A 57671-nucleotide genomic window follows, 5' to 3' on the forward strand; every position below is an offset into this window, starting at 1 on the left:
CCAACTACGACTTGCCTTATCACATGCTCGGCGTCGAGGTCTTGGATCCGCTCGAGGCCGCTCGAAGAGCGGTGGAACAGCTCGTGGCGCAGCGGGTGGATGCCATCGTATGCCTGTCCCACATGGGGCTGCGCTTTGACCGGGCGTTGGCGAGCGATCTCCCTCAGATCACCTGCGTCCTCGGCGGACACACCCACGAGACCATGTACGAGGCGGAATACGTCGGCCACACGGCCGTCTTTCAGCCCGGAAAGCACGGATTTTCCTTCGGGCACACGGTCCTCGAGCGCTCGGGCGGGCGCGTCGCGGCCCGCTCGGAACGGATCCCTGTGGAGCCCTGGGAGCCCCTGGACGCTCGCATGATGCAGGTGTACGCAAAGGAACGAGCGCTCGTGGAGCGGAAGCTGGGGCGTGCCGTGGCGGACTTGTCGGATCGGCTGCAGCTCCAATATGAGGACGAATGCACGTTCGCCAATCTGCTCACGGACATCCTGTACGACGCATTCGAGGGAGATCTCGCCCTCATGATGGCGGGAGCGCTCAACGCGAGCCTGTTGCCCGGCGCCATTACCATGGAGCACGTGCTCGGCGCGTGCCCGACGCCCACTCGGCCCATCGTCGTGACCATGCGCGGGGCGGACATCCTCGAGGCCATCGATCTCGCCCTGAAACCCGAAATCCACAATCGCCAGGGAATCGGCTTCGGGTTTCGCGGCGGCAGAATTGGCGTGCTCGCCATTTCCGGGGCGCTGGCCGAGATCGAGTACCGGCCCGATGGGAGGCGCGTGCGCCGCGTCGTGATGGGCGGGCGGTCGATGGAGCCGGACCGCGACTACCGCGTCATCACCTGCGAGTATCTGTGGCTGTCCCCCGTGTTTCCGCCGTTCCGCCGCGCGCGAGACGTGACCTACCAGCGCCCGTTGGTGCGCGAGCTTCTCATTGAGCACATCGGCGATCCCGGCCGCCTCGAACGGGCCCGGCTTCCGCGCTATGAGGTCGTGGATCCGGTGGAAAGGAGGGCGTAGGGCGGATGGCCGAGCTCGATCGCGAAACGTCGGTGCGCGTTGTGGAACGGCTTCTCGAGGCCTACCCGGACGCGCGCTGCCAGCTTCATTTCACAACGCCGTTTGAACTGCTCGTGGCGACCATGCTGTCGGCGCAGTGCACGGACGAGCGCGTCAACATGGTTACCCCAAGGCTGTTCGCGAAGTACCGCGGGCCCGAAGCGTTTGCAAAGGCGAGCCCCGACGAGGTCGCGGAAGACATCCGCGAAGTGGGGTTATTTCGGTCCAAGTCCAAGCATATCGTGGAGACATCGCGCATCCTCGTCGACGTGTATGGCGGCGAGGTGCCGAACAGCCGAGATCGCCTGATGGAACTGCCTGGCGTCGGGCGGAAGACGGCCAACGTCGTGATCTCGAACGCCTACGGCGTGCCGGCGTTTGCTGTGGACACGCACGTGCAGCGCGTGACCAATCGCATCGGCTTGGCGCATTCGAGCGATCCGCTGAAGACCGAGCAGCAGGTGTGCGCGAAGCTGCCGCCTGAACTGTGGACCAAGGCGCACCACGCGCTCATCCTGCACGGCAGGCGGGTATGCACCGCGCGCAAGCCGAAGTGCCACATCTGTCCGGTGGCAGATTTGTGTCAGTACGCGCGCAGTCAGGCACAGCCAAAGGCGGAGCAAGGGTGACGGAGGGAGGCAGTCCGATGTGGAAGCGGCTTTTCATTGTGCTCGCGGCGTTCGATCTGCTCGCCGTGATCGCGGGGCTCCTCATGTGGAACAGCCTTCCCCAATCCGGCCATACCCCCTCGCCGACCGTCCCTGTGCCCGCGAACGCGCCTACGGTCCAAGTCGATATCGGGGCGGATGCGATCAACGCCTACCTCGCGTACGCCATCGCGCACGATCCCGAAGTCGGCCGCGTGCTCGAAGCCGCGAGTGTCCAATTTGGCGACACGTGGGTGTGCGACTTCGCCGTCAAGGTGTTCGATCGCGCTCTGCCCATGCAGTTCGTTGTGACCCCCATCGTGCAAAACGGGAATCTCATTCTTCACGTGGACAGCGCGCAACTTTCATTTATTCCCATACCCCGATCCGTCGTGTTGTCCGTGCTCGATCGCGCTTCACTGCCAAGCTGGGTCGAGATTGACGACTCGTCCCAGAACATCGCTTTGAACTTTACCGAGCGACCCGCCGAGCCGTTTGCCCTCCGCGTTGTGCAGTACTCGCCTGCCACGCAGAAACTCTCCCTGAATCTCGCCATCCCGCCCCAAACCCTCTCTCAACATGCGCCGTGACTTCCCGTGACGTCGGATAACTTCCGCCGCCTGGAGCAAGCTAAATGCGCGAGGAACCTGTTCGCATGGGAGGTTGCTCCAGTGAACGTGGGAGTTGGAGGCGCGCTGAAACGGCTCTTGACCGTCGACGACACCGTGCTGAACGACGATTTCTCCTTGTCGAGCGACGACGATGACCCGGGTGCTGACAACTACGGCGACGAGCCCGAAGAGGAATCGGTCAACTTTACGACGGCAGAAAACAAGATGGACACAGCTAAAAAGCCCGTCTCGATGCGTTCCTTTCTGCGGCGCGCCGGGCGGGAATACGAGGAGGCCGTCGAAAAGGCGCACGCCGGTCAGCAGGACAACATCGAGCTCGATCTCGACGACATGAAGCGCCGCCTTTCCCGCTTCTTTCATCTGCCACAAAACAAGGATATCGTGATCCGCGAGTTTGCGGTGGGGGTTGAGGGCCGCTCGCCGTGGCGCGGGATGGTCGTCTATGTCGACGGCTTGGTGGACAAGAACGTCATCAACTGGGCCATCCTCGAGCCCCTGATGGTGTGGTCGCACCTAGCGGACGATCCGAAGCGAGCGCTGACGTACGTGGTCGACCACCTCGTTCCCGGGCACCAGACGCAACTCATCGAGAAGTGGTCGGAGGTCGTGTTCAATGTCCTGGCCGGATCGAGCGTTGTGTTCTTGGACCGATGCGACGCGGCGCTCGTCGTCGAGTCGAAGGGATGGGAGCACCGAAGCGTCAGCACGCCCAAGATGGAGAACGTGGTCCGGGGATCGCAGGACGCGTTCACGGAAAACTTCCGCACCAATACGGGCCTGGTGCGCATGCGTCTGCGCTCGGAGCATTTGGTGACCGAAATTCACGCCGTCGGCAACCTTGCGAAGACCGATGTCGCCATCATGTACATTCATGGCGTGACGAATCCGAAGCTCGTCAAGGAAGTGCGCCGCCGCATCGCGGACATTGACGTCGACTACGTGCTCGACGCGGGGATGCTGGAGCAATTCATCGAAGATCGGCCGAGCATGATGATCCCGCAGGTGCTCGTGACGGAGCGGCCGGATCGCGTGGCGGCGATGCTGGCGGAAGGATATGTGGCAATCTTCGTGGGGCATAGCCCAGTCGCCATCATCGTGCCAGTGGTGCTGTGGTCCCTCATGCACACCTCCGAAGACACCAACCTGCGAATCATCCCGGGGACGTTCATCCGCGCCATACGCTGGGTGGCTCTGCTCACTGCCTTGCTGCTGCCGGGGCTGTACATTGCGGTGACCAATTATCACTCGGAAATGTTGCCGACGGACCTGATGTTGGCCATCGCGGGAAGCCGGGAACAGGTTCCATTTCCGGTGGTGGTCGAAGTGTTGTTGATGGAGTTTGCCATTGAGCTCATCCGCGAAGCAGGAATCAGGATACCATCGGTTATAGGGCCAACCATTGGTATAGTTGGAGCTTTGATCATAGGACAGTCGGCCGTCCAGGCCGGGATCGTCAGTCCGCTGCTCGTCATCGTCGTGGCGACGACGGCGCTCGCCTCGTTCACGGTGCCGAACTATGAGCTGAGCATGGCTGTTCGCATCCTTCGGTTCGCGTTCTTGATCGCAGGGGCAGTGTTGGGGTTTTACGGGATCGCCATTCTCTTTGTCGTGTACGTCGTGAGGCTGTCCATGCTGAAATCGTTCGGCGTGCCGTTCCTGTCGCCCGTGGCGCCCATCAGCGGCGCGGCCCGAGACGTCTTGGTGCGCGGCCCCATTTGGGGCATGAACAAAAGGCCAGCGTTTTTGAACACGCTTCGGAGTTGGCGTCAAAACCCGATGACGAGACCTTGGTCGGCCGCGACGCGAAGACAAGCAGGAGAGGGGGACAGCAACGCATGAGCCAGTCTGGCATGAGAGACGCGAAGGTTCCGGCTGCTGAAATGACCGCGATGCTCATCATTTTTGTGGCCACCAACGCGTTTCTCACGTACCCGCGCTACATCAGCTTCAACGCGTACGAGGCGGCGTGGATGGAGCCCATCTTTTCCGGGGCTTTGACCTTGGCACTGTTCTACCTAGTCGAATGGATCATGAGAAAGCACTTCCAAAATCTTGACATCGTCGAGATCGCCAAAGAGGTGTTCGGGAGATTCGGGGCCATCTGCATCGCCCTTCTGTTTGCGATGTACTTCCTGTGTTCGACCGCCGCAGTAATGCGGGAGTTCACGGAAAACGTAGTGAGTACCGTGCTTCCGTCAACACCATTGCTGCTCGTCGGAGCGGTGTTTATGTTCGCGGTGGGGTACATTGCGTACGCCGGAATCGAGGGCATTTGCCGCACGGCGTTCATTTTCTTGCCCATCCTCCTCGTAGGGCTGGTCGGCGTGTGTCTGATGACGGTGAACTGGTGGCGCCCATACCTGCTGCTTCCTCTGTGGGGAACGGGGCCTGTGCGCGTCATCATGGGCGCGATGCAGTACAGTTCCATCTTCGCCAATGTGCTGCTATTGACCATCATTTTTCCGCACGTCAACAATCCGCGCAAGATGCGCCGCATTGGCGCCGTGAGCATCATCGTGTCGACGTTGCTGCTCGTCTTTCTCGTGCTATCGTATCACATGGTCTTTCCGGCGGCCGAGACCGGAAAGACGTCCTTCGCGTTGTACCGCTTGGCTCGCATGATCCACATGGGGCCCTTCTTTCAACGGCTTGAGAGCATCTTCATCTTCCTGTGGGTGACGGCGGCCACGGTTCGCATGGCGGTCACCATGTGGGGCTCTGCGTATCTCTTGTCGAAGGCGTTCAGTTGGCCCACGTATCGCCCCGCTGTGCCCGCCATTGTGCTGTTGTCGTTTTCGCTCGGCATGTGGCCGCAGAACTGGATGGACGTCATTGAATTAGATGGTACGTACTTGCTCAAATGGGGATGGATTGTCGTGTTTGCTATCCCTGTTGCTGTGCTTCTCAGTGGGTGGGTCAAGCGATCTCGTCGGAGAACCAGGAGGGTGCGCCATGTTTAAATATCTGTTTGCGATGATCATCCCGGTCTGCATTTTCATTTACACGCTCTCGTTCATGCGCTGGGCGGGGAGAAAGAGCGGCGCCGTGGCCTCCGTGTCAGCCGGTGCCTTGGCGGTGATCTCGCTCGTGGTGTCGGGCGCCACGCTGTGGCGGGTGTTGACCTGAAAGGCGCAGCCCGAGATGTCGGGGGGGGGGTATCACCAGTTGTATGAAAATCACGACATTAATGTTGTGAGAATCGACATGTTCGGGCGCTCGAGATGGATCCGCTGTAAGCCGCCGCTGCTTGGGAGTGGCGGCTTAGCGGCACTTGGAACGAATCTTGCTCACCTCCCTGACGTTGAAAGCGCTATCTAAGGCGAGGTGAGCAGGGTGTTTGGAGAGTTCAAAGTCCCGGAGGCTGTGTACGCCGGGCGCGGGGCGCTGCAGATGCTGCCGCAAGCGTCGTCCAGCCTGGGGAAGCGGGCCCTCATCGTGACGGATCAGGTGATGGAACGGCTCGGCTACGTGGAACAGATGCAGAGGATGTTGGCCGAGGCGGGCGTTCAAGCCGACGTGTTCGCGGAGGTGAACACGGAGCCGACCGACGTGCACGTAGAGACCGGCGTGCGCGCGTTCTTGCAGCACGGCTGCGACCACCTCATCGCGCTCGGCGGGGGCAGCGCCATCGACGCCGCGAAGGGAATTTCCGTCATGGCGGTGCACGAGGGATACATCGGCGACTATATGGGCGGCCGCAGGACGTTCGACAAGGCGCCGTACCCCGTGATCGCGATCCCGACGACTGCCGGCACGGGATCCGAGGTCACCAGTGTAACGGTTATCACCAATACCAAGGACGACGTCAAGATGATGATCCGGCAACCCGCGCTATTGCCCAAGGTCGCGATCGTGGACCCCCAGCTCACCGTCTCGTCGCCTCCCCATGTCACCGCTTCGAGCGGCGTGGACGCGCTGTGCCACGCAATTGAGGCGTTTATCTCGAGAAGAAGCCATCCGCTGACGGACGCGCTGGCCACGGACGCTGCGAAGAAGATTGTGACCTACTTGGAGCGAGCGTACAACGACGGACAGGACCTGGAGGCGCGCGAGGGGATGGCGATCGCGGCGCTGGAAGCTGGCATGGCCTTCACGAATTCATCCGTGTGCCTCGTGCATGGCATGTCCCGCCCCATCGGCGCCTTGTTTCACGTACCACATGGTTTTGCCAATGCCATGCTCCTTCCGACTGTGCTGGAGTTCCGACTTGATGACTACGCGCCGAGGCTGGCGCTGCTCGCGCGGGCCCTGAATCCAGAACTGTCCGGTGCGTCGGACGGCGAAGCCGCGGCGTGGGTCGTGAGGCGAGTGAAAACGCTTGCCGAGAGGCTCCAGATCCCAAATCTCAAGACTTGGGGAATTGAAAGGGATGCCTTCGAGCGCGCGCTGGATAAGATGGCGAACGATGCCCTCGCGAGTGGCAGCCCAGCGAACCACCCGGTCGTGCCCTCGCACGAGGAGATCGTCCAGCTGTACCGGCAGGCCTATGACGCCACTTGGGATGCAGCGCCGATGGAATCGCTTACAAAATGAGGGGGAAGGGAAGATGCATAGGACGTCGTCCGCGAGTGTAGCCGGGCGCCTGCGCAATTGGATCGGCTACGCGTGGCGAGACGCGGAAGCCAGCGAATACCTCGACGTCTTCGATCCAGCGACCGCGGAGGTCATCGCTCAGGTGCCGCTGTCGACACAACAAGACGTGGAAATGGCTGTGGCGGCGGCTGCGGAAGCGTTTCGGGAATGGAGCAAGACCCCTGTACCTCGCCGCGCGCGAATCTTCTTTCGCTATCAGCAACTGCTCGTCGATCATTGGGACGAACTCGCCCGACTGATCGTCCGCGAGAACGGCAAGAGCTACAAGGACGCCTACGGGGAGGTGCAGCGCGCGATCGAAAACGTCGAGTTTGCCGCGAGCGCGCCAACGCTCCTCATGGGAGAACAATTGGCCAATATCGCGACATCCTTGGACTCGGGCATGTACCGGTACCCACTTGGCGTGGTGGCAGGCATCACGCCGTTCAACTTTCCGATGATGGTCCCTTGCTGGATGTTTCCTCTGGCTATCGTCTGCGGGAACACGTTCGTGTTGAAGCCTTCCGAGCGGACGCCGCTTTTGGCCCAGCGGTTGGCCGAGCTGCTCGAGGAGGCGGGCCTGCCCTCCGGGGTCTTCAACATTGTGCACGGCGCCCGAGAGGTCGTTCAAGGCCTGATCGAACATCCGACGGTTCGCGCCATCTCGTTCTTCGGATCGCAGCCGGTGGTCGCGTACGTGTACCGCGAAGCGGCAGCCCACGGCAAGCGCGTGCAGGCGCTGGCAGGCGCCAAGAATCACACCATCGTGATGCCGGACGCGGATCTGGACGAAGCCATCCCCCAGATCATCTCGGCCGCGTTCGACTCGGCGGGCGAGCGCTGCATGGCCTGTTCCGTCGTCGTGGCAGTAGGTTCCATCGCAGATCGCCTCGTCGAAGGCCTGAAGTCCGCTGCCGATCAGATCCGCATCGGCAACGGCCTAGGAGCGTGTCCGAGTAATCAAATTTACTTGCATATACATGCGGAGTGCTGAGTAAAAACAGTGATGATATACAGTTCCATGAGCATTTTATACAGGAAAATCGAATACTCGGACACGCTCCTAGACGAAGATGTCCTGCTTGGTCCCGTCATCCGGGCAGAACATCGAGATCGGACGTTGCAGTACATCGATCTCGGCATCCAGGAGGGCGCGGTCCTTGTGCGCGACGGACGCCAGGATCGCGTGGATGAAAACGGGTACTTCGTCGGACCCACGATTTTCGATCACGTCCGCCCTTCCATGAAGATCTGGCAAGACGAGATCTTTGCGCCCGTGCTGTCGGTCGTGTGGATGGGCACGCTGGACGAGGCCATCGCGTTGGCCAACCAGTCCCGGTTTGTGAACGGAGCCTGCATCTTCACGAACAGCGCGTCCGCCATTCGCAAGTTCCGCGAGGAAATCGACGCGGGAATGCTTGGAGTCAACATCGGTGTTCCTGCTCCCATGGCGTTCTTCCCCTTCTCGGGGTGGAAGGATTCCTTCTACGGCGATCTGCACGCCAACGGCAAGGACGGCGTGGCGTTTTACACGCGCCGAAAGATGATCACGGCAAGAGTATGAAGGAGGTCGATATTCATGGCGGATCGCAAAGTCGCAGACAACCCGCTCGCGAGGTTGGAGCGCATTCCGATCTGGCCTCACGGGGCCGGCCTACTCATCGTGTTGGGGCTCGGCTATTTCTTCGCATTTTTCGATATCACCAACATTTCCTATGGCATTCCCGTGATCACGAAGCAATTTCACGTTTCCTCTGGGCTCGCGTCGACGGCTGTCTCCACGAGCCTTGTGGGCTACATCGTGGGCGCCGTGATTGTGAGCGTGGTGAGCGACTACTTCGGCCGCCGGGGCGCGCTCATCACGGGCATCGTGTTGTACACGGCCGGTTCGCTTGCCACGGGGTTCAGTCCCTCGGTCGGTTGGCTCATCGGATGGCGCCTGGTGGTCGGCATGGGCATTGGAACGATGATCGCGCAGGTTTCCACCTACATGGGGGAAATCTCGCCCGCCGTGCTCAGGGGGCGTTTCACCGGGCTCGCCAATTTGTTCGCCTTCTCCGGCCTTGCGGCGGTTCCGTTTGTCTCCATGTGGCTGGTTCCGCACTATGCGTGGGGGTGGCGAGCGCTGCTGTTCATCGGTGCGCTCGGCGGCCTGACGATGCTGTTTTTGACGCGCAGCCTGATCGAGTCGCCTCGGTGGCTGATGATCCACGGCCGCTACGAGGAAGCCAAGCGCCTGGTCGACGAGATCGAGCGGCGCGCCATTGCCAAGATGGGCACGTCGGAACTTCCTCCGCTCATCGATGTTCCTTGGGAGGAAGAGGCGCGCGGTTTTCCTATCACGACGCTTCTCAAGCCTCCGTATCTGTGGCGCATGATCATCCTTCTCCTGTACTGGTTTTTGTGGTATGTGGGTGACTACGCCTACCTGGGTATGGCGCCGACCGTTTTGGTTCAGTCGGGATTTGGGCTCGGAAATAGCATCGGTTTCTCCGCAATATCAGGCGTCGGGTTCGTGGTTGGGGCACTCTACGTTCTGTTATTCGGTGACAAAATTGAACGCAAGTATTCTCTCATTGCAAGCGGAGTCATTGGGTCTGTCGCGGTCATCCTTGCCGGGTTGATGCCCTCGTCGGTCATGGTCGTGATCGCCGGATTCTTCTTCACGACGACCATCGCCATGTTGTCGATTTTGGGTTACATTATCACTGCAGAGCATTTTCCGACGCGGGCGCGGAGCTCGGGCCTGGCCATCTGTGACGGCATCGGCCACTTGGGAGGCGCAATTGCCCCTGCCGTGACGTTAAGCGCTTTCAATACGTTCAAAATCACCGGCGCCTTCTCGCTCATGGGTGTCATGACGCTTGCGTCGCTCATTTTCGTCGCGATGACCACGCGCGCGACGAGAAAGAGCCTCGAATCGGTGAATGACGCGCTCACGCAGCGCACATCGGTCACGATGTAGTGTAAGCGCCTTCTCGCCGGCGGGGCGGAGGTTGGCAAGGGGGGCGTGACATGCACGAACTGGCGGCATCGGGCGACGTCCTGCGCCTCATCCTTGACTCGATGTACGAGGGGATCGTGCTCGTCGACGCGAAGGGCCACATTGTGGAAATCAACCAGGCGTATCTCAAACTGTTGAATATGGAACGAGACAGGGTGATCGGCCGTCACGTGACGGAGGTCATCGAGAACACGAGGTTGCATCGGGTCGTCGAGACCGGCATCCCGGAGCGAGGACAACTGCAGCGGATTCGTCAGCACGACATGGTAGTGCACCGCATCCCGATCTGGCAAGGCGGCAAGGTCGTCGGCGCGGTCGGCGTCCTCATCTTTGAAAGCATCCGGGATCTCTACGAGATCATCGAAAGGTTGCAGGAACACGCGCCCCAGGTACCTTCGGCGCGCCCGGAGACCGAGCGAGGATCGGAAGCTCACCAGGTGAGGCGGGCCTATCGGATCGACGATTTTCTTGGGCAAAGTCGGGCCGTCTTGGACCTCCGCAGGATGGCGCGAAAGGCGGCCCAGACGCCCGTGACTGTGCTCATCACCGGGGAGAGCGGGACCGGCAAAGAGGTGTTGGCGCAAGGCGTTCATTTTGAAAGCAACAGGGCGAACGGCCCGTTTATCAGTGTCAATTGCGCAGCCATTCCCGACAGCCTTCTGGAAGCGGAGCTTTTCGGCTACGATGAGGGCGCGTTCACCGGGGCCAAGCGGGGTGGCAAGCCTGGTCAGATCGAGCTCGCGCACATGGGAACACTGTTTTTGGATGAGATCGGCGACATGCCACTATCGATGCAGGCCAAGCTTCTGCGAGTTTTGGAAGACCGGCAGGTGCAGCGAGTCGGGGGAACCGTCAAGCGTGAGGTCAACCTGCGCTTGATCTCGGCCACCAATCGCGATCTCGAGCGAATGGTGGAGGAGGGGCGGTTTCGCGAGGATCTGTACTATCGGCTGAACATCATCCGGCTGCACATCCCGCCTCTCAGGGAGCGGAAGGAGGACATTCCGCTCCTTCTTGCGCACTATCTGGACGTGACCTGTGAACGGCTGGGCAAACCCCGCATGCACCTGTCGTCCGAGGTGGTGGAACGGCTTCTTGCCTATGACTGGCCCGGCAACGTACGCGAACTGGTCCACATGGTCGAAGTGCTTGTGAGCCTATGCGATTCGGCCTACGTCAGGCTGGACGATTTTCCGCCTCATCTGCACAAGCTCTTGCAAGAGCGCTCCTCCCGATCGCCCGCGATCACTCCATCCCGAAGCCCTGCGTGCGACGCGGTTCCCGGTCCCGCAGTTGGATCGCCGGGAGCCGGTGCAAGGGAGCGAATGATGCAGGTCGAACGGGAACTCATCGAGGCGGCTTTGCGGGAGACGGGGGGCAACAAGTCCTTGGCCGCCAAGCGATTGGGTGTCCACCGCTCGACGCTGTATGACAAGATGAAAAAATTAGGAATCTCGTGAGCCCGGCGGCTCTGGGTGCCGTGCCACAGGGAAATGAAAGGCGCGATCGAGCATGAGGAGGTCGTTCTCATGGACGACATTTGGACGGTGGATGGGGAAGATCTGCGGAAGTTGCCCTACGAGGCGATGTATGCCAAGTTTCGGTGGCCCACGCCGGATCGGCTGAATATCGCCGAGTGGGCGTGTCGCAGGCATGCGCGGGTGTGCCCGAATGCGCCCGCTATTTGGTATGACGTCGACGGTGGGTCGGCGGAAATGTGGACCTTCGGCCATCTGTGGCGCACCACAAGCAGGTTGGCCTGGGCTCTGAGAGACCTTGGGGTTCCAACCGGGGGACGGGTGGCCATCCTTCTCCCGCAGTCTCCCCAGCTCGCGGCGGCCCACCTCGCCTCGTACGCTATCGGGGCGATCGCGGTACCCCTGTTCACGCTGTTCGGAACGGACGCGCTTCGCTACCGGCTCCAGGATAGCGGCGCCACAGTCGTGGTCACGGGCAGCGAACAGGCGAATCAGATCATGGATATCCGGGCCGATCTTCCAGACCTCGAGCACGTCATCGTCACAGACGCCCGCGTTCCAGGCACGCAGTTTTGGGATGATGTCCTCGCCCTCGCGTCGTCTGCTGAATACCACCCGATGGACGCTTCGCCCGACGATCCGGCTGTCCTCATCTACACCTCCGGCACAACCGGGTCCGCGAAGGGGGCGCTTCACGACCATCGCATCTTGCTCGGCCACCTGCCTGGCGTCAGTCTGCCGCACGATTTCGCGCCGCAGCCGGGTGACGTCTTCTGGACGCCCGCGGATTGGGCATGGATTGGCGGGCTGTACGACGTGTTGCTGCCAGCCCTGTGTTGGGGTGTCCCGGTGGTGGCGCATCGCATGCGCAAGTTCGATCCCGAACGTGCCTTCGCCCTAATGGAGCGGTGGCGCGTTCGCAACGCCTTCATGCCTCCCACGTCCCTCAAGATGATGCGCCATATCACCGACCCCAGAAGCCGATGGCATCTACACCTGCGCACGTTGGCGACGGGCGGCGAACCGCTCGGCGCGGAACTTCTCTCGTGGGCTCGCGAGGCGTTAGGCCTCTCGATTCACGAGTTCTACGGCCAGACGGAGTGCAATCTGGTTGTCGCCAACTGCAGCGCATGTTTCCCGCCGAAGCCGGGTTCCATGGGACGACCGGTGCCAGGCCACGATGTGGCCGTGATCGACGAAAACGGCCACGTGGTATCTCCTGGCGTGATCGGCGAGATCGCCGTTCGCCGTCCGGATCCGGTGATGTTCATCGGCTATTGGAACCGCCCTGAGGAGACCGCCGCGAAGTTCGTCGGGGACTGGCTGAAGACGGGCGATCTCGGCCGCATGGACGAGGAAGGCTATCTGTGGTTCGTGGGGCGCGCGGACGACGTCATCACGTCGGCGGGCTACCGGATCGGCCCGGTGGAGATCGAGGAGGCGGCGCTTCAACATTCGGCCGTGGTCATGGCGGCGGCCGTTGGCACGCCCGATCCTGTTCGCGGCGAGGTGGTGAAGCTCTTTGTGAAACTCCGTGAGGGCGTGCCCGCGAACGAGTGCCTCACCGCGGAGCTTCAGAACTGGGTCAAGGAGCGGGTGGGCGCGCACAGCTATCCGCGGGAGATCGAGTTCGTCGACGAACTTCCCCTCACGCCGTCGGGCAAGGTGCGCCGGCGAGCGCTGCGCGAACGGGAATACGCGCAAAAGGGCGTCCCGCTGCCCGGTAAGCGCGGCTGAGGCGAACTTCCCCCACGCCTGGAGCATCTCCGCGATTTCGGACCGGCCGATTGCGCCAAGGTCCGCTGTCGACTATGCTGGTCCTTACGAGAGCCCGAGAGGGCGAAGGAGGACGGCCATGAGCGACGAGACGGTGATTCTCTACACAGATGGAGCGTGTTCAGGCAACCCGGGGCCAGGCGGATGGGCGGCCATTCTGCAGTGGAATGGGCACGTCAAGGAGCTCTCGGGCGGCGAGCGCGAGACGACGAACCAGCGCATGGAGCTGAAGGCGGTGATCGAGGGGCTCAAGGCCCTGAAGCGGCCGTGCGACGTGATCGTCCATTCCGACTCGGCCTACGTGGTCAACTGCTTCAAGCAGCGTTGGTACGTGAATTGGCGCAAGAACGGGTGGATCAACAGCAAAGGGGAGCCGGTTCAGAATCGCGATCTGTGGGAGCAGCTGCTTGAGGCCATCGACGGCCACCGCGTCCGCTTCGAGAAGGTGAAGGGCCACGCTGGCGTGAAGTGGAACGAGCGATGCGACGAGCTGGCGCGGAGCGCGATCCCGAGGTGACCGGTCGCGACAAGCTCACGCTCGCGGACATCCGGCCGTTGGCGGAAGAGGTGGGGCTTCCGGAAATCGCGGCGACCGACGCGTCTCCGTTTGACGAACTCGCCAGCCCACTCGCGGACTACGAGGCGCGCGGGCGCACGGGCTTCGAGTGGGCCGATGCGGCGGAGCGGATGGATCCGCGCTTTTGGCTGCCCGAGGCGAAGTCCATCCTGACGGCGGCGCTCCCTTATCTCACTGAAGAGGGCGCGCGGCGGATGCGGGAACACCCGCGATCCGAGATCCGCGGCCAAACCTCGTGTTACGTGTATGGCGAAGACTATCACCGCGTGCTCTCCGATCGCCTGACCGCGCTGGCGGGGCGCATCGGGAACCTCGTCGGGCGCGAGATCCGGTACCGGGTGGCGGTCGACACCTCTCCGCTCGTCGATCGCCGCGTCGCCGAGCGCAGCGGGCTTGGCTGGATCGGCAAAAACGGCATGCTGTTCAGCCCACGGTACGGATCGTATGTCTTCCTCGGGGCGCTGCTCATCGACGTCGAGATCGAAGACGCGTTGCACCTCCCCCCGGCCATCGGCAAGCACTGCGGCGACTGCGATCTCTGCATGCGTGCGTGCCCCACGCAGGCCTTCGTCGCGCCGGGCGAACTGAAGGCGACCGCCTGCTTGTCGTACGTGACGCAGATGAAGGGGATCATTCCTCGCGCTTATCGCAAACCGCTCGGTCGGCGCGTGTGGGGCTGCGACGTGTGCCAGCAGGTGTGCCCGCTGAATCGAGATCGTGCCCACGCTGAGGATCCCGCGTTCACTCCTGATGCCGAAGCCGCGTATCCCGATCTCGTCAGGCTGCTCGGGATGTCGAATCGCCAGTTCTTGCGCGCCTACGGCCGATCCGCCATGGCCTGGCGCGGCGTACGAACGCTGCAGCGAAACGCACTTGTTGCGCTTGGCAATCTGCGCCGTCCGGAGGCCGTGCCTATTGTGGCGCGATATCTGGCGTCGGATCGGGCGGAGTTGCGCGCGAGTGCCGCGTGGGCGCTGGGCGAGATCGGCGGCGCGGATGCGCTTCGCGCGCTTCAGGCCGCTCTCGCAGCGGAGCAGGATCCGGACGTGCAGAAGGAGATAGAGGATGCCATCGCGAATGCTTCCCGAGGAGGGCACGATGGGAGCGAGGAACGTGAGCAACCAGGATTGGGTCATCGCGACGGTGAGCACGCCGGTGGGGGGCATGTGGCTCGTCGCTGACGCGGAAGGTGTCGTGGAAGCTGGCTGGGCGAGGCTCGAGCCACCGCCTGTGCGGGAGGCGCGCGCGAGCGCAAGACCTGAAACGCTGGCGGTCGCCGAACGCGCAGTGGAAGAACTGGCACTTTACTTTGCCGGCCGATTGCAGTCGTTCACGGTGCCGCTCGTCCCCCGAGGAACGCCGTTTCAAATGGCGGTGTGGGCGTCGCTCCGCGCCATTCCGTTCGGCGCGCGGGTGTCGTATCGAGATATTGCGAACGCCGTGGGCCGTCCGCGGGCGGTGCGCGCAGTGGGGCAGGCGAATCGCGCGAATCCGCTGCCCGTCTTCATCCCGTGTCACCGCGTGGTGGGGGCCGATGGACGCCTGGTTGGGTACGCGGGAGATGCCGTAGATCTCAAGTCGTGGTTGCTCCATCACGAGGCGCGCGTCCTCCGCGCCCTGGCCGTTCCGTGACCGTCATTCGCCGAGGCGCTCCACCTGCTGCCGCATGCTCGCGAGGAATGCCTGGCGCTTCTCCGCTTGCAACGCGTACTGCTGAAGCGCGTCGAGCTGGCTTGGTTCGGCCCCGAAGTGGTACCGCGCGTGCGCGACTCGCCAAGGCAGGTAGGGAAAGCGCAGGATGGCCTCGACAGCGCGATACTCGGATTTCGGAATCGTGCGAACGGCGTCAAAGTGCAGAAAACACGCGTAGGCCAAATGTCCGTTCCAATTGCCGCGTTCAAGACTGCGCCGCAAAAGGTGCGCCATATCAAGCACTCGGGGCGCAGGGCGTGCGAGTTCAAAATCGATCAACACCACTTGGTGTTGCGCCGTGTACAGGCAGTTTGACGGAATGACGTCGAGGTGGCACCAACCGCCGGAAGAGCGCTCCGCCTCCAGGTACGCGATCACGTCGCGATCTTCGAATAGGGCCAGGCTTTCGGAAGCGTCGCGGTGCAGTTCATCCCGCATCGAGAGTAACAGTTGGTCAAATGCGTCCTTTTCCCTTTTCCGGTCGGCTCGAAAGCACATCTGACGCAGATCGCGCCATCGCGCTTGAAACAGGCCGAACACGTCGTCCGCCGCCTCGTCTGGCTTCCAATCCGTTCGAAAGCTCCGCGTGGCCTCGTGAAACTGGGCCAGGGTGTACGCGGTCTGGGCCACGTGTTCGGGCAGACCGAAGTTGGCGGGTTGTCCAGACACCCACTCTGTGACGTAATACGTAAAGTCCCCATGGCGCACGTATGGGGCCTTGGACGACGTGGTAACGAACCGAGCGAATTTGGTGAAGCCCTGTTCTTGGGCGTGGCGGAGACACTGAGCCATCGTGCGGCAGTGATCCGGCGCGATGGAGGAGCGCTTGGCGGCGTAGCGTCGCCCCTTGCCGTCTGTCCAAACCTCGATGTTTCCCTCCGTGTGCCGCTGTTCAATGGCGAGATCGTACTTGGATACCACGGCCTGCGGGATGAGCGGCACCTGGCTCCGCGGGCTAGTTCGTGCACCATGGTCGGCGGTTCGCCTAGAACCTCGCATTTCGTCCGCTTCACGCGGTGGCCGTACAGTCGCGGTGGCCGCAGGAGGAGTTGCCTCGGGCGCTCGACGGCCTCCCGACTCGGATGGCGGCGCGTCCGGCGATGGCTGTGAGGATAGAAATGCGGGGGGAGCAAGCAGTTCCGCGAGCAGATGCTGCACCCATTCGGGCATGTTGGATTTCTGGCTTCTCATCGGCGGTTTCCCTCCGCCAAAGCCTATGCCACGGAAGCGGGATTCGGGCGGGCGATGGCCCAACGCGGCGAAAAACAGGGGCCAGGTCGAACGGAGCTGGCAGTGTTCGAGGGCTCGCCGCCGCCCCGCCTCCGCTGCCGGGGCACGGACCGAGCGGGCGGAGCGGCAGCGCCTTTTTGCGCGGAAGAGATTCAAACGGCGTCGCCGAACGTACTCCACACTTCGAGTTTGGTGCGAACTCTCCGGATGACTTCGTCCGTAAACTCGGTGGTCGTCGCGTGGCCGCCGAGATCGGCCGTGCGAATCCCATCGACGATGGATTCGAGCGTGGCCTCGTAGATGGCCCGCGATACCGTGTGGGCGTCCTTGTCCTGGATGTAGTTCAACAGGGCAGCGCCAGCCAGGATCATGGCCATCGGGTTGGCCATGTTTTTCCTGTAGAGATTGGGTGCCGTTCCGTGAGGCGCTTCGGCCATCACGACCTTGGGCTCGAACGACTCGTCGAGCGACAGAAGCAGCGATTCCGATCCGGCGATGGTGCCGAACATCTGGAGGACGAGATCGGACAGGCAGTCGCCGTCGCGGTTCAGCGCCGGGATGACCAGGGCTTCACCCGCGCGCGCCAGGAGGAGCGCATAGGTGGCGTCGATGAGCTGAGGCTCGTAGCGCACGTCGGGATATTCCTTGGCCGCGGCATCCATTTCTTCCTTCAGCATACCTTCGTACACAGGGCTCACGGTGTATTTGGGTCCGCCAAACACCTTCGCGTGCATGCGGCGCGCGTGCTGGAACGCGTACTTGGCCACGCCTCGACACACGGATCGCGAAATCTTCTCCGTGCGGTACGCCACTTCGTCGCCATTCTCCAGTTGTTCGCGCCATTCCTTGGCTCCGTACGCGTCGTCCACCGCCATGCGGATGACGGAAATCGGGGAGTAGACGCCCACCGGCGGCGCGATTCCCGGGATGCGCCGCCCTGTGCGGACAATCACCGTGCCGTTGATTTCTTTGCGCAGGATGGCGTTTGGACTACCGACGTCGCCCTTTTCTTCCGGCGTGATGGTCGCGGCCTTGAGCCCGAGGCCGGTCTCCCGCATAGCTTCCGCGGCCTCGTGCACCACGGCGTTTTGCGTGCGGCGGCGATTTTCGAGGCTCAAGTCAAACTTGCGAATCTCAATCTCGTACCCCGTGACATCGGGCGACAGCACGCGGAGCGCTTCCTCCAGAAGCTCCTGTCCCGTCTGGTCTCCCTCCATCACGATGATGGTTGGTTTCCCCATCTTCGTCACCTCATCTGTTGGCTTGATGATCTGTCGTGGCTTATTCGGCCAACTGCTTCGACAGCTCCTCGGCGGCCCGCTTCAGTGGCGCGATCATGTCCCTCATCTTGTCCTCCGTCATGCGCTCCACCGGTCCCGATACGGCAATCGCGTACAGGCACGTTCCATCCCGGTTCAAGACGGGAGCCGCAATCGCAGCCGCGCCCGCGTCGCGCTCTTGCCGCGAGAGCGCGTAGCCCTCGCGGCGGATGGCCTCGAGCTGTTGGCGCAGATCGACTTGCCGGACGCCATTCGGCAGCCGGTCGGGATGGCATGCCGCCTCGATCACGGCCGAATTCGAGAAGGCGAGCAGGACCTTGCCCGAGGCGCCGATGGTCAGTGGATATCGCTCACCCACGGATGCGACGTTGCGAATCGGCTGCAGGCTCTCAACTGCCAGAATCCGAATGCGCTCCAGGCCGTTGCGCACGTACAGACTGACCGTCTCGTTCGTCTCGTCGCGCAACCGGCGCAGAATGGGCTTGGCCGCGTCGGACCACCGATCATGCAGGGCCAGATTGGCCCCGAGGCCGTAGAGGCTCCATCCGAGCACATACCGATCCGACTCCGGTTCGCGGCGAACAAACCCCTTTTGCTGGAGCGCCAGGAGCAGGCGGTGAACCGTGCTCTTGTGGAGCCCCGTGGCTCGCGCGATCTCACTCAAACTCCACGCGCGAGGCGAATGTGTGAAGAGCAACAGGATGTCGAGGGCCCGTTCGACGGCCCGTACCGTGGTCTGCCCACTTGGCGTATGCGGCATGTGTAGGACGTCCCTTCCGTTTCAACGTGCAAAACGCGCCCCGCCGAGAAGTATATCATAGTCCGCGCTCATGGGGGCGAATTTGCCGCTGTCACCAGACATGGGCTTTTGTCATACCATGCGGTGAGTGAGGTGACGGCGCATGTCTACCTGCTTAGACGCTCTGCGAAGCTACTTCGATATCCGAGCTCGCGCGTGGCTTCACACCTCCATGGACGGCATGGCCCGGACCGGCGGCCGCATGGGCCTCGAGCGCTTGGTTCGCCTGACGAAACAGAAGAAGCTTCTGTATGAGAAGTTGGGAAAGCGGCTCGCGCGTGTTCACACGCAGGTGCGGATCGAGAAACTGGAGGAGAGCCCCGATGGCTCGACCGTGGACATATGGGCGACGGAGCGCATGTGTTTCACCTATTACGAAGGCGGCACGCCGTGCGTGGAATGCTGCCAGATTCGCCATCAAATGAGGTGGGTGCGCGCCGACGATGGGTGGGAAATGGTGCACGGGCGAGAGTCGGGGATGGGCCACGAGCTTCCTGCCGCTCGAGCGGAGACTTCAGAGCCGGTGCTGCCTAGGTTTCCGCGCGATCCCGACTGGCGCAGCGGCCTGTACGATCGCATCCGGGCGGTTCGTTACGCGGACGCCTGGTGGGATGGTACCCATCCCAGGTATCCCAGGTTTTCCGATGACTGTACCAATTTCGTCTCTCAATGCCTCTTCGCGGGCGGCTTACCCATGTGGGGCGAGCCGGATCGAACGGCCGGGTGGTGGTTTCAGTTCGGGTCGAAACCCGTCTGGAGCTACAGCTGGAGCACCGCGCATGCGCTGTATCTCGTGCTGACGGACGGATTCGGGGCGCGGGTGGTGTCCGATCCGGCCGAACTCCGGATCGGCGATGTCATTTTCTACGATTGGAACGGAGAAGGAACTTACCACCACAGCGCCATTGTGACGGACTTCGACGCCATGGGCGAGCCGCTCGTCAACGCGCACACCATCGATAGCTACCACAGGCCGTGGCTGTACACCGACAGCCCCGCGTGGACGCCGCGGACGAGGTACGCATGGGTCCATCTGCCCGATCGCGTCGAATTGTCGAGGAAGTAGCTCGTGTGCGTTGGCCCGTCCGGATGTCCGTGATAGACTGGGGTGCGGACATTTCGCGAGGAGGTTGGGGCATGCACATCGTGCTGTTCGAGCCCGAGATCCCCGCCAACACGGGAAATGTGGCCCGCACCTGCGCCGTGACCGGCTCAACGCTTCACCTCGTCGGCAAGTTGGGGTTTTCCACGGACGACCGTCAACTCAAGCGGGCGGGACTCGACTACTGGCATCTGCTCGACATCCGGTACCATGATTCGCTCGAAGACCTTTGGGCGCTGTACCCAGACGGCGTGTTTCACTACGTGGAGACCGAGGGTGGGCGGTGGTACACCGAAGTGGCGTATGGGCCGGATGATTTTCTTGTGTTCGGCAAAGAGACCAAAGGCTTGCCCAAGGACGTGATCGAAGCCCACGCCAATCAAGTCGTCCGCATCCCCATGATTGACCACGCGGCCGCGCGGAGCCTCAATTTGTCAAACGCCGTGGCAGTTGTCGTGTTTGAGGCGCTCAGGCAAAACGGGTTTCCTGGCATGGTTTGACGAACGCCGTTCATTGCGCGGGAAATATGTCGAAAAGCCGCCCGAGCGGACGCCCGAGCGGCTTTTCACATGTCTCATCCCTTGATGATGTGAATTGGCTCGCCGAGGCCGACTTCGGCGGCTTCCATGACCATCTCCCCAAGGGTAGGGTGGGCGTGAATAGTGAGCGCGATGTCCTCGAGCGTTGCGCTCATCTCGATGGCGAGGCCCAGCTCCGCGATGATGTTCGACGCCTCGACGCCGACCACCTGCGCGCCGACGAGCACGCCGTTCTCCTTGTTGGCGATGAGCTTGATGAAGCCGTCGGTCGCGTTCAAGGCCGTCGCACGCCCGTTGGCGGCGTACGGGAAGCGGCCAACCGCAACCTGACCGTACTCCTTCTTCGCCTCTTCCTCGGTCAGGCCAACCGACGCCATCTCCGGATCCGAGAAGACGACGGACGGGATGCAGCGGTAGTCGACGATGGACGGTTTGCCCGCGATGACCTCCGCGGCCACCTTACCTTCGTACGACGCCTTGTGGGCGAGCGCCGGGCCAGGCACGATGTCGCCGATGGCGAAGACGTTCGGGTTGGTGGTGCGGCACTGCTGATCCACCTTCACAAGCCCCTTGTCCGTCAGCTCAATGCCCGCGTCCTGCAGGCCAATTTCGTCCGTGTTGGGGCGGCGACCCACTGTCACGAGGACGTAGTCCGCTTCGATGGTCTTCTCGTTCCCGTCTTTGTCCTTGTAGGTGAGCTTGACGCCGTCCTCGGTCTCCTCCACGCCCTGTGCGAGCGCGTTGGTCTCAATTTGCACGTTGTACTTCTTCAGGTTCTTTTCCACAAGGCGGACCATCTGCTTGTCAAAGAGCGCGAGGATGCTGTCCAGACCTTCGATGATGGTCACCTGGCTGCCGAATTTGGCGAACGTCTGGCCGAGCTCGATGCCGATGTATCCGCCGCCCACCACCACCAGCCGCTTCGGGACGTGATCGAGCGAGAGCGCACCCGTCGAGTCAATGACACGCTTGCCAAGCGGCAAATTCTTCAGCTCGATGGGCCGCGAGCCTGTCGCCAGAATGCAATGTTGGAACTGCAGCCGCTGGCTGCCGTTCTCCTGCATGACGCGAACTTCGTTCGGTTTGGTGAAAAATGCCTCACCGTGAATGACGTTGACCTTATTCCCCTTGAGGAGCTGCTGCACGCCGCTCGTCATCTTGTCGACGACCGACTGCTTCCACTCCTGCACCTTCTTGAAATCGAAGGTCGCGGTTGTTTCGATACCTGGGAATGGCGACTCTTTGGCCGCCTCATAGTGATGGGCGGCCGAGATTAGCGCCTTGGAAGGAATGCAACCGCGGTTCAGGCACACGCCGCCCAGTTCGGCCTTGTCCACAATGGTGACCGACTTGCCGAGCTGCGCAGCCCGAATGGCTGCCACATAGCCGCCAGGACCTGCGCCAATGACTAAGACTTCAACCTCTTCCACAATATCACCGACTACCATCCGTCACACCTCCAGGAGCAACAAGCGCGGATTTTCAAGCAAGCGCTTGATGTCGTTGATGAACTGCTGACCGAGCGCGCCATCGATCACGCGGTGGTCGAAGCTCAGCGACAAGGACATCATCTGGCCCACAGCGAATTCGCCGTTCTTGATGATCGGCTTCTCCGTGATCCGGCCGACGCCCAGAATCGCAACTTCAGGGTAATTGATAATGGGGGTGAAGAACAAGCCGCCCGCCGATCCGATATTCGTGATGGAGATGGTGCTGCCCTTCATCTCCTCGGGTTTGAGCTTTCCGGCGCGTCCGCGCGTGGCGAGATCGTTGATTTCTTGGGCAATGGTCCAGATGTTCTTCCGGTCTGCGTGACGCACCACGGGCACGAGCAAGCCGCGCTCGGTGTCGGTCGCAATGCCGATGTGGTAGTAGTGCTTGATGACGAGTTCCTGCTTCTCCTCGTCGTAGGACGCGTTCAGCTGCGGCTTGGTGCGAAGCGCTGCGATGAGCGCCTTTACGATGAACGGCAGATACGTGATCTTGATGCCGCGCTCCTGCGCAATGGGCTTGACCTCGTTGCGCAGTTTCACGAGTTCCGTGACGTCCACCTCATCCATGAGCGTGACGTGCGGCGCCGTGTATTTCGACTTCACCATGGCGCGGGCGATGGCCTGGCGGATCATCGGCATCGGCACGCGTTCTTCATATTCCTCGCCGTATGCCGCTGGTGCCTGTGGCGCCTGGACAGGCCGTTCTTCCGTCTCGGCCGCGTGCTGAGGCGCTTGAGCGCCGGCCTTGGCGCGATCGATATCCTCTTTGGTCACCTTGCCGTGGTTGCCGGTGCCTTTGACTGTGCGGATATCCACGCCTTGTTCGCGAGCGTACTTGCGGACCGCGGGCGTGGCGAGCACCTCGTGCGCGGCAGACTCCTGCGCTTCTGCCTTTGCTGCGTCGAGCGCGGGCTTGGCTGCGGGCGCTTCGTCCGCCTTCGCATTTTGATGTGCGTCCGCCTCGGCCTTTTGCGCGCTCTTGTCAGTCGGCTTTTCGTCCGCTCCAACCTCGGCGGGTGCGTCTCCTTCTACCTCAAACGTCAACAGCACGTCTCCAACCACGCACGTTGTGCCTTCAGGCACCTTGATCTCCTTTACTTTGCCGCTCACCGGCGAGGGAAGCTCCACGAGCGACTTGTCGTTTTCCACTTCCGCAATCGGGTCGTCCTCATTGACCGTGTCGCCCGGTTGGACGAGCCACTTGCTGATCCGGCCTTCGTGCAGGCCTTCGCCAAGCTCAGGTAGGCGAAATTCAACGACGGCCATGGTGTCACCTCCGGGATTATAAGCTCATGACTTTATCAAGCGTCTTGAGGACGTACTCGGGCGTCGGCAACCATTCGTCCTCAATCATACCAAACGGATACACCGTGTCGGGCGGCGTCGCGCGAAGCACGGGCGCCTCGAGGTAATAAATCGCATTTTCATTGATCTGCGCGACGATCTCGGCCGCGGCGCCTGCCGAGCGCTGAGCCTCCTGGACGACGATGGCGCGGTTCGTCTTCTTGATGGACGCCACGATGGTATCGATATCAATCGGGTTCACGGTGCGGAGATCAATGACTTCGGCCTCGAGGCCCTTTGCTTTCGACCATTGTTCCGCGGCCTTGAGCGCCACGTGCACCATGGCCCCATAGGCGATGACGGTCGCATGCTTGCCCTCTCGGACCACATTCGCCACGCCGAGCGGGATGGTGTAATCGTCCTCCGGCACTTCCTGGCGGAATGAACGATACAGCTTCATGTGTTCGAGGAAGATGACTGGATCCGGATCCCGAATGGCCGACAGCAGTAGTCCCTTGGCGTCGTAGGGCGTGCTCGGAATGACAACTTTGATGCCCGGCGTCTGAACAAACAGACCTTCCAGGGAATCCGCGTGCATTTCGGGCGTGTGCACGCCCCCGCCGAAGGGAGAACGGATGGTCACTGGAGCGGTGTAGCGGCCGCCGGTTCGGTATCTCGTGCGCGCCAGCTGACCCGCGATCTGGTCGAACGCCTCGAAGACGAATCCGAAAAACTGAATTTCTGGTACCGGGCGAAACCCTTGAATGGCAAGGCCGTTGGCCAGTCCGATGATGCCACTCTCCGCGAGCGGCGTGTCGAACACGCGGTTGGGGCCGTATTTCTGCTGCAGGCCTTCGGTTGCGCGGAAGACGCCGCCGTTTTTGCCGACGTCTTCGCCGAAGACGAGCACGCGCTCGTCGCGCGCCAGTTCGAGATCGAGGGCGTGCGTGATCGCCTGAATCATCGTCATCTGCGCCATGTCAGTTCGCCTCCTCGCCGGCAAATTCCGCCCGTTGGCGCTTGAGCGTCGGGGTGAGTTCTTCGAACATCGAGTCGATGAGACCCGGGATGGTCATCTTCTCCGCCGCATCCGCCTCCTTCAGGGCGTTGTTGACCGTCTCCTTGGCCTCTTCGATGTAAGCCTCTTCCTCTTCCTGAGACCAAAGGCCCTTTTCCTCGAGGTGCTTGCGGAAGCGGATGAGCGGATCCTTCTTCTCCCACTCCTCCTGCACGTCCTTCGTGCGATAACGGGTCGGATCGTCGCCTGACATCGTGTGAGGGCCGTAGCGGAAGGTCACGGCCTCAATCATGGTTGGGCCCTCGCCGTTGCGCGCGCGCTCAAGGGCTTCGTGCATGACGTGGTACACGGCCAACACGTCCATGCCGTCGACTTGCACGCCGGGGATGCCTGCCGCGATGGCCTTCTGAGCGAGCGTCTGCGCGCGAGTCTGAAGCTCGCGAGGCACGGAAATGGCGTACTGGTTGTTCTGGACAAAGAACACGACGGGGAGATTCATGGCGCCCGCGAAGTTCATGCCTTCGTAAAAGTCGCCCTGGCTCGTGCCGCCGTCGCCCGTGTACGTCACGGCGACGCGCTTTTCACCGCGCAGTTTGAACGCGAGGCCGACGCCCGCCGCCTGGACGATTTGCGCACCGATGATGATCTGAGGCACCATACAGTTGACGCCTTCCGGAACTTTGCCGCCAAGCTGATGTCCGCGGGAGTAAAGGAAGAGCTGATACAGCGGATACCCGTGGAAGTACAACTGCGGGATGTCCCGATAGCCTGGGAGGAGGAAGTCCTCTTTCTTCGTGGCGAACTCGCTGCCGATCATGGACGCTTCCTGGCCGGACACCGGCGCGTAAAATCCCAGGCGTCCCTGCCGGGACAGGCGAATTGCGCGCTGATCCCAGATGCGCGTGAAGACCATGCGCTTCATGAGCTCGCGCAGGTCGTCGTCCGACAAATCCGGGACCAGGTCAGGGTTCACGACGTTCCCGTTCTCGTCCACAATTTGGACGTACGGGATCTCAAAACGAGCAACCACCTGGCTCAACATGGTCACCTCATCTTCGTGTGAGTAATACAGGTCGCTTCACATTATAATACACCCGGGCAGAGACTGCGAAAGTAACAGCCACATTCGAGTGAACTTCTGTTATAGAATAATCTATCGTCGGCCGTAGAACAGCACAATGTAGCGCTTTCATTTTGACGGCCTTCGCGATCTCGCCCTCAACGCTCTGGAGGTGTTTCGCCTTGCAGGCTTCCACCAGAAGAGTGGAGACGCATACCCTGTACAGCCAAGCGCTCGGCGAAGAGCGGGTGCTCAAGGTGTTTGTTCCGCCGGGTGCAAGTGACGAGCCGCTGCCTGTGGTCTATTGTCACGACGGCATCGAGTTCTTCACGCACGGTCGCATCGCGACACAGGCGCACGAGGCGATTCTCGCTGGGAAACTCGCGCCGTGTTACATCGTCGGGATCGCGGTGAACCTGGACCGGCGTCGCGACGATTACGCGTTTGACGGCGCGCGCCACCGCGAGTATCTGCAGTTCGTGGCGGACGAATGCATCCCGTTTCTGGATGAGCGATATCCCATGGACGATGGCCGCCGCTATATGGCCGGCATTTCGCTCGGCGCGGTGGCGACGCTCAGCTTCGTGCTCGAGTATCCACAGTGGTTTCATCGGGTCATGTTGTTTTCCGGCGCCTTCTTCCCGCCGTATCAGCAGCGGGTGGCCGAAGCCATCGATTTGTCGCGCCTGTACGCCTATATGTTCATCGGTGAAGACGAACGGCAGGCGAACACGCCGAGCGGCGTCTTCGACTTTTGGAGTTACAACGAGGCGATGCGAGATATCCTGATGGATCGCGGCGCCGAGGTTTCGTATCACACGGGGCCAGGCAATCACATCTGGGGCGTATGGCAGCGTCACCTGGTGGCTGCGCTTTCGGAAATTGTCCTGGTCTGACCACGAAACGGCTCCTCTTCCCCTTGGCCGCCCGCTCATTCTGCGGTACGGTGGAAAGGTGAAGAAACGGGGTAGGGGGCGAACCAGATGGACGTGATCGTCGAAACGCGATACGGCAAGGTGATGGGGCGAGAAGAGGATGGGATTCGCGTGTTTTTGGGCGTCCCGTACGCGAAGGCGCCGGAGGGCGAACGGAGATTCTTGCCGCCGGAGCCCGTCGAGCCGTGGGCCGGTGTGCTGGATGCGCGCGCACATGGGCCTATCTGCCCGCAGGTGGCCAATCCGCTGAATCCTGTTGACGGTTTCGTGCAGTCCGAAGATTGCCTGCGGTTGAACATCTACGCGCCAGCTGAGGGGACGGGCCACCCTGTGATGGTCTGGATCCACGGCGGCGCGTTCGTGTTTGGATCCGGCCAGTCTCCCTGGTATGACGGGCGCGCGTTCGCGAAGGACGGGGTGGTGCTCGTGAGCATCAACTACCGCCTTGGCCCGCTCGGCTTCCTTCACCTCGCGCACCTCGGCGGCGAAGCCTACGTCAGCTCGGGCAACGCGGGCATTTTGGATCAGATTGCCGCGCTCACGTATGTGCGCGACACCATCGAGGCGTTCGGCGGCGACCCGAACCGGGTGACGGTAGCGGGCGAATCGGCCGGCGCGTGGAGTGTCGGCACGCTTTTGGTGATGGAAGCGGCGCGTGGGTTGTTCCAGCAGGCCATTCTGCAGAGCGGCATTCCGTTTGCGTATCGGACGCCCGAGTTTGCGGAGTGGTGGACCACTCAACTGCTCGATGCGCTCGGCATCAACCAGGCGTCGTGGCACCGCCTCTTCGACGTTCCCGCCGCCGATCTCGTCGCCGTCGCAGCACGCATTCCGGCGCGGGACGGGCTGAACCTGCGCCCGGTCTTGGACGGCGTGATGCTCACGCGGTCGTTCTGGGATGCCCTGCGACACGGGCAGGCCGCGCACGTGCCTACTCTCGCCGGATCGAACCGGGAGGAGTTGATGCTGTGGATAGCTCGCGATCCCGAGTGGCGGACGCTTTCCGACGAGGAACGCATCGCGCGCGTGGATCGGATGTGGGGGCCCCTCGGCGATCGCGCCCGAGACTACTACGTGGATGGCCGCACGGGCGACGAACTGGCCACGTGGCTCGTCCGATTCGCCTCCATGCGGAGTTTCACGTATCCCACCATCCGCGCGGCCGAGATCCAGAGCGAATACGCTCCCGTCTACCTGTACCGATTTGACTACCGGCCGAGTCAGCTCGGCGCGGCGCACGCGCTCGAAATCCCCTTCGTGTTCGGCACGTACGCCCATCCGTCGGCGCGGGTGCTCGTCGGAGACCGGCCGTCGCACGCCGCTGTCTCAGAAGCGATGCACGCGGCTTGGGTCTCCTTCGTCCGCCATGGCAGTCCGCAGGCGCCGCACCTCCCGGAGTGGCCGACCTACGACCCGAAGCGCCGCTCGACCATGATTTTCGACGAAACGTCTCGCGTCGAGGAGGATCCTAATACCGCCGAGCGCGAGCTCTGGTCCGAGATGATGAGCCTGTCCATGTGACCCCGCATCGAGAGGGCGGACTGCACCAACGAGGCCGGTGGCATCCCCACCGGCCTTTTCCATGTCCATGGGCTACGGCGGAATTCGCGAAGGGGAGCGCCCAAACTGGACGGCACGGGTATGTGGAAAAGCTGCTCGCTCATAGGATGAGAAAAAGCCTCCTGTCACTCACCGCTTCAGACGCGAAGGCGTGCATCCGTATCGCAAGGAGGATGGGATCATGGGTTTCCTGGAACGCCTGAGCTCGTATCGCGCGGAGGAGGAAGCACTTCGTTGGCGGGGCACATTCACAGACTATCTGGAACTCGTGCGTCAGAATCCCAACATCGCGAGAACGGCTCACGCTCGCATTTACGATATGATCGTCGCCGCTGGCGTGGAGACGGACGCTGACGGCAAACCGCATTACAAGTTCTTTGAAAAGGAGATCTTTGGGCTCTCGGACACCATCGAGCGGCTCGTCGAGGAGTACTTCCACGCGGCCGCGCGAAGGCTGGACGTGCGTAAACGCATCCTGCTCCTCATGGGTCCGGTGTCGGGCGGGAAGTCGACCATCGTGACGCTTCTCAAGCGGGGGTTGGAGCAATACTCCCGCACGCCCGAGGGAGCCTTGTACGCGATTGCCGGATGCCCGATGCACGAGGAACCGCTGCACCTCATCCCGAACGAACTTCGCGCTGACTTCGAGGCGGAGTTCGGCGTCAAAATTGAAGGCAACTTGTGCCCGAGTTGCCGCCTGAGGGTGGATGAGGAATTCGGCGGCCGGATCGAAGACGTGCCCGTGGAGCGCATTGTCCTGTCGGAGGAGCGCCGCGTCGGCATCGGCACGTTCAGTCCTTCGGATCCCAAGTCACAGGACATCGCCGATCTCACCGGCAGCGTCGACTTTTCCACTATTACCGAGTACGGCTCAGAGTCTGATCCGCGCGCGTACCGGTTTGACGGGGAACTGAACAAGGCCAACCGCGGCTTGATGGAGTTCCAGGAGATGCTGAAGTGTGACGAGAAGTTTCTCTGGCATCTCCTCAGCCTGACGCAGGAGGGCAACTTCAAGGCCGGCAGGTTTGCGCTCATCTCCGCCGACGAGATGATCATCGCCCACACGAACGAGGCCGAATATCGCTCGTTCATCGCCAACAAGAAGAACGAGGCGTTGCAGTCGCGCATGATCGTCATGCCCATTCCGTACAACCTGCGCGTCGACGACGAAGTCAAAATATACGAGAAACTGGTACAACAGAGCGATCTCAAAAACGTTCACATCGCACCGCACGCTCTGCGCACGGCGGCCATCTTCTCCATTCTCACGCGATTGAAGGAGTCGAAGAAGCAAGGCGTCGACCTGATGAAAAAGCTGTACCTGTATAACGGGCAGGCCGTCGAGGGGCTCAAAGACTCCGACGTCAAGGAGCTCAAGGCGGAGTTCCCCGACGAAGGCATGAGCGGGCTGGATCCGCGCTATATCATCAACCGGATCTCGACCGCGCTCATCCGGCGTGACACCCAGTGCATCAACGCACTCGATGTGCTGCGCGCCATTAAGGATGGGCTCGATCAGCATCCGTCCATCACGCCCGAAGACCGCGAGCGGCTGCTGAACTTCGTGGCGATGGCGCGGCGCGAATACGACGAGATGGCGAAGACCGAGGTGCAGAAGGCGTTCGTCTATTCGTTCGAGGAGTCGGCGAAAACGCTGCTCGAAAATTACCTGGACAACGTGGAGGCGTACTGCAACTGGCAAAAGATCAAGGATCCGCTCACCGGCGAGGAGATGGACCCCGACGAGAAGCTAATGCGCTCCATCGAGGAGCAGATCGGCGTCTCTGAGAACGCCAAGCGCGCGTTCCGCGAGGAGATCCTCATCCGGATTTCGACCTATGCGCGCCGCGGCAAGAAGTTTGACTATCACTCCCACGAGCGCCTGCGGGAGGCCATCGAGAAGAAGCTGTTCGCCGATCTCAAGGACGTTGTGAAGATCACGACTTCCACGAAGACGCCCGACGAACAGCAGCTCAAGAAGATCAACGAGGTGACGCGCCGTCTGATCGACGAACACGGGTATTGCCCCGTGTGTGCCAATGAGCTCCTGCGCTACACCGGAAGTCTGCTCAACCGCTGACAGGAGGGAGAGACCGTGGTCGAATTCACTCTGCAACGCGAAGACTGGTCACTCCACCGCAAAGGGCACATCGATCAAGAGCGCCATCGCGAAAAGGTGCGTGAGGCGATTCGCGAACATCTCGCCGATCTCGTCAGCGATGAGAGCCTGATCATGTCGGACGGGAAGCAGATCATCAAGATCCCCATCCGCTCGCTCGAAGAGTACCGTATCCGGTACAACTTTCAGAAAGGCAAACACGTCGGCACGGGATCCGGGGATACGGCCGTGGGCGATCTCGTCGCCCGCGGCAAGCCGGACACCGATGGACAACCCGGGCCGGGTCAGGGCGAGGGCGCCGGCTCCGAGCCGGGCGTCGACTACGCCGAGGCGGAGGTGACGCTGGACGACATCCAGCAGGAGCTGTTCCGCGAACTCGAACTTCCCGATCTCGCCGAAAAGGACGAGGCGGACATGGTGGTGGATACCGTCGAGTTTCGCGACGTTCGCAAGAAGGGCATCACGGCCAACATTGACAAGAAACGGACTTTGCTTCAGGCCCTTCGCCATGCGAAGAAGGACGATCGCGTCGTCATTACGCCGGACGATCTGCGCTACAAGACGTGGGAGACCATCGTTAAGCCGGACTCGAACGCGGTCATTCTCGCGATGATGGACCTGTCGGGATCGATGGGCCTGTTCGAGAAGTACTGTGCGCGAACCTTCTTCTTTTGGATGACGCGGTTTCTGCGGACGAAGTACGCCAACGTCCAGATTCGGTACATCGCTCACCACACGGAGGCGCATGAGGTCGACGAGGAGTATTTTTTCACCAAGGGTGAGAGCGGGGGTACCATCTGTTCGTCCGCGTATCAGTATGCGCTCGACATGGTGAACCGGGAGTATCCGCCCGAGCGGTACAACATCTATCCCATCCACTTTTCGGACGGCGACAACCTGACGTCGGACAATGAAAAATGCGTGCAATTGGTGAAGGAACTCTCCAGCGTCTCGCGCATGTTTGGGTACGCAGAGGTGAACCAGTACTCGCGTTCGTCGACGTTGATGAGTGCATACGGGAAGCTTCAGATTCCCCGGTTTCGCACGTACGTGATACGAGACAAATCCGAGATCTACGGTGCGCTTCGTCACTTCTTTTCCCAGCAGCAAGGGGTGAAGAGCGCATGAACCATCGCGAGTTGGAAGAGCTCGAGCGCGCCATTGAGCGGATGATGGATCTGGCTCGGGCGTTCGGGCTCGACATCTACCCCATGCGGTTTGAGGTGTGTCCGGCCGATGTGCTGTACACCTTTGGAGCGTACGGAATGCCAACCAGATTCCACCATTGGTCTTTTGGAAAGACATTCCATAAAATGAAACTCGAATACGATCTCGGTCTGAGTCGGATCTACGAACTCGTCATCAATTCGAATCCGTGCTACGCCTTTTTGCTCGACGGAAACACGCTCTTACAAAACAAGACGGTGTGTGCACATGTGCTCGGGCATTGCGACTTCTTCAAAAACAATGCGGCGTTCCGACACACGTCCCGAGACATGGTCGAGCGCATGGCGTCGAGCGCCGAGCGAATTTATCGTTACGAACTTGAATACGGCAGGCGCCGCGTGGAGGAGTTGCTGGACGCGGGCCTCGCCATCGCGGAACACGTGGATCCTTCCGAGGAAGGGCGCAATGCGCGCCGCGTCGCCAAGGAGCGCATGTACCGCCAGCGTTTGGGCCAACGAGCAGAGCCGCCCCGTAGGGCGCGGGAGCCAGGACCTTATGACGATTTGTTTGCGCTGGATGGTCCTCTGCCAGAGCCGGAGGAGGAGTCGATTCCTGCGCGCGTGCTCAACAAGGACGTCATGCTGTTTATCATCGAGCACAGCTCCGCCCTCGAGGAATGGGAGCGCGACATCCTCTCGATGTTGCGCGAAGAGATGCTCTATTTCTGGCCTCAGCTGGAGACGAAGATCATGAACGAGGGCTGGGCGACCTACTGGCATCTGCGCATCATGCGGGAGATGGATCTGTCGGACGAAGAGGCCGTGGAGTTCGCCAAGATGCACTCGAGCGTCGTGTTACCTTCTCGAACGAGCATCAATCCTTATCACGTCGGTCTCGCCATCTGGGAGGACATTGAGCGGCGATGGAATGAACCGACGAAAGAGGAGCAGGAGCGGTACGGAAGGCGACCGGGCGAGGGACGGGAAAAGATGTTCGAGGTGCGCGAGATGGAGACGGACGTCTCGTTCTTGCGCAACTACTTGACCAAGGATCTCATTGAAAAACTTGACCTGTACGTGTATCAAAAGGTGGGAAACGACTGGCGTGTGGTGGAGAAAGATTGGGAAAAGGTGCGAGATGCGCTCGTCGCTTCGCGGATCAACGGCGGAATCCCCGTGCTGTACGTGGAGGATGGTGATTATCGCCGAAACGGCGAATTGCTCATTCGTCACGCGTTTGAAGGGATGGAACTGGATCTCCGTCATCTAGAAAAGGTGTTGCCCTACTTTTACCGCCTATGGGGCCGGCCCGTTCACCTGCAGACCGTCGTCGAGGGGCGTGACGTCATCTTCAGCTATGACGGGAAGAAAGTACAGCGATCGTTCTTGAAAGATTGAGGACCATGCCTGAGCGTGCGCTCCACAAGAAGCTTTGACCCAAAGGCAGCCCTGCCACATAGGCGGGGCTGTTTGCGTGCAAACATTGTTTGTTTCTTTATGAAAATTGCATCATTTCTATGCGGCAGGCGATTATGTTCGAGGTCGGAAGTCATCTCACCTGACGGAGGGGGATCCCAGTGAGACTCCGACCTCGTGTGGATGCGTTTCATGCGTTTCTCACTGGACGATTTTTCTTCCGTGTCGGCGACAAGATCTTCTTGGTGGCCCTGCCGTTGATCATTCAGGGCATGGGATACGGGCCGTCGCTCCTGTCCTTTGCCAATGCAGTTCAGTACGTGGCCAACTGGGCCGGTGCACCGCTCGGAGGCTACCTAACAGAGAGGCACAGTCGAAAAGCGGTCATGCGCGCGGTGCACGCCGCGCAGGCAGCCGCCATCTTCGGCGTGATCGCCTCCCTGTCCATCAGGTCACTGTTTCCCTTCATCTTTGTATGCTCCATCTTTGTTCTCCACCTCGCGTCCATCGTGAATCGGGTCAATCGATTTTCCCTGACCGCGCTCTTGCGCGATCGCGACCAGATCCCGCAGGCGAACGCGGAAATTCAGCTGATGGAATCTGCCGCGAGACTCGTCGGACCGTGGATGGCGAAAATTGTCATCGCGCACCTGAGGTTGCGAGCCGCGCTGGGATTGGATCTGTTGTCGTTCTTGATCATGGCCATGGTGGTGTGGGTGGCCCTGCAAGTACCGGTCGGCGAGCGTCAGGAGGCTCGTTTGGCTGGCGCTCGCGCGCGTGATCTGTGGCGATGGCGGTTCGAGGGGCAGGACGGAGCGGGGAGGGTCTTATTCGTCAATGGTTTGGTCAATGTCGCCTTCACCTTTGTTTCAGGGTTCAACGTGTTCCTATGAGTTCGGTGCATCACTTGAACGTGATGGTGATATCCTGGATTTTGACCGCGACTGCCGCTGCTTCGCTGCTCTTTGGGTTCATCCTTCGCGCGAACTGGTGCAGACGTGGCTCCAGATGCGCCTCGCCGGATCGGAACTGAATCGGGCCTTTGCCGCGACATCTCATGTGCAGAAGCCATCACGCCGGTCTGGATGGTATTAGGTGGGTTCCTCGGGCGAGCGCTTGGGCCCTGGCTGCGTCGGTGTGCGCCGCATGTGCACTTACGTGATCTCTCAGTTTGTGGGCTTTCAAGCTGCCCGCGAGTGCGAGATCCGCGATGCGCGGTGAGCGCGGTCTGGAGTAATTTGCGCCTCGGGCATGAAACTTGTAAGATGTAAGTGACATTAAAAAAGGAAGGGTGAGTCGTGTGGCCAAGAAAGTCCTGATGGTCGTCACGAGTGCAGACAAGATGACGGACGGGCATCCGACAGGGCTCTGGCTGTCCGAATTTGCCGAGCCGTATACGGAGTTTAAGCAGGTCGGCTATGAGGTGACGGTGGCCAGCCCTCGAGGTGGTCAGGCGCCCATCGATGAGCGCAGCGTGCAGAACGGCGAACTTCATCAGTGGCCTGAGGCGGTTGAGGTCTTGAAGCAGACCGTTCCGCTCTCTCAGGTCTCTGCGTCCGATTTCGACGCCATTTTCTTGCCCGGTGGTCACGGCACCATGTTTGATTTCCCAAACAGCGCGGAACTCCAAGCGCTCATCCGGGCGTTTGCCGAGGCGGGGAAAGTGGTCGCCGCCGTGTGCCACGGTCCGGCTGGGTTGGTCAACGTGCGGCTCTCGAACGGCGATCCGCTCGTCAAAGGCAAACGTGTGACGGCGTTCACGGATGAGGAGGAGCGCGCCGTCAAGCTTGACGACAAGGTCCCCTTCATGTTGGAGACGCGCTTGCGCGAGCTTGGCGCGCAGTTCGTGGCCCAGCCGATGTGGTCCGATCACGTCGAACGAGATGGAAATCTTATCACGGGGCAAAACCCGCAGTCGGGCATCAGCGCTGCGAAAGCCGTCATCCAGGCGCTTGACGAAGCTCGTTGACGCGAAGACACAAAGCTTCTCCAAACAGCGTCCTACTCCCATGTGGGGGCAGGGCGCTGTTTGTTTTCGGAAAATCCAGCGGATCCTCGGGCGTGGCGTGCTGGCGACCATCGCGGGGCACGTCACAAAACCTTCATCTTTCAAGCGATTACATGTGAGGTGGTTTTGAGAGCCGGGTGGCAGATTCAATCTTGGGCGTCGAGAATGCGCGGCGCTCGAAAAACAACAACGAAGAGGAGATGGGTGTATGAACCGCAAATCCATCCTGTACGTGTTGGGCGTGGCAGCGGCAGCCGCTATGGTTGTGACAGGTTGTGGCACAACCGCGAGTGCGAACAACACGGCATCGAGTGGTGCGGCGAGTACAGCCGTCACAGTAAAGCACGACCACAAGGGGGCCAGCGCTTCGAATCAGAAGGAGAACAAGACCGAGGCGAAGTCGTCCGTCAAGGCGGCGGAGACGGCCAAGTCGTCCGTGACCTTAACGGCTCCTGCCGCGGGCACGAGCGTGATGGCAGGCGGCGCGCTGAAGGTGGATGGCCGTGTCTCCGCGAACCTGGCCAAAAAGGACGTTCAGATTACGCTGACGAACAGCGAAAAGAAGGTTCTCGCTCAGCAGATTGTCGGCACCGGCAGCAACGGAAACTTCACCGACACGCTGAAACTGCCGAAGGATCTGGGGAAGACAGGCGCGGAGTTGACGCTCGAGGTCTCGGTGGTCGGCGAGAGCGGAGTCTCGAGCTCGGTCACACTTCATGTGAAGTGACAGATTCTCACATCGCAAATCATGTAGAAAAGGCGCGGGGTAGGACTCCGCGCCTTTTGATTGGTGCGCCCGCATGGGCGATAGCTAGGCGGTGAAAGTCCGCTGCGGGGGTTGGATGTTACCAACCGCTAGCCAAGGGTGCGGATGAGAATGCCACGCCTCGGCTCGGGCCGAAAACCGTCGAGCGATTCAAGGAGCGGATTCGGGAGCTCACCAGCCGGTCGCGTAGCAGCATGTCCATTTGAAATCGAGTACGATGTAGGCGTGGGAGGGATGCCCCATCGTATGGAGTGTGCTCAACGTCATAGGAACAATTGCGTTTGCCCTGAGCGGTTCCATCGTTGCGACCGAAGAGCGGTATGATTGGCTCGGCGTGTATGTGCTCGGGTTCGTCGCCGCGTTCGGCGGCGGTATGATTCGCAACCTCATCGTCGGGTTGCCCGTGGCGCAGATCTGGCACCAGCCCGTCCTGTTTGTCACGGCTGCCCTGACCATCACGGCTGTCCTCATCTTGCCCTACGGATTTCTGCATCGCTTTCGGCGGATCGTCAGCTTCTTCGACGCCATCGGCCTGGCGGCGTTCGCGGTCGAAGGCGCCATGTACGCGTATCGGGCGCACAGCACGTTCGTGACCACCGTCGTGGCCGCGCTCATGACAGGCATTGGGGGCGGGCTCATCCGGGATCTCCTCGCCTCCCGCAAGCCGCTCGTCTTTCAGGCCGAGATCTACGCCATTTGGGCGATGCTGGCCGGCGCCGCGGTGGGGCTCGGGCTCATCCGGACGGCGTGGGAAGAATATCTGCTGTTTGCCCTCGTCGCCGCGCTTCGCATGCTGTCCGTTCGTTGGAATTGGCATCTTCCTCGCACCGGCCCGCCGGAGGAGACCACGACGCCCTTCGGCACCTGAACGGGTCAGACGGAGCGCCGGTTCGCACACGGCGCGCAGAAGAACTTGGAATCTCAAAAATTCCTCAAGAAATTTTCGAGGTTGGCCATGTACGCTGACGAAGAGGGTTCCATGCCCCTCAACAGCGCTCTGGCCGCCTTATGAAAGGGCGTCCGTGATCGTGAGACTCTGGCATGAGGCGTTGATTCCGAAGCTGCCGCGCGCGCAGCTGTTGGGCCAGCATCGGGAATGCTGTGCCCTGCGTGGACTTGGCTGGAATCGACCCCACGCGACGGTGAATTACGTCTTTCAGCATCCGTACGAGTACCTGGTCCAGTATCACCGGCTCGTCATGGAGGAGATGGAGCGCCGAGGGTACCGCGTGGATCCCGCGTGGTGGGACCCGCGCTACCGCGGCAAGCGCGCGCCGCTGGCGGATGTTGACTCTTCCCGCTATTCCCGGTCGTCGCCCATTTATCCTGAGCACGACGACAGGTATCTGGCCGCTTGTCTCGAAAACTTACGGGCGAAGGGCATCATTCTTTGATTGCGCGGAGGTTTTCGAGATGTCGTGTCCTGGATGTGAGGTTGGGCAAGGTGGCGTCACGCTGAAGGTTCCCGAGGAAGATGTGGAGGGCGTCCTGCGTTCCCTCGCGTCTGCGCGCGCAGTCCGCTGGTCTGGCGCGTCGACGGTCTCCATGCCGCCCGATGTGTTTGTAGCTCGCGCAACGTACTGGCAAGCGTTCTTCGATACGAGCTCGTGGAGGGTCGGATTGACAGGCCCTGACGGGGCCGATGCGACGGATCGCCCGTTTGACGCGTTCGTCGAAGAGCTTCCTTCCGTCTGGATTGACGAGTTGCTCGCTAGGCGCGGCATCCAAATGGCCATGCAGCCGATTGTGGACCTGACGAAGGGGAGCGTGGTCGCCTGTGAAATGCTTGTGCGTGCCACGGCCCCGGACGGAAGCTTCGTTTCGCCGCACGCGCTCTTTGAGGCGGCCCGCGAACAATCCCGGCTCTTCGCGCTCGATCGCGCCTGTCGGATTGAGGCCATCGCGGCGGCGAGGCGGCTGCCCGCGGACTGGGACGTCTTTGTGAATTTCATCCCGACCGCCATTTACGTGCCCGAGCATTGCCTCCAGTCCACCTTCGCGGCCGCAGAGCAGTACGCCGTCCACCCATCCAGGCTGGTGTTTGAGGTGGTGGAGACGGAGCGCGTCGATGATGTCGCCCATCTGCGGGCCATTCTCGCGTTCTACCGCGCGAAAGGCGTGCGCTACGCGCTCGACGACTTCGGCGAAGGATACAGCGACGAGAACATGCTGCGCGCCATCTCGCCAGATGTCGTCAAGCTGGATCGCCAATATGTCGATCACGTCGACCGCGATCCGGCCAAACGCCGCGTGGCGGAGGGGCTCGCTCGGGTGGCCCAATCGCTTGACATTCGCCTGCTGGCGGAGGGTGTCGAACGGCCCGAGGAAGCAAAGGCCCTGCTTGAACTTGGTTACACGTGGCAACAGGGGTACCTGTACGCGCGGCCGTCTCTCGAGGTGCCGGACGGATCGATTGCGCGATTGCCGCGGGCGTGAGTTCCGGACGCGGAGCGTTTCGCTATACTACGGATCTATCTTTCGGACAGGGGGAGCATCCGTTGCCGACTGGAAAACCGACTGTCGCGGTGATTTCGTACCACGCGCCGCCCGTCTTAAACGCCGAATCGATTCTGGTGTGGAAGACGCTCAAGGTGCTGAGAACCTGGTTTCATCTGCGCCTCGTCACGGCGAGCGTCCCGTCGGCCGATACGACGCTCACGCTTCCGGACGACATCGAGGTGGAGCGGCTTCCCACCTGGATGCCGTCCGCGTACAAGCCGCGCCGCGCGCTCGAGAAGATCATTGGGCGGTTCGCCGACGAGGCGTGGCTGTGGGCGAGGCAGGCGCCGGCCTCCATGAAGGTGCCCGTCGATCTCCTCTACAGCCGATCCCAGCCGGGCGCGAGCCATTTGCTCGCGCTCCGGTGGAAGCTGCGGACGGGGAAACCGTGGATCGCCCAGTTCAGCGATCCTTGGGCACACAATCCGTACCACGCGGGGCGCACGCCGAGGCGGAAGGCGTTCGACGAGGCGAATGAGCGGGCGGTCGTCGCCAAGGCGGACGCGCTCATCTTTCCTACGAAGGAGATCCTCGAGCAGTACATTCATTTGTATCCGCACGTGCCCGTCGCGGATAAGTCGATGGTCCTGCCTCATCACTTCATGCCAGAGCTTTACCCGGAGCGCGTGGAGCGCCCGGCGGAGATCGCGGACAAGTTGCTCTTTGCGTACCTCGGCGACTTCTATGGACAGCGTTCGCCGGAGCCGTTTCTTGCGGGGCTCGAAAAGGCCCTGGCCGCGCGGCCCGACATGCGACAACGCGTGGCCGTGGAGTTCTACGGCAATGTCGAGTCGAAGTTTGAACCGCTCGTCGCGCGGGCGCCCATCCCGATTCGCAAGGGACGGGTGTCGTATCTCGACAGCCTTGCGCGCATGCGGCAGGCGGACGTGCTCGTCCTCATCGATGCGCCATCGGCCACGGGCCGCAATCCGTTTTTGGCCTCGAAGCTCATCGATTATTTGGGGGCAGGAAGGAAGATACTGGGTATTACGGACGTGGAAGGGACCGCCGCGGACATCCTTCGCGCCGAGGGACATCCCGTCGTCAGTCCGCGCGACGTGGACGGGATCGCGTCGGTGATGGTGGCGCTGATGGACGCGTACCAGCGCGGCGAGTCATTTTCCGTGCCCGTGCCCATGGCGTACTCCAGTGAAGAAGTCGTCGCGAAACTCGCGGCTCGCATGGAGCGTCTGTTGGGGGAGACACACATGAAGTGAGGGTGAGCGATGAGCACCATTGTGTGGCAGCCGACGCCGGTGACGAAGGCGGACAGGCGCCGATTGAACGGGCATTCGAGCTGTGTGGTGTGGTTGACGGGTCTGTCAGGCGCGGGCAAGTCGACCATCGCCTGTGCGCTGGAGCTCGCGCTGCACGAGCGAGGCGTGCGGACGTATCTGCTGGACGGGGACAACCTCCGCCACGGGCTCAATCGCGATCTCGGCTTTTCGGCCGACCATCGGACAGAGAACATCCGCCGGGCGGCGGAGGTGGCAAAGCTGTTCGTGGATGCGGGCGTCATCGCCATCTGTAGCCTCATTTCGCCATATCGGCGGGATCGGGAGGCGGCTCGCGCGCTATTTGAGCCAGGGGAGTTTATCGAGGTTTTCGTCGACTGCCCGGTCGAGGTGTGCAAGGCGCGCGATCCGAAGGGGCTCTATCGGCGAGCGCTGGCGGGGGAAATCCAGGGTTTTACGGGGATCGACGATCCATACGAGCCGCCGCTAGCCCCGGATGTCGTGGTGAAGACGGCTTGCATGCCCATCCACGAGTGCGTCAAGTCCATTCTCCATCACCTTGAACAAACGGGCCACCTGGGTCTGCGGGACGGCGCCGCGGGCGAGCGGGCGGCCGGGGAAAGGTAGGGGATGGACGTGACGCGACCCAATTTCTTCATCGTCGGCGCGGCGAAGTGCGGCACGAGCTCGCTCGATCGTTATTTGAGCCAGCACCCGGACATCTACATTCCGCCAAAGAAAGAGGCGCATTTCTTCTCCATCCCTGATTTTCCCGAGCGTTTCACGGGCCCCGGCGACGAGGGCATGAACCTGTACACGATTCGCGATGAGGCTGCGTACCTCAAACTGTTTGACGGCGTTCGTGGTGAGCGGGCCGTCGGCGAGGCATCGGTGTTTTACCTGTTCTATCCTGGTACGGCGCAGCGCATCTATGACGCGTACCCCGACGCCAAGATCCTCATCATGCTGCGCAATCCGGTCGATCGCGCCTTTTCGGCCTACATGCACCTGGTCCGCGACGAGCGAGAAACGCTTTCGTTCCGCGAGTCGCTCGCCAAGGAAGAGGAGCGGATCCGGCAACACTACGAGCCGCTGTGGTATTATCGTGCCGTCGGCCTGTATGCGGCGCAGGTCAAGCGGTATCTCGACGTGTTCGGGCGAGATCAGGTCAAGGTCATCCTGTTTGCGGATTTTGCGCGCGATCCCGTCCAGGTGGTTCGGGATTGCTGCGCGTTCCTTGGCGTGTCCACGGAGTTCGTTCCAGACACCTCGATTCGCCACAACGAGTCAGGCGTGCCCAAATCGAGAGCGCTCTACAACTTCATCGCGAAGCCGAACGCACTGAAGGAAATCGTCAAGCCGTTCATTCCGGCGGCGGTGCGCGAGCGGTTGGGCAACCAGGCGAAGTCGATGGTGCTCGGGCGGATGGAAATGGAGCCCGACCTTCGGGAAGAGCTGACCGCCTTTTTTGCGCCGGACGTGGAGCGGCTCGAGGCGCTCATCCATCGCGACTTGTCCGCGTGGCGGCGACCGGCGCGAGCCGCAGGATCGCAGTGAGACGGGAGGGAAGCGCATGGAGGTTTTGGAGGCGATTCGGGGGCGCCGGCACATCAAGCAGTTCAAGCCGGATCCTATCGATGAAGCGACGTGGATGAGTTGGTTGCAGGAGGCGACGAACGCGCCGAACCACAAGATGACCGAGCCCTGGGAGATCATCGTCGTCGGGCCGGAAGCGAGGATGAATCTGCGCCACGGCGCGAACTTTGGCGATGCGCCGGTCGTCCTCGCGGTACTCAGCAAGCGGGGCGCTTCGCAAATCGAGCGCGATGAGAACCTGATGGCCGTCGCGTGCTTCCTTGAAAACTTGAGCCTCATCGCGGAGGCTCACGGCGCGGGCATCCGCTGGACATCCATCGGTTGGCAGGAGCACGCGCGCCAGGTGCTCGGTGTGTCGGACGAGTACGACATTGCGAACATCATCGGGTTGGGCTATCCGGAGGAAGTGCCGCCCGCAAAGCCGCGCACGCCCATCGCCGAGAAGATTCGGCGGGTGCCGTGATGGCGGACGCGAGGCAGGCGGCGGATCTGGAGGCGAGATCGCCCTGGGCGCTCGGGGGATACAGGCTCGCGCGGGTGGGGCCTGTGCGCGGCCCGGTGGACGCGGACGTGCGCGTGCCGGGATCGAAGAGCGTGACCAACCGGGCGCTCGTCATCGCCGCTATGGCGGAGGGCGAGTCGGTGTTGTCGGGCATCCTGCGAAGCGACGACGCGTATTGGTGCATCGAGGCGCTGCGCGAGCTCGGCGTCCCGGTTGAGGTGGAGGGAGACGTCGTGCGCATGACCGGCTGCGGCGGGCAGTTTCCGCGAAGTGACGCGCGCGTCTACACCGGCGCGGGCGGCACGACGGCGAGGTTTCTCACGGCCGCGCTCGCAGCCTCAACGGGCGAGTATGAAATCCGCGGTAGCAGGCGGATGAACGAGCGGCCGATGGGCGAGCTGTTTCGGGCCCTGCGGGCGCTTGGGGCCGAAATCGAGCCGCTGGAGCGCCCGGACACGCTGCCCATTCGCCTCAGGGCTCGAGGGCTCGCAGGCGGAGAGGTCGCGATGTCGGGCGCGCAATCGTCCCAGTTTGTGAGCGGGGTGCTCATCGCGGCGCCCTACGCGCGCGCGCCGGTGAGCGTGCGCATCGTGGATCACATTGTCCAGCACGCCTACGTCCACATCACGCTCGACATGATGCGGGCGTTCGGCGCGACGTGCGCGGCTGCGGACGATCTCGCCGTCATCTCGGTCGAGCCGGGTGGCTACCGCGGCCGCTCCTGCGATATCGAGGCGGACGCGTCCACGGCCTGCTACTTCTTCGCCGCCGCGGCTGTGACGGGCGGCCGCGTGCGCGTGACGAATCTCACGCGCGACACGCGCCAGCCCGACGTTCACTTCATCGACGTGCTCGCGAAGATGGGATGTCAGGTGGAGTCGTCACCTGCGGGCATCGAGGTCAGAGGCCCCGAGAAGCTTCGCGGCGGTTTCTCCGTCAGCATGAAGGAGATGTCGGATCAGACCCTGACGCTCGCGTTCCTCGCGCCGTTTGCGGACGGGCCGATTGAAATCACCGGCGTGGGTCATATCCGGCATCACGAGTCGGACCGCATCCGGGTCATCGTCGAGAGCCTCGCGCGCGTGGGCGTCCGCGCCGAAGAGCGGGAAGACGGCGTCGTCGTGTACCCGGGCGCGCCCCAGCCCGCGGTGCTTCCGTCCTACGACGACCACCGCGTGGCCATGGCGCTTTCGGTGCTCGCGCTGCGCGCGGAGGGCATTGAAATTGAGGATCCGGGCTGCGTGTCAAAGACGTGCCCAACGTTTTTCCATCACTTGCGCGAGATGGGCGTTTTGGTCGATCTCGTCCCATGAAGAGAGGCTGCTCACGGCGCATGGCGCGCCGGGGCAGCCTCCGTTTGTTCGTCGCGCTTGCCTGCGATGGCCATATATACCGCGGGCACCAAAAGCAGCGTGACCAGGGTGGAGAACGTCAGTCCAAACGCGATGACCGTGGCCATGGACGCGAGCGTCTCCGCGCCTTTTCCGTAGCCAATCACGAGCGGAAGCATGGCGAGCACCGTCGTCGCCGTGCTCATGAGGATGGGGCGCAGTCGAACGGGCCCAGCTTCCATGAGCGCTTCGCGCAGAGGCTTGCCTTCTCGGCGCAGCCGGTTGGCGTAGTCCACCAGCACAATCGCGTTGTTCGCGACGAGGCCCATCACCATGATCACGCCAATGGCCGAGTCCACGTTGAGCGATCGGTGCGTGAGCGTGAGTCCGAGCGCCGCGCCGATGAAGGTCGGCGGCAGCGAGAACATGATGACAAACGGCGTCAGCAGGGACTCGAATAGGCTCGCCATGAGCATGTACAAAAGTGCCACGGAGAACAGGAACGCCCACAGCATGTCGAACATCGTCTGGCGGAGGAAGGCCCCGCCTTGGCCGAACCCCACACTGTACCCTTCGGGAACGCGAATCGATTTCAGCTGCTTGACGAGTTCCAGCTGCGCGCGGCCCTGCGTGATGCCGTACGGCGTCGCGGTCACCTCGACGGTTCGAACCCCGTTGATGTGCGTGATGCTCGGCGGCTCCGAGCCGTTCGAGACGGTGCCGAGCTTCGTGACCGGGACCATCTGCCCCGCCTGATTCTCCACCGTCAGATCCTGCAGGTGGTTCAGGTTCTGCGCATAGCTCGGCGGCAGTTCGACGACGATATTGTAGGTGTTGCCGTTCACGTCGTATGTCGAGGCGATTTGCCCGCCGACGTCCGCCTTCAGCACGCTCTCCACGGCTTGCGCTGTGAGTCCGTATTCCGCGAGCGAGGACGGATCCAGCGTCAACGTGACGTTGGGCATGGCCGCCGTGGCGCCATTTTGGATGTCCTCTAGGCCGTGCACTCGGTGCATGGCCGCCGCCACCTGATTCGCGAGCCGCGTCAATTCGGCGACGTCAGGCCCTTGAATCTCCACCGATATCTGATCCGACGCCGGACCGCTTGAGCCATTGGCGGACGCCGCAGCCGCGGTGACCGTGGCGCCCGAAATGGATTGGGCAAGCTGATTGAACTGCGACGTCATCGTTTCAACCGCTTGGCTCGAGACGGCATTCTCGAACCGCACGGTGAGCGTAGCCTGGTTGGTGGCAGGCAGCGCGGCGTAAGAGTTGCCGCCGATCTGCGCGTCGATTTGTTGAATCCCGTGGAGATGCGCGCGGGCGAGCACCTCCACGCGCTTCGTCACCTTCTCCGTCGCCGCGAGCGAGGTGCCGGGTGGCGTCTGCACGCTCACCGTCATCTCGTCTTCGCCCACGTTCGGCACCAATTCAAAACCGATCTTCGGCACCATGGCCACACTCGCCACGAACATGAGGGCCGTAACGGTGAAAATCGTCTTCCGGTGCGACAGGCTGAAGGCGAGCAGGCGGCGGTACAGTTCCGTCAGCCCGTGCATGAAGCGCGCGGACCAGTCAAACGGTGCGTACCAGCGCATGGGCGCGTCTCGACCCGGCAGGCGATCCGGCTCGTCGAACCGCCGGCCCCTGAGAAGCCGCGACGCGAGCATCGGCGTGAAGGTGAGCGCCACGAACAGCGCGGCCACGTGTGAAAACGAGACCGTGAGCGACAGCGGCTTGAAAAACTGCCCGGCGATGCCCGGTACGAAGATGGACGGCGCAAAGACGCTGATCTGCGCGCACGCGGCCACGAATACGGCCAGGCCCACCTCTTCGGTGCCGATCACGGCAGCTTCCATCGGGCGGAGGCCGCGCTGGCGAGACCGGAAGATGGACTCCAGCACGACGATGGAAAAGTCGACGAGCGAGCCGAGGCCCACCGCGAGCGATCCCAGCGTGATGGAGTTGATGGAGAGCCCGGCAGCGGCCATGAGCGCGAAGGTCGACAGCGTGGCGATGGGGATGGCCACTGCCACCACGATGGTGGAGCGAACGCTGCGCAGAATCAGCAGGATGACCAGGATCCCGAAGATGAACCCGAGCACCGTGTGGTTGACCACGGTGTGGATGGTGTCGCGAACGGGCTGTGCGTCGTCCGTGAGCACCTCCAGGTGCACGCCGGGCGGCAGCTGCGCTTCAATGGACGGGAGCGCCTGCCACACGCCGTTTGAGACTTGCACGATGTTGGCGTCGGACGCCTGCGAAATGGACAGGGTCACGGCCGGCGCGTCGTTCACCGTGCTCACGAGTTCGACGGGCGCATGGCCGTCCTCAATCTGAGCGATGTCCTTGAGCCTGACGTCGCCGCGCAGAGGCAACGGAATCTCGAGATCTCCAAGTTGAGATGCGGATCCAATCTCCCCGTTCACATGGAGGGGGATGAGGAGATTGCCCTTTTGGACCTGCCCGGCGTCCGCCGAGAGGTTGTTGGCGGCGATGGCATTCACCACCTGCTCGATGCTCAGATGGTACGTCTTCAGCTTGTCCGGATCCACCTCGACGGTGATCTGGCGCACGAGCCCGCCCGCCTCCTGGACGCCCGCAACGCCGTTCAGCCGCTCAATGGCCGGCTCTACGACGTTGGTCGCCGCGTCGGACACGGTCTGCAGGGAAACGCCCTTCGATCCGTACACGGCAATGCGCATGATGGGCAGGCTGTTGGGGTCGAACTGCTGCACAAGCGGCGTCGTGGCGTCGGACGGGAGTTCCGGCTGAACCCGGTTCACGAGGCTGCGCATCTGGTTCAGTTCCTCGTCCAGATTGACGCCGTAGTTGAATTCCACAATCACGAGCGAACTTCCGGCCGTCGATTGCGACTCAATGAGGTTCACGCCCGAGAGCCCCTCGAGCGCCTGCTCGAGCGGGTGGGAAATCTGTTTTTCCACTTCTTCCGGCGAGGCGCCGTTACACGATGTGACCACCGCTGCCACGGGCAGGTTCAGCTTCGGAAACAGCTCTTCCGGCAGGTGGAGGAGCGCAAAGACGCCGACCGCGACGAGCGCAATCATGAGCATGGTGATGGTGACGGGGCGGCGAATGGAGAATTTGGCAAGTTGCACGATCCCGGCTCCTTTCTTCCGTCTATCGTCGCCGGACGGGCCGCCATTTGCAAGCCAATCCAGAAGAAAAAACGAGAGACGGAGGAGGAGCCGGGGCGTGCCTCAGGCATTCAGAATGTCCTGGCGGCCGAACCGGAGAAAGGCCGCGGCCAGAAGCACCACGGTCCAGACGAGGAGAACCGCGACGCCCTGGGCGAGCGTGACCGGAGAGCCGACGGTAAAGGCGGTGCCACCGGCGAGATCGCCATACAGGCTGAGATGGGTGGTGAAAAGCATTCTCACCCAGGATTGGCCGCGCGCCATGGCGGCCACCACGAAGCCGATGATGATGGAACCCATGGCCGCCGACGTGCTCACCATCGCGGATGGAAAGAGGACGGAGCAGGTGAAGGCAATGGAGGCCACCGCCATCATGGCGCCCGCCACGAGCGCGCTCTGCAGCAAAAATGCATGCCACATCGGCCAGACCACGGCGTGATCGTAAAGCGCGACGGGCGTGGATTGAAGGGCACCCGGCTGCGTGAAGAATCGCACGTGGACGTTGAGCCACTCGGGCTGCATCGCGCCCTGAGGGCCGTCGATGGCCAGGGCGACACCCAAAAACGCGAAACAGAGCAGAAAGGACAGCGCGGCGGACGACGCCACGGAGACGAGCCATTTGCCAAAGAGCAGCGTGCGCCGGCGCACGGGCCGCACCACCAGCAGCTTGATGGTCCCCTGGGTCATTTCGCCGGCCACCATGTCGCCGACGAGGATTACGACGAGCAGCGGGATGAACGTCTTCGTGGCGGCGCCCACAAACTGACTCGTCTCTGCCCACCCGTTCAACAGGTTAGGCGAGATGGGCCCGACGTCATGCGCCAGGCGGTAACGATCCTCCTGTACGCGCTGCTGGAGGGATGCCAGCGCCTGAGCCGCGCCGGCGGAGGTGGGGGACTGGCGTTCGAGCAGGCTGAGCTGCGCCTGCGCGGCTGCAAGATCGGTCTTGGCGTTCGCCTTCCAGTCGGCGGATACCGCCTGGGTCGGCACGCGGCTGTAAATTTGCTTCTCATGATGCTCCCCGAGCGCAAGCATCCCCACGAGGCATAGGGCGAGCGCCACCACGACGGCGAGCCGCCTGCGGCGCACGAGCTTCATCCATTCGTTTTGCACGACGCGCCAGAGCGTCATGGCGCATCCCCTCCCGACTCTGCGCCTGTGAGCGCGAGAAACGATTGCTCCAGTCCACCGGTGCGCGCCGCTTCATAGACGTCGAACCCGGCTCCGACGAGATCGCGAAGGAGCTTCGCGACACGGGCGTCGTCAAGATGGTGGACGACGAGCTTGGCGTCGCTTCCTTCGACTTCAAATCCGCGCGCCCGGAGCCATTCGGTCGCCTCGTCCCACCGCGAGACGCGCAGGCGCAGGGAGCCAGCCCCTGCGCGAAGCTCCGCCACGCTCGCCTCGGCGATGATCCTGCCCTGTTGCAGCACGGCGACGCGATCGCACATCTGCTCGACCTCCGAGAGCAGGTGGCTGGAGACGAAGACGGCCAAGCCTTCGGCGGCGAGGGTGCGGATGAGTTCGCGGAACTCGCGAATGCCGGCCGGATCGAGCCCATTCGTGGGCTCGTCGAGCACGAGCAGCTTCGGATCGGCAATCAGAGCCTGGGCGACGCCGAGGCGTTGCCGCATGCCGAGCGAATACCGCTTGACCTTGTCGTCAATGCGATCCTGGAGCCCGACGCGTTTGGCCACGCGCTCGATGCGCTCCTGGACGCGATCGACCCCGGCCAGCCGCGCGTAGTGGAGCAGGTTCTGGCGGCCGGTCAGATACCCGTACATCTCGGGATTTTCGACGATGGCGCCGAGGTATCGCTTTGCGCTGACGGGATCGCGCTCGACGTCGTGACCGCACACCTGGATGGCGCCGCGCGTGGGCCGTATGAGCCCGACAATCATGCGGATGGTCGTGGTCTTGCCAGCGCCGTTCGGCCCGAGGAAGCCGTACACTTCGCCCGCGCGCACGCTCATATTCAGCTGGCGGACGATCTCGCGGCGCCCGATGCGTTTGGTGACGTCAAACAGTTGCAACACGTTCATGGGTTCCACCTCCTCTTTCGGTACACGCCCGCGCGATCCAAGGCGGCGAAGATTGCGCCGGATCCCACGAGCCAGACGCACACCGCTTCGATCGCGGCCGCCTTGCCCTGGCCGAGATTGACCGCGTGATCGATCCACGTGGCCAGGATGAAGCCCGCGAGCAGCGAGATGCCAAGGGCCAGCAGGCGACGGTAGGCTCCAAACGGAAACGTTTCCTCCACCAGTTCCAGCGGCAGGCGTTCGAATAGCCGGACTCCGAGCACCAGCCAGCAGGCGATCCACGCAGCGAACCACAGCGCGTACGCCGCCAGGGACGCATCCGTGACCGTGTCGAGCAGCGTCAGAGGCGAAAGCTGGATCACATCGCTGTACAGATGCATGGATGGCATCGCCGCCCACTTGCTATCTACGTAATGGATGAGCGTGCCCACGTACATCGGAAAACCTGCGACACCGAGGGCGCAAACGTACGCCAACGCGACGCTCGTGATGGTCGCACCTGCCGCTACACCCAGGCTCCAGGCCGCGAGGTAGACGAGGAGCCGCTTCAGGAGCACGTGAACGAGCAGCGTCGGACTCGCCGGCATGCCGGCGATGGCGTCGAGGGCGCACACGTAGAGGAGCACCAAAAGATGGCTCGCGACGAGCGCACCTCCCGTGAGGCCCGCGTGGATGGTGTACACGTCCTTCCGCCGGATGGGTCCGGCGAGAAGGCTTAGGACCTCTCCGCGGCGCGTGACGAGTCCGAGCGAGAGCACGCCTAACAACATGGCCCAGAAGATACTGAGGTCCATCTGATACGCGGGTTGGCCCAGCGCGGTGCGCTCGAGATTTTGGCGCAAGAGGCTCATCGAGTCGGGATTCAGAAACGGAAGAAGCCAGTTTCGCGCCAGGACCAACGGCGTGGCGATGAGCCACCCGTTCAAGGAACGCCACGCGTACCACCAAACGGCGCTACGCGGTCCCATCCGTGTCACGCGCGTATCCCTCCTTTCGCATGAGCCAGCGGAACCACTCCTCGAGCGGCAGGCGTTCCTGCACCACGGCGGGCTCGGCGCCGGCGTCGCGCAACTTCGCCATGAGATGTGGGAGGGCGTTTCGCTCCACCATGGCGCTCCATCGGTCTCCGCTATCCCGCTCCCAGGTGAGTGCACATCCTCCAGCGTCGAGTGCCTGCTTGCCCTCTGGCCGCACTGAGATTTTGACGAACCGCTCCTTCGCGTCTTCCAGTTGGCCCGACCAAATCGACCGCCCTTTGAACATCACCGTGGCGCTGTCCGCGAGCCGCTCCATGGCGTCGAGATCGTGCGTGGCCACAAGAATCGTGGTGCCCGCGTCGGCTGCCTCGCCGAGCAGCCACTGCCAGATCTGCCTTTGCACGACCGGATCGAGTCCCGTGGTCGGTTCGTCGAGCAGGAGGAGGCGCGGCCGCATGGCGAGCGCGAGGGCGAGTTTGGCCTGCATGCGCATTCCCGGGGAAAAGCGTCGGATGCGCTCGTCCGTCGGCAGTTCGAGGCTTCTCACCAGCCCGCGAAACCGATGAGCGTCAAAGCGGGGGTACACGCGCGCCGCAAATCGGGCCCAGTCGCTCAGACGGAAGCGCGTTGGCAGCGAGATGACAGGGTCCACGAGTGCCATCGCCGCGCGCCACTCGGGTTGGTCCCAGGGCGCAATGCGAGCGCCCCTCCAGGCTATTTCCCCTTCGTCCGGCCTGTACAGCCCCGCAATGACGCGCAGAAGCGTGGTCTTGCCGGAGCCGTTGGCGCCCAAGACCGCGTGGACAGAGCCCTCGCCCGCCGAGAGCGTGGCGGCCGAAAGTGCCGTATTCTTCCCGATGCGCTTGGACAAATCGCGGACCGAGAGGACGGCCTCCATTCACATCTCCTCCTTTCCTTCGGCTCCGCGCGCGGCGTCACGCGCCTGGCGAAACATCCGCTCGAACTCGTCTTCCGCGAGGCCCAGGTGGTAGGCCTCAATCCACGCGAGCCGCAGGGAGTCGCGGAGTTTTTCGATGCGCTCCTCGACATCGGGCGGCCTCTGCCCTGGGCTCGCCACGAACGTGCCCCGGCCTCGGACGACCTCGATCACGCGGCTTCGCTCGAGCTCCTGATACGCCTTCGCGACGGTGTTGTGGTTGATGGCGAGGGAGACAGCGAGATCCCGCACGGAGGGCAGGCGATCGCCGGGCTTCAGCCAGCCAGCTGCCACCGCCCCTTTGATGCCGTCCACAATCTGCTGATAGACCGGCGTGGGAGACCGGGGGTCCACCTGAAGCCACACGGCCATCACCCCCTTGGCGGACGTTTGTGGGCGCGCTCGGCGAGTGTCTCATGTGTACTAGTTCGAATAGTACACATGCATCATACGGGGGCTGGACGCCGATGTCAAGCGGCCGGGCAGGAGGTGCCGGCAGACTTCAGGCGTCCCACTTACTCCGCGGAATGTCGTAGATCATGCCGTCGTGCGCGAGCAGCGTGTTGGGGAAAACGGCTCGGGCCTCCGCGAGGAACTCGTCCTCCTCGGTCCGCTCGTAGCGCGCGCTCAGATGCGTGAGGATGAGGCACTTGGCCCCTGCCTCCCGCGCGATCTCGGCGGCTTGGCGCGCCGTGCTGTGGAAGAAGGCCGAGGCGAGATGCGCATGTCGATCCAGGAACGTTGCTTCGTGCACGAGACAGTCGGCGCCGCGCGCCAGTTCCACCGCGGCCTTACATGGCCTCGTGTCGCCGAGGATGGCGATGACGCGTCCGGGTTCGGCCGGATCGACGAAATCGGCCGCGCGCAGCCGCCGTCCATCGGGGAGGGTCACGTCCTCACCGGCCTTGAGCCGCGCCCAGAGGGGGCTCGGTTGAAGGCCCTCCGCGCGGAGCTGCTCCGCATGGAGGCGGCCGGGGAAGGGCGCCTCTTCAATTCGGTAGCCGTAGGAGGGTATGGCGTGATCGAGGAGTGCCGCGCGCACGGTATACAGCCCTTCGCGGAAGGGCTCGGGCTCGGGTGACGTCCACTCATGAAATTGGATCGCGTAGCTGAGGTGCGTCTGACTCAGATCGAGGGTGGCGCGGACGAACGCTCGGATACCGGCTGGGCCGTAGAGCTGCAACGGTCCGACGTTCTCTGGAAACGACCGCGTGCTGAGGAGCCCCGGAAGGCCGAAGATGTGATCGCCGTGGAGGTGTGTGATGAAGACGCGATCGACCCGGTTGGGGCCGAACGGCGCGTCGAACATGCGGTGCTGCGTCGCTTCGCCGCAGTCGAACAGCCATACGGTGCTGTCCTCCCGGGTCAGGCGAAGCGCGATGGCGGTCACGTTGCGGCGCCGGGAAGGGGCCCCGGCGCCCGTGCCGAGAAAGATGAGCTCCATACCGTTCATCCTCTGCCGCGTCAGTGGGCCACGTATTGGATGTGGCGCAGATGGTTTCGTCCCATCCACAGTACCATGATGGCCACCACGACGCCTAGGCATCCGATGAAAAACGGCATGGCGGGTCCGACCGCATCGCTGAGCTTCCCCGCCAGCCAGGGGGCAACCGCGCCGCCCACGAAGCGGACGAAGCTGTATGCGGCGGATGCGGTGGGCCGCTCGACGGGGGCCGCCTGCATGACCGCGGTCGTGATGACCGTGTTGTTGACGCCGAGGAAGGCGCCGGCGAGGATGATGCAGATGACGAGCGTCAGCCGCGAGTGCACGCTCAGGCCCATAACCAAGAGGTCCAGGGCGAACAGCGCGAGGATGGTGTACATGACCGGCAGGATGCCGAACTTCTCTGCCAGCCACGGAGCGACGAAGACCGACGTGACGGCGAGCAGGATGCCCCATCCGAAATACGTGTAGCCGATGCCGATGGCGGACATGTGCAGCGGATACGGGCCGTAGCCGAGCAGCGTGAAGAAGCCGAAGTTGTAAAACAGGCTCGTCAACCCGAGCGTCAACAGGCTGAGGTGCCCGAGCGCCCGAAACGGCGCCGCGATGGAGGCGCGGTGCGCAGGCTTGGGCACGCCGCGGAGAAAGAGCAGGACGGCCACAAATCCGATGGCCATGAGCATCGCCACGCCGTAGAACGGATAGCGCCAGCTGTGCTCGCCAAGCGTCCCGCCGAGGAGGGGCCCCACGGAGATGCCAAGCCCGAGAGCGGCCTCGTACAGGATGATAGCGCTCGCCGCGGTGCCTCTCGCGGCCGACACGATGACGGAAAGCGCGGTGGCGATGAACATGGCGTTGCCGAGGCCCCAGCCGCCGCGGAAGCCGACGATTTGGCCGACGCTGTTCGACCGACCGGCGAGGAAGGAAAAGACGATGATCAGCGCGAGGCCGCAGAGCAGCGTGTACTTCGGGCCAATGCGGGTCGAAATGAATCCGGTGAACACCATCATGCAGCCGGTGACAAGCATATAGCTCGTAAAGAGGAGCTCCGTCTGGGCCTTGGTGGCGTGGAGTTGCGCCGAGATCGCGGGTAAAATCGGATCAACCAGCCCAAGCCCCATGAAGGCTACCACGCAGGCAAAGGCGACGGCCCAGACGGGCGCAGGCTGCCGCAGGATGTTCGACTCCGCGTGATCGAACTCCTGTGCGACATCGGGTTGCGCGGACACGTGGAATTCCTCCTTTCGTGTGACGGCCAACGAGAGCGTGAGCCCCAAGTTGTTCAGGGACACGAGAAATGAACTCTACACAACTATTGTATTATACAACTATCACGCTGAAAATGCACCCAAAGGAGGCCGACATGGATCAGGCCAGCATGGACTCGTTCGACTCGTTCGAAGCGTTGGAGCGCGAAATGGCCATCTTCGCGCGGCGGCTTGAGGGCGCACGTCAGTCGTGGCGCAAGCATCGGGAGATTGACCGCTCGGCGTATCTGATTTTACTGGCGCTGCGCGAGGAGGGAGAGCTCACCGCAGGGCAGCTCGCCGCGCGGTTTTTGCTCGACATTTCAACCATCAGCCGGCAGATCACGCCGCTTGTCGCGGCGGGTTGGATTGCCAAGGAGCGAGATGAGGAGGACAAGCGCCAACTCCGCCTGACCATCACCGAGGCGGGGGTGGAGGCGCTCGAGGCCACGCGCGCGTCCCGCATCGAGCTGTATCGAGAGCTTGTGGGGGACTGGACAGAGGAGGAGCGAAGGACGTTCCTCAGCCTTTTGCGCCGTCTCAACGAGCGAATTTGGGCAAGGCAGCAGGCGGAGCGCACATGAGCCTGGTCAGTGTCGTGAGCGTCGTCGTGGCGGTGGTGCTCCTCTCGGGCGTCTTTATCGCGAGCGCTCACAGCCGGATGGGCCTTCCGGCGATGGTGGGGTTCGTCGCGCTCGGCTGCGCCATCGCCGCGCTGGATCCGGATCTGCTGACCGCCATTTCCCCGGACGTGGCCACGAATCTCAGTTCATTGGCGCTCGCGATGATTCTCTTCGACGGAGGGCTGCATACGACGCCCCAGCGCGTGCGCCGGGTGTTCTGGCCGGCCATGTCTTTGGCCACGCTCGGCGTCCTCGCGCAGAGCGCTATCATGACCGCCTTGGCGCATGCGGTCCTGCGCCTGCCGTGGCTCTCGTCGGCGATGCTCGGCGTGGCCGCGAGTTCCACGGATGCCGCCAGTGTGTTCAGCGCGCTCGGCAACACGTCCCTCAAGGCGAGGTTGGCCGACGTACTCGAGGTGGAGTCGGGCACCAATGACCCGATGACGTTCTTTTTGATGACGGTCCTCATCGATCTCGCTCGGACAGGGCGTCCCGGGCTCCGCCCGCTCGAGGTGGCCGTGCTCTTCGCGGCCCAAATGGGCATCGGGCTCGGCGTCGGACTCGCCGCCGGGTATCTCGGCCGGAAACTTCTCGCCGCGGCGCGGCTCGACACACCGGGCCTCTATCCAGCCGTGACGTTGGCGATGGCGCTCCTGTCGTTCGGCATGGCGCAGTCGATGTCTGGGAGCGGTTTTCTCGCGGTCTACCTGACCGGCGTTGTGATGGCGGGCGGGCGCATGAGCGAGCGCTTGGCGGTGCTCCGCTTCCACGAAGGGCTCGCTTGGATTGTGCAAATTGTGATGTTTGTCGTGCTCGGATTTTTCCTTGTTCCCCGCGATTTTGCCGACGTGGCGGTGCCAGGGCTTCTCCTCGCCTACGGTGCCATCTTCGTGGCTCGCCCGGCCGCCGTGTGGCTGTCGACTCTCTTCTTCAGAATGACCGCAGAGGAGCGCTGGTTCATCGCGTGGGCCGGGCTCCGCGGCGCGGCACCCATCGTCCTCATCTTGTTTGCCGTCGAGGCGCACGTCCAGGGCTACATCGCGCTCGTGGAGGTCGTGTTTTTCGTCGTGCTCGTCTCCGCGCTGGTTCAGGGCATGACGGTCGAGTGGCTCGCCGAGAGATTCGGACTCGTCCAGTCCACGCCGCCCGAATCGATGTGCGAACTGCTCGCTATCGCGCGCGAAGCTGCGGTCATGGTGCCCATTGTGGTGATGCCGGGATCGCCACGCGCCGGAAAGAGGCTGCGCGATCTCGCCTTTCCGCCCGACACCCTGTGCTACGCCGTGGTGCGCGGCGGCAAAGCCATCGTCCCGCGCGGGAGCACCCGAATCCGAGAAGGCGATCACCTGCTCGTCCTGGCCCACGAAGGCGCCGTCAGCGAACTTAAGCGGCTGTTTCAGGAGGATCAGGTGGGGCACGCAGAGGCGCTGCCATGAGGACCACCTAGGGCCGCGACGCGCGAATTTCGCGGCTCACGAGTGCTCCTCACTGCGCGGCTTCTCGTCTCCTTCGTCCTTGATGGATGGGAAGCCGGGTAGCTCTTCGGCCATCTCGAGCAGGAGGTCGTCATCCTCCTCGTCGTCGAAATGAGGCCGAAACCATGCCGGTTTGGTGCGAACCCGCATTGTACGTCCCTCGCCTTCCGCTTGCGGGTCGGTGGATATCCCCATGATACCGCATGGGCGCGCACCTCGCATGGCGCATGCTCGGCGTGTGACATTTGTCACATCCCGCCGATGACGGCGTTCACTGGTCGGCAAAGCTCATACCGGGTAGGATCGACATCAAGATGGGACCTGGAGGCGATGTCCTTTGGCGGCAGCCGCCATTTCGGTGGAGCACGTTTCGAAGCGGTTTGGCGCGATTCACGCGGTGGACGATGTCACGTTCGATGTCGAGCCCGGCACTATCGTGGCCCTGCTTGGGCCGAACGGGGCCGGCAAGACCACGCTCATCTCCATGATTCTGGGACTGTCGCAGCCGACCCATGGTTCGGTGCGGGTCTTTGGCCACCGCCCGCGCGATCGCGCCGCGCGAGAGCGGCTCGGGGTCATGTTGCAGAACGTGACCCTGCCGCAGAGCGTGAAGGTGAAGGAACTTGTGGCGTGGTTCCGCAGCTTCTACCCGCATCCGTTGCCGGCGGACAACCTCCTTCAGATGGCCGGCATCGAACATCTCGCAGAGCGGGAGGCCGTGAAGCTGTCCGGCGGCGAGCAGCGGCGGCTCCAGTTCGCCCTCGCCATGGCGGGCGATCCGGCGTTGCTCCTGCTGGACGAGCCGACGACGGGCATGGACGTCGAGTCGCGGCGGGCGTTTTGGGACAGCCTGCGCAGCTTCGTGTATGACGGCCGGCGCACGCTTCTGCTAACCACGCATCACTTGGAGGAGGCCGAGTCCGTCGCCGATCGCGTCATCTTGCTCAAGGGCGGCCGGGTGATCGCGGACGGGAGCCTTGCCGAGATCAAGGCGCAGGCCGGACATCGGTATGTGAGCTTTATCGCGGGGCCGCGGTGCACGAAGGAAGAGATCGAACAGCTTCCGTACGTCCGGAGCGTGCGGTACAGCGGACGCCACGTGCGAATTGAGACGGATCGGCCGGACGACGTGCTTCGCGCCATCATCTTGCGCGATCTCGACGCCTCGTCGTTTGAAGTCTCGCAGGGTGCGCTTGAGGATGCGTTCGTCGCCCTGACGGAGTTGGACGACCGTCTCGAAGAGAGGGGGGTGACCCGATGAATTCGTGGCTTCTGGAGTGGCGTATCGAGGTCCTTCGGAACGTGCGCAATCGCCGGTTTTTCATCTTCACCCTGTTGTTTCCGGTCGGGTTCTACCTCCTGTATGTGAATCTGTACGGCCGGCACGCGCAGGTGGGCGGGATCGAGTGGTCGAAGTATTTTCTCATCTCCATGTCCGTGTTCGGCGTCGTGGGCACGGGGCTGAACGGCAACGCGGTGCGGGTGGCCATCGAGCGGACGCAGGGATGGACGAGCTGGATGCTCACGACCCCTCGCCCGGCTGCCCAGGCGGTGACGACGAAGATCGCGGCGAACGTGGTGGTGAACGCCATCGCCATCGCCATCATGTTCTTGGTCGGCGCGTTCGTGGAACACGTCCGGATGCCGGCCGGCGAATGGCTTGGTTGCGGTGCGGCAACGGTATTCGGCGCGCTAGTGTTCACCGCGCTTGGCATTTTGATTGGGCATATCGGTGGTCGCGAGGCCGCGCAAATTCTCGCGAGCATCGTGTATTTCCTAATCTCCATTGCGGGCGGGCTGTGGATACCGATTCAGGTCCTACCGCCGTTTTTCCAGCATCTTGCGCTCTGGATGCCGATCTACCGGCTGGCGGATATCGCCTGGTCTCTCATCGGGCAGCGCACCGTCCAGTGGAGCGATGTGGCCGTTCTTCTCGCCTACCTGATTGGCTTTGTGCTCTTGGCGGCGTGGGTGTCGACGCGGCCGCGGGAGGTTCGTTCTGTCGCATGAGGAAAGCGTAGGCTTAACAGTCGGGAGGCTGTCGACATGAGGCGGAAACTCCGCCGAGGCGCCATCGAGACGATGATCTTCTTCTTGCTGCAACTGGTGTATCCCGCCTCGTTTTGTTGGGACTTCCGGTGCGGGCCATGGCGGCTGGCCTAGGGAGCCTTGCCGCCTTTGGAGCGCTTTACGTCGTGGCTTTTCTCACGCCGCGCAACAGCCCTTGGCGAATCGCGGCGTTCTTCGGGCAATTGGCCATCCTCCTGACGCTGATGGCCGCCTTCAGTCTGAACTACGTGTATCTCCTCTTCTACCCCGTTGCGACCATCCTCTACGGGCCTCTTCGGCGCACCATGGCGCTCTTCGTTGTCCTGTGCGCGAGCGTCGGCGCGCTCGTGGCCGTCGAGCGGGCCCATCATATCCCATTCCCGCAGGGGTTTCATTACCTCTTGATTGGCGCCTTGTTCGGCGGAAGCATCCTGATTTACATGATGCGCGCCTGGGCGGCGCTCGAGCAGACCAACGCGCGGCTTCAGGCGGCTCAGAGCGAGATTGCGCGGCTCAGCCAGGCCGAGGAACGGGCGCGCATCGGGCGCGACCTGCACGATCTTTTGGGCCACCAGTTGTCGCTCATCACGCTGAAGGCGCAGGTGGCCGGGCGCATTCTGGAGCGCACGGGGGACGTTCCTCGAGCGCGCGACGAGATCGAACAGATTGAACGGGTGAGCCGCGCGACGCTCGAATCGGTGCGCGCGTATGTGGCCGACATGCGCGCGACGGACTGGCAGGACGCCTGGCGCGCCGCGGAAGAAGTGCTCGCAGCTGCAGGCATCGAGGCGCACATGGCGTGCGAGATGGACGCTGTGCCGAAGACGGTGGAGCATGCGTACGCGATGTGCCTGCGCGAGGCCGTAACGAACGTCGTCCGGCACAGCGGCGCCAGGCGATGCGCGGTCCGCATGTGGCGGGACGGGCCGCTCGTGGTGCTTGCCGTCGCAGACGACGGCGAAGGAGCGGCAGAATTCGCGACGATCCCGACCTGCGGCGGGAGCGGCATTGCCGGCATGCGCGCTCGGATGGCGCAGATTGGCGGGGAGTGCGAGCGATTGGGACGGGACGACTGGCGCCGACGAGCCCTCGGATGGCCCGAGTTTGAGCCGGGCTGGGTCGTGGTGCTGAAGGCCCCCGTTCCCATCGAGTGACGGGAGGGTCTGCCGTGATACGCGTGTTATTGGCGGAGGATCAAGGCTTAGTGTCCGATGCGATTGCGACGCTCCTCGCTCTGGAGGGCGACTTTGACGTGGTCGCCACTGCGGGTGACGGCGAGGAGGCGGTGGCGAAAGCCCTCGCCTTGCGGCCCGACCTTGCGCTGTTGGACATCGAGATG

At 62.6% G+C, this 57671-nt stretch carries 53 protein-coding genes and 1 pseudogene (2 of these 54 running past the window's edge); 38 read left to right on the forward strand and 16 right to left on the reverse strand.

Annotated features, from left to right (window positions below; genetic code table 11):
• The 14 genes and pseudogenes from TC41_RS02640 to TC41_RS02705 all read left to right on the forward strand — a co-directional run.
• Positions 1-1025 carry the 3' portion of a bifunctional metallophosphatase/5'-nucleotidase gene (locus tag TC41_RS02640; protein WP_014463430.1) on the forward strand. 388 nt of this gene lie to the left of the window's left edge, so 1025 of the gene's 1413 nt are visible here — the last part of the coding sequence; its start codon lies off the left edge, out of view; the stop codon is at positions 1023-1025.
• A gap of 5 nt (positions 1026-1030) precedes the next feature.
• The gene (gene nth / locus TC41_RS02645; protein ID WP_014463431.1) at positions 1031-1693 is read left to right on the forward strand and encodes an endonuclease III; all 663 of its coding nucleotides are present in this window, start codon (positions 1031-1033) and stop codon (positions 1691-1693) included.
• A 17-nt stretch (positions 1694-1710) separates the two neighbouring features.
• Complete coding sequence (locus TC41_RS02650; protein WP_014463432.1) at positions 1711-2301, forward strand: DUF2140 family protein; 591 nt, start codon at positions 1711-1713, stop codon at positions 2299-2301.
• Positions 2302-2382: 81 nt separating this feature from the next.
• Positions 2383-4182: a spore germination protein gene (locus TC41_RS02655; protein ID WP_014463433.1), complete on the forward strand. Its 1800-nt coding sequence runs from the start codon at positions 2383-2385 to the stop codon at positions 4180-4182.
• An 11-nt stretch (positions 4183-4193) separates the two neighbouring features.
• Complete coding sequence (locus TC41_RS02660; protein ID WP_014463434.1) at positions 4194-5303, forward strand: GerAB/ArcD/ProY family transporter; 1110 nt, start codon at positions 4194-4196, stop codon at positions 5301-5303.
• On the forward strand, positions 5296-5469 hold the full coding sequence (locus tag TC41_RS16525; RefSeq protein ID WP_014463435.1) for a hypothetical protein: 174 nt from the start codon (positions 5296-5298) through the stop codon (positions 5467-5469). Before TC41_RS02660 ends, TC41_RS16525 begins: the two co-directional genes overlap by 8 nt.
• Before the next feature lie 207 nt (positions 5470-5676).
• Complete coding sequence (locus TC41_RS02665; protein WP_014463436.1) at positions 5677-6876, forward strand: iron-containing alcohol dehydrogenase; 1200 nt, start codon at positions 5677-5679, stop codon at positions 6874-6876.
• Positions 6877-6889: 13 nt separating this feature from the next.
• Positions 6890-8479 (forward strand): annotated as a pseudogene (locus tag TC41_RS16690) (CoA-acylating methylmalonate-semialdehyde dehydrogenase).
• Between the two features lie 15 nt (positions 8480-8494).
• The gene (locus TC41_RS02680; RefSeq protein ID WP_014463439.1) at positions 8495-9880 is read left to right on the forward strand and encodes an MFS transporter; all 1386 of its coding nucleotides are present in this window, start codon (positions 8495-8497) and stop codon (positions 9878-9880) included.
• A 50-nt stretch (positions 9881-9930) separates the two neighbouring features.
• The gene (locus tag TC41_RS02685; RefSeq protein ID WP_014463440.1) at positions 9931-11379 is read left to right on the forward strand and encodes a sigma-54 interaction domain-containing protein; all 1449 of its coding nucleotides are present in this window, start codon (positions 9931-9933) and stop codon (positions 11377-11379) included.
• Positions 11380-11448: 69 nt separating this feature from the next.
• Entirely contained in the window at positions 11449-13134 is a 1686-nt protein-coding gene (locus tag TC41_RS02690) for an acyl-CoA synthetase (protein ID WP_041694942.1), read from the forward strand.
• Positions 13135-13252: 118 nt separating this feature from the next.
• Positions 13253-13690, forward strand: a complete 438-nt coding sequence (gene rnhA, locus TC41_RS02695; protein ID WP_012809871.1) for a ribonuclease HI — start codon at positions 13253-13255, stop codon at positions 13688-13690.
• Complete coding sequence (queG, locus tag TC41_RS02700; protein WP_014463442.1) at positions 13654-14931, forward strand: tRNA epoxyqueuosine(34) reductase QueG; 1278 nt, start codon at positions 13654-13656, stop codon at positions 14929-14931. The genes rnhA and queG overlap by 37 nt, the downstream gene beginning before the upstream one ends.
• A complete protein-coding gene (locus TC41_RS02705; protein ID WP_237700012.1) occupies positions 14864-15382 on the forward strand; it encodes a methylated-DNA--[protein]-cysteine S-methyltransferase in 519 nt (172 codons plus the stop codon). Before queG ends, TC41_RS02705 begins: the two co-directional genes overlap by 68 nt.
• Positions 15383-15385: 3 nt before the next feature.
• On the opposite strand, the gene TC41_RS02710 is transcribed toward TC41_RS02705, so the two are convergent.
• The 3 genes from TC41_RS02710 to TC41_RS02720 all read right to left on the reverse strand — a co-directional run bounded on the left by TC41_RS02710 (position 15386) and on the right by TC41_RS02720 (position 18712).
• The gene (locus tag TC41_RS02710) at positions 15386-16384 is read right to left on the reverse strand and encodes a phosphotransferase (protein ID WP_014463444.1); all 999 of its coding nucleotides are present in this window, start codon (positions 16382-16384) and stop codon (positions 15386-15388) included.
• Between the two features lie 440 nt (positions 16385-16824).
• Complete coding sequence (locus TC41_RS02715; RefSeq protein ID WP_041694944.1) at positions 16825-17913, reverse strand: isocitrate/isopropylmalate family dehydrogenase; 1089 nt, start codon at positions 17911-17913, stop codon at positions 16825-16827.
• 40 nt (positions 17914-17953) lie between these two features.
• On the reverse strand, positions 17954-18712 hold the full coding sequence (locus TC41_RS02720) for an IclR family transcriptional regulator (protein ID WP_014463446.1): 759 nt from the start codon (positions 18710-18712) through the stop codon (positions 17954-17956).
• A gap of 142 nt (positions 18713-18854) precedes the next feature.
• On the opposite strand from TC41_RS02720, the gene TC41_RS02725 reads away from it, so the two are divergent.
• Both TC41_RS02725 and TC41_RS02730 read left to right on the forward strand, forming a co-directional pair.
• On the forward strand, positions 18855-19817 hold the full coding sequence (locus TC41_RS02725) for an amidase domain-containing protein (RefSeq protein ID WP_014463447.1): 963 nt from the start codon (positions 18855-18857) through the stop codon (positions 19815-19817).
• A 71-nt stretch (positions 19818-19888) separates the two neighbouring features.
• Entirely contained in the window at positions 19889-20353 is a 465-nt protein-coding gene (locus TC41_RS02730; protein ID WP_014463448.1) for a tRNA (cytidine(34)-2'-O)-methyltransferase, read from the forward strand.
• Positions 20354-20427: 74 nt separating this feature from the next.
• Here the strand turns inward: TC41_RS02730 and lpdA are convergent, their stop codons facing one another.
• The 4 genes from lpdA to pdhA are packed head-to-tail and all read right to left on the reverse strand — an operon-like array spanning position 20428 to position 25229.
• The gene (lpdA, locus tag TC41_RS02735; protein WP_014463449.1) at positions 20428-21840 is read right to left on the reverse strand and encodes a dihydrolipoyl dehydrogenase; all 1413 of its coding nucleotides are present in this window, start codon (positions 21838-21840) and stop codon (positions 20428-20430) included.
• Between the two features lie 3 nt (positions 21841-21843).
• Entirely contained in the window at positions 21844-23151 is a 1308-nt protein-coding gene (locus TC41_RS02740; protein ID WP_014463450.1) for a dihydrolipoamide acetyltransferase family protein, read from the reverse strand.
• Positions 23152-23167: 16 nt separating this feature from the next.
• Positions 23168-24148 carry an alpha-ketoacid dehydrogenase subunit beta gene (locus tag TC41_RS02745; RefSeq protein WP_014463451.1) on the reverse strand — a complete coding sequence of 327 codons (981 nt, stop codon included), beginning with the start codon at positions 24146-24148 and terminating at the stop codon, positions 23168-23170.
• Between the two features lies 1 nt (position 24149).
• Positions 24150-25229: a pyruvate dehydrogenase (acetyl-transferring) E1 component subunit alpha gene (gene pdhA, locus TC41_RS02750; RefSeq protein ID WP_041694945.1), complete on the reverse strand. Its 1080-nt coding sequence runs from the start codon at positions 25227-25229 to the stop codon at positions 24150-24152.
• Positions 25230-25450: 221 nt separating this feature from the next.
• Between pdhA and TC41_RS02755 the strand changes: the two genes are divergently transcribed.
• The 16 genes from TC41_RS02755 (at position 25451) to aroA (ending at position 42362) form a co-directional block, all read left to right on the forward strand.
• Positions 25451-26143 carry an alpha/beta hydrolase gene (locus TC41_RS02755; protein WP_014463453.1) on the forward strand — a complete coding sequence of 231 codons (693 nt, stop codon included), beginning with the start codon at positions 25451-25453 and terminating at the stop codon, positions 26141-26143.
• Positions 26144-26230: 87 nt separating this feature from the next.
• The gene (locus TC41_RS02760; RefSeq protein WP_014463454.1) at positions 26231-27703 is read left to right on the forward strand and encodes a carboxylesterase/lipase family protein; all 1473 of its coding nucleotides are present in this window, start codon (positions 26231-26233) and stop codon (positions 27701-27703) included.
• 220 nt (positions 27704-27923) lie between these two features.
• Positions 27924-29822, forward strand: coding sequence for a PrkA family serine protein kinase (locus TC41_RS02765; protein WP_041694947.1), 1899 nt, complete (start codon positions 27924-27926; stop codon positions 29820-29822).
• 15 nt (positions 29823-29837) lie between these two features.
• A complete protein-coding gene (gene yhbH / locus TC41_RS02770) occupies positions 29838-30989 on the forward strand; it encodes a sporulation protein YhbH (protein WP_014463456.1) in 1152 nt (383 codons plus the stop codon).
• The gene (locus TC41_RS02775) at positions 30986-32425 is read left to right on the forward strand and encodes a SpoVR family protein (RefSeq protein ID WP_014463457.1); all 1440 of its coding nucleotides are present in this window, start codon (positions 30986-30988) and stop codon (positions 32423-32425) included. The genes yhbH and TC41_RS02775 overlap by 4 nt, the downstream gene beginning before the upstream one ends.
• Before the next feature lie 179 nt (positions 32426-32604).
• Positions 32605-33336, forward strand: coding sequence for an MFS transporter (locus TC41_RS15600; RefSeq protein ID WP_237700013.1), 732 nt, complete (start codon positions 32605-32607; stop codon positions 33334-33336).
• Positions 33337-33743: 407 nt separating this feature from the next.
• Positions 33744-34412 (forward strand): type 1 glutamine amidotransferase domain-containing protein, encoded by a 669-nt coding sequence (locus tag TC41_RS02785; protein WP_014463461.1) that lies wholly within the window; start codon positions 33744-33746, stop codon positions 34410-34412.
• A gap of 247 nt (positions 34413-34659) precedes the next feature.
• On the forward strand, positions 34660-35178 hold the full coding sequence (locus TC41_RS02790) for a hypothetical protein (RefSeq protein ID WP_014463462.1): 519 nt from the start codon (positions 34660-34662) through the stop codon (positions 35176-35178).
• A gap of 292 nt (positions 35179-35470) precedes the next feature.
• Entirely contained in the window at positions 35471-36085 is a 615-nt protein-coding gene (locus TC41_RS02795) for a trimeric intracellular cation channel family protein (RefSeq protein WP_014463463.1), read from the forward strand.
• A gap of 154 nt (positions 36086-36239) precedes the next feature.
• On the forward strand, positions 36240-36611 hold the full coding sequence (locus TC41_RS02800; RefSeq protein ID WP_014463464.1) for a TIGR02328 family protein: 372 nt from the start codon (positions 36240-36242) through the stop codon (positions 36609-36611).
• A gap of 19 nt (positions 36612-36630) precedes the next feature.
• Complete coding sequence (locus tag TC41_RS02805) at positions 36631-37653, forward strand: EAL domain-containing protein (RefSeq protein ID WP_014463465.1); 1023 nt, start codon at positions 36631-36633, stop codon at positions 37651-37653.
• A 62-nt stretch (positions 37654-37715) separates the two neighbouring features.
• Positions 37716-38933: a hypothetical protein gene (locus tag TC41_RS02810; protein ID WP_041694948.1), complete on the forward strand. Its 1218-nt coding sequence runs from the start codon at positions 37716-37718 to the stop codon at positions 38931-38933.
• 9 nt (positions 38934-38942) lie between these two features.
• Complete coding sequence (gene cysC / locus TC41_RS02815) at positions 38943-39578, forward strand: adenylyl-sulfate kinase (protein ID WP_014463467.1); 636 nt, start codon at positions 38943-38945, stop codon at positions 39576-39578.
• 3 nt (positions 39579-39581) lie between these two features.
• Positions 39582-40508: a sulfotransferase family protein gene (locus TC41_RS02820; RefSeq protein WP_014463468.1), complete on the forward strand. Its 927-nt coding sequence runs from the start codon at positions 39582-39584 to the stop codon at positions 40506-40508.
• A 16-nt stretch (positions 40509-40524) separates the two neighbouring features.
• Entirely contained in the window at positions 40525-41010 is a 486-nt protein-coding gene (locus TC41_RS02825) for a nitroreductase family protein (RefSeq protein WP_014463469.1), read from the forward strand.
• A complete protein-coding gene (gene aroA / locus TC41_RS02830; protein WP_041694949.1) occupies positions 41010-42362 on the forward strand; it encodes a 3-phosphoshikimate 1-carboxyvinyltransferase in 1353 nt (450 codons plus the stop codon). Before TC41_RS02825 ends, aroA begins: the two co-directional genes overlap by 1 nt.
• An 11-nt stretch (positions 42363-42373) precedes the next feature.
• On the opposite strand, the gene TC41_RS02835 is transcribed toward aroA, so the two are convergent.
• The 8 genes from TC41_RS02835 to TC41_RS02870 all read right to left on the reverse strand — a co-directional run bounded on the left by TC41_RS02835 (position 42374) and on the right by TC41_RS02870 (position 52167).
• Positions 42374-45499, reverse strand: coding sequence for an efflux RND transporter permease subunit (locus TC41_RS02835; RefSeq protein WP_014463471.1), 3126 nt, complete (start codon positions 45497-45499; stop codon positions 42374-42376).
• Positions 45500-45601: 102 nt separating this feature from the next.
• Positions 45602-46669 carry an ABC transporter permease gene (locus TC41_RS02840; RefSeq protein ID WP_014463472.1) on the reverse strand — a complete coding sequence of 356 codons (1068 nt, stop codon included), beginning with the start codon at positions 46667-46669 and terminating at the stop codon, positions 45602-45604.
• Positions 46666-47580 (reverse strand): ABC transporter ATP-binding protein, encoded by a 915-nt coding sequence (locus TC41_RS02845; RefSeq protein WP_014463473.1) that lies wholly within the window; start codon positions 47578-47580, stop codon positions 46666-46668. The genes TC41_RS02840 and TC41_RS02845 overlap by 4 nt, the downstream gene beginning before the upstream one ends.
• Complete coding sequence (locus TC41_RS02850) at positions 47577-48548, reverse strand: hypothetical protein (protein ID WP_237700081.1); 972 nt, start codon at positions 48546-48548, stop codon at positions 47577-47579. The genes TC41_RS02845 and TC41_RS02850 overlap by 4 nt, the downstream gene beginning before the upstream one ends.
• A complete protein-coding gene (locus TC41_RS02855; RefSeq protein WP_014463475.1) occupies positions 48535-49455 on the reverse strand; it encodes an ABC transporter ATP-binding protein in 921 nt (306 codons plus the stop codon). The genes TC41_RS02850 and TC41_RS02855 overlap by 14 nt, the downstream gene beginning before the upstream one ends.
• On the reverse strand, positions 49456-49866 hold the full coding sequence (locus TC41_RS02860) for a GntR family transcriptional regulator (protein ID WP_041694951.1): 411 nt from the start codon (positions 49864-49866) through the stop codon (positions 49456-49458).
• A gap of 130 nt (positions 49867-49996) precedes the next feature.
• The gene (rnz, locus tag TC41_RS02865; protein WP_014463477.1) at positions 49997-50938 is read right to left on the reverse strand and encodes a ribonuclease Z; all 942 of its coding nucleotides are present in this window, start codon (positions 50936-50938) and stop codon (positions 49997-49999) included.
• Positions 50939-50958: 20 nt separating this feature from the next.
• Positions 50959-52167: an MFS transporter gene (locus tag TC41_RS02870; RefSeq protein WP_041695656.1), complete on the reverse strand. Its 1209-nt coding sequence runs from the start codon at positions 52165-52167 to the stop codon at positions 50959-50961.
• 134 nt (positions 52168-52301) lie between these two features.
• On the opposite strand from TC41_RS02870, the gene TC41_RS02875 reads away from it, so the two are divergent.
• Both TC41_RS02875 and TC41_RS02880 read left to right on the forward strand, forming a co-directional pair.
• Complete coding sequence (locus tag TC41_RS02875) at positions 52302-52769, forward strand: MarR family winged helix-turn-helix transcriptional regulator (protein ID WP_041694952.1); 468 nt, start codon at positions 52302-52304, stop codon at positions 52767-52769.
• Positions 52766-54244 (forward strand): potassium/proton antiporter, encoded by a 1479-nt coding sequence (locus TC41_RS02880; RefSeq protein WP_014463480.1) that lies wholly within the window; start codon positions 52766-52768, stop codon positions 54242-54244. Before TC41_RS02875 ends, TC41_RS02880 begins: the two co-directional genes overlap by 4 nt.
• Before the next feature lie 36 nt (positions 54245-54280).
• Here TC41_RS02880 and TC41_RS16530 read toward each other — a convergent pair whose 3' ends face one another.
• Positions 54281-54433, reverse strand: a complete 153-nt coding sequence (locus tag TC41_RS16530) for a hypothetical protein (RefSeq protein ID WP_014463481.1) — start codon at positions 54431-54433, stop codon at positions 54281-54283.
• Positions 54434-54620: 187 nt separating this feature from the next.
• Here TC41_RS16530 and TC41_RS02885 point away from each other — a divergent pair, with 187 nt between their 5' ends.
• The 4 genes from TC41_RS02885 to TC41_RS02900 form a co-directional block, all read left to right on the forward strand.
• Complete coding sequence (locus TC41_RS02885) at positions 54621-55544, forward strand: ABC transporter ATP-binding protein (protein WP_014463482.1); 924 nt, start codon at positions 54621-54623, stop codon at positions 55542-55544.
• Complete coding sequence (locus TC41_RS02890; RefSeq protein ID WP_014463483.1) at positions 55541-56293, forward strand: ABC transporter permease; 753 nt, start codon at positions 55541-55543, stop codon at positions 56291-56293. The genes TC41_RS02885 and TC41_RS02890 overlap by 4 nt, the downstream gene beginning before the upstream one ends.
• 137 nt (positions 56294-56430) lie before the next feature.
• A complete protein-coding gene (locus TC41_RS02895) occupies positions 56431-57486 on the forward strand; it encodes a sensor histidine kinase (RefSeq protein WP_014463485.1) in 1056 nt (351 codons plus the stop codon).
• 14 nt (positions 57487-57500) lie between these two features.
• Positions 57501-57671: the start of a response regulator transcription factor gene (locus tag TC41_RS02900; RefSeq protein WP_049784313.1), read on the forward strand. It continues 432 nt past the right edge of the window; 171 of the gene's 603 nt are visible here — the first part of the coding sequence; it begins with the start codon at positions 57501-57503; its stop codon lies off the right edge, out of view.

The sequence above is a fragment of the Alicyclobacillus acidocaldarius subsp. acidocaldarius Tc-4-1 genome (genome assembly GCF_000219875.1).
Classification (GTDB): domain Bacteria; phylum Bacillota; class Bacilli; order Alicyclobacillales; family Alicyclobacillaceae; genus Alicyclobacillus; species Alicyclobacillus acidocaldarius_A.

Excerpts from the sequence above, each read along its gene's own strand:
- nth (WP_014463431.1), top strand. The coding sequence starts at position 1,031 with ATGGCCGAGCTCGATCGCGAAACGTCGGTGCGCGTTGTGGAACGGCTT.
- TC41_RS02650 (WP_014463432.1), top strand. The coding sequence starts at position 1,711 with ATGTGGAAGCGGCTTTTCATTGTGCTCGCGGCGTTCGATCTGCTCGCC.
- TC41_RS02660 (WP_014463434.1), top strand. The coding sequence starts at position 4,194 with ATGAGAGACGCGAAGGTTCCGGCTGCTGAAATGACCGCGATGCTCATC.
- TC41_RS16525 (WP_014463435.1), top strand. The coding sequence starts at position 5,296 with ATGTTTAAATATCTGTTTGCGATGATCATCCCGGTCTGCATTTTCATT.
- TC41_RS02680 (WP_014463439.1), top strand. The coding sequence starts at position 8,495 with ATGGCGGATCGCAAAGTCGCAGACAACCCGCTCGCGAGGTTGGAGCGC.
- TC41_RS02685 (WP_014463440.1), top strand. The coding sequence starts at position 9,931 with ATGCACGAACTGGCGGCATCGGGCGACGTCCTGCGCCTCATCCTTGAC.
- TC41_RS02690 (WP_041694942.1), top strand. The coding sequence starts at position 11,449 with ATGGACGACATTTGGACGGTGGATGGGGAAGATCTGCGGAAGTTGCCC.
- rnhA (WP_012809871.1), top strand. The coding sequence starts at position 13,253 with ATGAGCGACGAGACGGTGATTCTCTACACAGATGGAGCGTGTTCAGGC.
- queG (WP_014463442.1), top strand. The coding sequence starts at position 13,654 with ATGCGACGAGCTGGCGCGGAGCGCGATCCCGAGGTGACCGGTCGCGAC.
- TC41_RS02715 (WP_041694944.1), bottom strand. The coding sequence starts at position 17,913 with ATGGGGAAACCAACCATCATCGTGATGGAGGGAGACCAGACGGGACAG.
- TC41_RS02720 (WP_014463446.1), bottom strand. The coding sequence starts at position 18,712 with ATGCCGCATACGCCAAGTGGGCAGACCACGGTACGGGCCGTCGAACGG.
- TC41_RS02725 (WP_014463447.1), top strand. The coding sequence starts at position 18,855 with ATGTCTACCTGCTTAGACGCTCTGCGAAGCTACTTCGATATCCGAGCT.
- TC41_RS02730 (WP_014463448.1), top strand. The coding sequence starts at position 19,889 with ATGCACATCGTGCTGTTCGAGCCCGAGATCCCCGCCAACACGGGAAAT.
- lpdA (WP_014463449.1), bottom strand. The coding sequence starts at position 21,840 with ATGGTAGTCGGTGATATTGTGGAAGAGGTTGAAGTCTTAGTCATTGGC.
- TC41_RS02740 (WP_014463450.1), bottom strand. The coding sequence starts at position 23,151 with ATGGCCGTCGTTGAATTTCGCCTACCTGAGCTTGGCGAAGGCCTGCAC.
- TC41_RS02745 (WP_014463451.1), bottom strand. The coding sequence starts at position 24,148 with ATGGCGCAGATGACGATGATTCAGGCGATCACGCACGCCCTCGATCTC.
- pdhA (WP_041694945.1), bottom strand. The coding sequence starts at position 25,229 with ATGTTGAGCCAGGTGGTTGCTCGTTTTGAGATCCCGTACGTCCAAATT.
- TC41_RS02760 (WP_014463454.1), top strand. The coding sequence starts at position 26,231 with ATGGACGTGATCGTCGAAACGCGATACGGCAAGGTGATGGGGCGAGAA.
- TC41_RS02765 (WP_041694947.1), top strand. The coding sequence starts at position 27,924 with ATGGGTTTCCTGGAACGCCTGAGCTCGTATCGCGCGGAGGAGGAAGCA.
- TC41_RS02775 (WP_014463457.1), top strand. The coding sequence starts at position 30,986 with ATGAACCATCGCGAGTTGGAAGAGCTCGAGCGCGCCATTGAGCGGATG.
- TC41_RS02790 (WP_014463462.1), top strand. The coding sequence starts at position 34,660 with ATGAACCGCAAATCCATCCTGTACGTGTTGGGCGTGGCAGCGGCAGCC.
- TC41_RS02805 (WP_014463465.1), top strand. The coding sequence starts at position 36,631 with ATGTCGTGTCCTGGATGTGAGGTTGGGCAAGGTGGCGTCACGCTGAAG.
- cysC (WP_014463467.1), top strand. The coding sequence starts at position 38,943 with ATGAGCACCATTGTGTGGCAGCCGACGCCGGTGACGAAGGCGGACAGG.
- TC41_RS02820 (WP_014463468.1), top strand. The coding sequence starts at position 39,582 with ATGGACGTGACGCGACCCAATTTCTTCATCGTCGGCGCGGCGAAGTGC.
- TC41_RS02825 (WP_014463469.1), top strand. The coding sequence starts at position 40,525 with ATGGAGGTTTTGGAGGCGATTCGGGGGCGCCGGCACATCAAGCAGTTC.
- aroA (WP_041694949.1), top strand. The coding sequence starts at position 41,010 with ATGGCGGACGCGAGGCAGGCGGCGGATCTGGAGGCGAGATCGCCCTGG.
- TC41_RS02840 (WP_014463472.1), bottom strand. The coding sequence starts at position 46,669 with ATGACGCTCTGGCGCGTCGTGCAAAACGAATGGATGAAGCTCGTGCGC.
- TC41_RS02845 (WP_014463473.1), bottom strand. The coding sequence starts at position 47,580 with ATGAACGTGTTGCAACTGTTTGACGTCACCAAACGCATCGGGCGCCGC.
- TC41_RS02850 (WP_237700081.1), bottom strand. The coding sequence starts at position 48,548 with ATGGGACCGCGTAGCGCCGTTTGGTGGTACGCGTGGCGTTCCTTGAAC.
- TC41_RS02855 (WP_014463475.1), bottom strand. The coding sequence starts at position 49,455 with ATGGAGGCCGTCCTCTCGGTCCGCGATTTGTCCAAGCGCATCGGGAAG.
- TC41_RS02860 (WP_041694951.1), bottom strand. The coding sequence starts at position 49,866 with ATGGCCGTGTGGCTTCAGGTGGACCCCCGGTCTCCCACGCCGGTCTAT.
- rnz (WP_014463477.1), bottom strand. The coding sequence starts at position 50,938 with ATGGAGCTCATCTTTCTCGGCACGGGCGCCGGGGCCCCTTCCCGGCGC.
- TC41_RS02875 (WP_041694952.1), top strand. The coding sequence starts at position 52,302 with ATGGATCAGGCCAGCATGGACTCGTTCGACTCGTTCGAAGCGTTGGAG.
- TC41_RS02880 (WP_014463480.1), top strand. The coding sequence starts at position 52,766 with ATGAGCCTGGTCAGTGTCGTGAGCGTCGTCGTGGCGGTGGTGCTCCTC.
- TC41_RS16530 (WP_014463481.1), bottom strand. The coding sequence starts at position 54,433 with ATGCGGGTTCGCACCAAACCGGCATGGTTTCGGCCTCATTTCGACGAC.
- TC41_RS02890 (WP_014463483.1), top strand. The coding sequence starts at position 55,541 with ATGAATTCGTGGCTTCTGGAGTGGCGTATCGAGGTCCTTCGGAACGTG.
- TC41_RS02895 (WP_014463485.1), top strand. The coding sequence starts at position 56,431 with ATGGCGGCTGGCCTAGGGAGCCTTGCCGCCTTTGGAGCGCTTTACGTC.